A 41,296-nucleotide genomic window follows, 5' to 3' on the forward strand; every position below is an offset into this window, starting at 1 on the left:
CACCATCAACTACGCGCAAAGCAGCAACGTCACCATCACCGGCGGCGAGGGCAGCGACGCGGTGACCGGCGGGTCCGGCGCCGACGTCATCGGCGGCTTCACCGGCAACGACACGCTGTACGGCGGCATCGGCGCCGACACGCTGTCGGGCGCGGCCGGCAACGACCTGCTGTACGGCGGTGCCGGCAACGACGTGTTCGGCTACGCCGCCACCGACACCGGGCAGATCGACGTCATCGGCGACTTCGCGGCGGGCGACGTCATCCGCGTCGGCTCCGCGACGCTCGGCGGCATCACCAGCGGCACCGGCACCGGCCTCGCCGCCCGCGGCGTCCAGGTCGGCACGACGAGCGGCGGCTTCACCCCCCTCTACGTCGACCTGGACGGCAACGGCGGCGTGGCCGATCTGACCATCAACCTCGCCGGCAGCTTTACCGCCTCCGGCCTGCAGGTCACGGGCAACGAGATCAGCGTGTACACCCCGCCGCCCAGCACCGGCGGCGGTGGCGGCGGCGACAGCGGCGGCGGCACGACGCGCACGGTGGACGGCGTCACCGTGCAGCAGACCACGCAAACCGGCAGCGACGGCACCCGCACGGAGACCATCACCGTGCCCATCGTCACCGCCGGCCGCACAGAGGAGAACGCCGCCACCCCCAACGCCGACATCCCGCTGGTCACCGGCACCGGCGGGCGGGAGCTGCTGACCGCGCACGTGCCGGTCGGCGTCGGCCTGACGGTGGAGAGCACGACCACCACCGCCCAGGGCGTCCAGGGCCTGATCCGCGCCATCCAGAACCGCACGCAGGACCGCCCCAACGACCAGCAGGAGATGACCGGCGTCGGCCAGAGCTTCCTGGACGTGCTGCCGCCCGCCACCAACCTGACGGTGCGCACCATCGTGCCGGTGGTCGCCAACCCGGCGGCCCCGCCGGCAGCCCCCATCGTCATCACCGGCACCCCCACCACCCCGGCCACGGGCGGCGGCACCGAGCAGCAGGCGGTGGTGATCGACGTGCGCAACCTGCCCAAGGGCACGGTGATCCAGCTGCAGAACGTGGAGTTCGCGGCCATCGTCGGCGCGGTGAGCGTGACCGGCGGCGCGGGCTCGCAGATCGTCGTGGGCGACGGCGAGGACCAGGTCATCGTGCTGGGGGCCGACGACGACACGCTACGCGGCGGCGGCGGCAACGACTTCGTCGGCTCGGAAGGCGGCGACGACGTGCTTTTCGGCGACGGCGGGTACGACACGGTGACCGGCGGCATCGGCAACGACGCGCTGTACGGCAACCAGCAGGACGACGTGGTGTACGGCAACCAGGGCCTGGACACGCTGTTCGGCGGCCAGGACCTGGACACCTTGTTCGGCGGCCAGGACGGCGACGTTCTCTACGGCAACCGGGCGGCCGACGTGCTGTACGGCAACCTGGGCAGCGACACGCTGTTCGGCGGCCAGGACAACGACGTTCTGTTCGGCGGCCAGGGCGACGACCTGCTGGCCGGCAACCTGGGGTCCGACACACTGACCGGCGGCCTGGGGGCGGACGTCTTTGTCCTCGCCTCTCCAAGCGGCGGGGCCGACGCCATCGCCGACTTCACGGCGGGGAGCGACCGCATCGCGGTGTCCGGCCCGAACTTCGGCAGCTTGCCGGTGGGGGGGCTGGCGTCCACCCACTTCGCGCTCGACAACCCGGCCACGGCCGACACCCGGTTCGTCTTCGACACCAGGAGCGGGGTCCTGTCGTTCGACGCCGACGGCAGCGGCGCGGGCGCGGCGTTGGCCATTGCCACGCTCAACGTGCGCACGCTCTCCCACACCGACATCCTCGTCTTCGGACCCGGCGGCTGACGGCCAAAAGGGGAGTGCGCCTATCGCGCGGCTCCCCGCTTGGCTTTGTTGATGCTGGCAATGATGCGGTCGGGATCGGCGGTCCAGACGAAGCGCTTGGTCGTCTTGTTGTGCTCGGCAATGAAGCGGTGGATGGCAACCTGCAGGTCCACGATGCCGCGGAAGCTGGCTCGCCGCAGGCGTTTGGTCGTCAGCTTGGCAAAGAAGCCCTCCACCGCGTTCAGCCAGGATGCCGAGGTCGGGGTGAAATGGAAGACCCACCGTGGGTGTTTCTCCAACCACGCGGACCTTCGGGTGCTTGTGGGTGGCGTCGTTGTCCAGGATGACGTGCACCACCTTACCGACCGGCACCGCCGCCTCGACGGCGTTGAGGAAGCGGATGAATTCCTGATGCCGGTGCCGCGCCGCGCACTGGCCGAGCACGGTGCCGTCCAGCACGTTCAATGCCGCGGACAGCGTCGTCGTGCCATAGCGGGTGTAGTCGTGGGTCTGCGTGGCGGGCTGGCCCTTGGCCAGCGGCAACCCCGGCTGGGTGCGTTCGAGGGCCTGGATCTGCGACTTCTCATCGACCGAGAGCGCCAGCGCGTGCTGCGGCGGGTCCATGTAGAGGCCGACCACGTCCTGAACCTTCTCGACGAACTTGGGATCGCGGGAGAGTTTGAAGGTGCGCACCCGATGCGGCTTGAGGCCGTGCGTGAACGACAAGAGAAGGTTTGGCAGAATACTCTGATTCGAGCTCGTCTCTTGCCAGTTTGACACAGGGCCGCATCAGCTTATTGCTGGAATTGTTTGATTATGCGAATTATCCAGCGGACTGGTTTCGGAACGTTTTCCGAAGCGCTCCCTCTCTATTAGCCTCGCGCACAAACTGGGATTTGCGACCCCGTACGCTCAAGAAATTGAGATTCCAGGAAACCCGGCGCGGTTCAGTGGCCGCAATTCGCATGATATCCCATCAATGGAACCCTTCAGGCGCCGCCGGTATGAGACATGGCAATGGGAACCAGAGGCACTTGAAAAGGCCATCGGGCGAGTCCTCGCGGAGCTCGCACAGCGCCTGCTTGCTCACGAGTTGGCGACGCGGCCGGGAGTCGCCATGGCTTGCCCAAACGTATGGCCGAGCGCCTGGTTCAGCCTGAACGGGCCGCCGGTAATACTGGCGCTCCGCCACGGGTGGAACGGTGCCGTGGCCGATATGGCAGTGTTCCGGCCACGGGTTGGCACTGGAATTGCCGACAAGTCTTCGTGTTCTGCCGTCGGCGGGAGGATCACATACGCGCGCTTCATGCGGCGGGTGGGATCATCATGGTGTTTCCGCCAACACGCGTCGAAGAAAATTTAGCTGGTTGTGCGGATGAAATTCTCGGGCGATTGCGGAACGATGACGACTTTCGGTCGCCGGGAACCCCGAAATAGGAGAGACGCACATCTTATTTTACGGAGGAGAAGGCTGTAACTTGCGCTCAGTGCGGGACTGTCAATCACTTGATCGTGCTTTATGCAGGCGACTGGCGTGCCAACGAGGGCAATGGCGCCAAGCAGGGGGGCTACAACGGCAAGCCGCATTACGCCTGGACCAAGAACAACATGCCCGGCGATGCCATCGGCGACGGCGTCAACAACGTCTGGCACGTAGCAAAGCCCTGAGCGCTACACGTGCCAAGGAAGCTGCCCAGGCCGCCTCCTCAGCCCGGCTTGAGGAGATGGTGTAGGGGTGGCCGCTCAGGCCTTGATCGTTCGCACTCCGGCAACCGCCCCGTCCGGCACCGCATATCTTAGAAGATATTTATTCAAGAACTTGACGCAAGCGGCAACTCGACGCATCGGCATCGGCGGTTTATGCAAACGAAGCCCCGGCTTGACGATGGACAATTAGCGGGGTGGGAACATGTTGCTATCAATGCGCAGTCAGGTTCATCTTTCCACTCCCGAGTAGTGCCGCCGCATGTCCGACCGCCGCCACTTCCGTTCCGCTTATGGAAGGACCGCGTCCCGCGGTTCGGCCGACGGCGGTTGCGGCTGGCGGGCGGTTCTGGGTTGGCTGGCGGTGCTGGCGATCCTGGTCCAGACCACGGTCCCGGACTTCGCCATGGCCGCGCGCCGCGCCGCGCAGCAGCGGGCCGAGGCGATCACGGCGCATCAGGTCCATGCCCCCCATCATGATGGGGCTGGGCAGCGGCAGCCGGAAGCGCCGGTCCCCGCCAACGGCCACGAACATGCGAAGCTCTGCGCCTTCTGCCTGGCGCTCGCCGCACATGGCTTGGCTGCCGCGTCTGACGACGCCCTGCACACCCCGGCGACCTACGGCGCGGCACCGCAACCGGTGGAACAGGGCATCCGTCCGCAGCCTCTGTTCCGGATCGGACACAACCCGCGCGCCCCTCCGGCGTCCGCACTGGCCTGATCGTTCAAGACCGGACGCGCCCCAGGTGCGTCCGCCCGATCCCCTGTCCGGAGCACACCATGAACCGCATCCACGCCCTGGCGCTCGGCGCCGGGTTCCTGTGCCTGCTCGCAGTGGCCGGCGCCGCGTCCGCGCACGTCGTCCTGGAAACCCGCGAGGCCCCGGCCGGCAGCTACTACAAGGCCGTCCTCAAGGTCGGGCACGGCTGCGACGGCGCCGCCACCATGGCCATCCGCGTCCGCCTGCCCGAAGGCGTCGTCAACGCCAAGCCCATGCCCAAGCCGGGCTGGACCCTGGCGACCAAGGAGGGCGAGTACGCCCAAGCGTACGAGTCGCACGGCCGCACCTTCACCCGTGGCGTCACCGAAATCACCTGGACCGGCGGCTCGCTGCCGGACGCCTGGTACGACGAGTTCGTCTTCCAGGTCGTGCTGCCCAAGCAGCCAGCCGGCACGGTGCTGTACTTCCCGGTCGTGCAGGAGTGCGAGAAGGGCGTGCACCGCTGGATTGAGATCCCCGAGGCCGGCAAGACCGCCGCCGACTACCGCGAGCCGGCGCCGGGCCTGACGCTCACCGACAAGCCGCAGGGCCGCTGACCGGCCGCAGGGGATCCCATGCCGAACCATGATCTCTCGGTCATCGGCCTGTTCCTCGCCGCCGATCCGGTGGTGAAGGGGGTGATGATCCTGCTCGTGCTCGCCTCGGTGGCGTGTTGGGCCATCGTGCTGGAGAAGACGGTGGTGCTGGCCCGCGCCAAGGCGCAGACGCGCCGCTTCGAGGCCGCGGTGGCGGATGGTGGCGATCCGGGCGGCATCGCCGGCCTGCCCGCGGCTCTCGTCGCCGCCGGCCGCCACGAGTGGCACGACCACGACCACGGCGAGAGCCGCGCCGAACTGCGCGAGCGGCTGGAACGCGCCATGCGCATCGCCATGGCCGAGGAACTGCGCCGCCTCGACGCGCACCTGCCCGTACTCGCCACCGTCGGCTCGTCGGCGCCTTTTGTCGGGCTGTTCGGCACGGTGTGGGGCATCATGCACAGCTTCACCGCCATCGCCGCGTCCAACGACACCAGCCTCGCCGTGGTGGCGCCGGGCATCGCCGAGGCGCTGTTCGCCACCGCCATCGGGCTGGTCGCCGCCATCCCGGCGGTGGTCGCCTACAACAAGCTGACCAGCGACCTCGCCCGGCTGTCGCAGCGCCTGTCGGTCGCCATCGGCCGCCTCGCCGGGACCATGGCGCGGACCCGTCCGGCCCACCTGAAGGCGGCCGAGTGATGGGCGCGGGGCCTGTGGGTGCCGGCTCGGGAGACGAGTTCTCCTACCGCCCGGTCGCCGAGATCAACGTCACGCCGTTCATCGACGTGATGCTGGTCCTGCTGGTCATCTTCATGGTCGCCACCCCGCTGATGACGGTGGGCGTGCCGGTGCAACTGCCGAAGACTGCCGCCCAGAAGGTCGGCCAGCCGCGCCAGCCGGTCGTGGTGAGCGTCGACCGGGACGGCCGCGTCTTTTTGCGCAGCGAGGAGATGGCACCCGGCGACGTCGCGCCGCGCCTCGCGGCGATCGCCGGGGAGGACCCGGACGCCGTTGTGCACGTGCGCGGCGACCGCGCGTTGAGCTACGGGCGGGTGATGGAGGTGATGGGGCAGGTGAGCCAAGCCGGATTCACTCGCGTCTCGCTGATCGCCGACGGACCGGCCGCCCCGGTCCGGGCGCCGGACGGGGCGCCCTGAGCCATGCGCCGGCCCCTACGCTGGTTGGGGCGCCGCTGGGCGCCGGTCCTGTCGGTCGCGGTGCACGCCGCGCTGTTCGCTGTGCTGGTCGCGCGCCACGAGCCGGCCCCGGCGGCGCCGGCCCCCATACGCGTTGAACTGGAGCTGAGCCAGCCCGAGCCCGCCGCCGAGACGCAGCCGGTCGAGCCTACGCCCGAGCCGCTCCAGGTGGCGGAACCGCTGCCGCCGGAGTTGCCGCCGCCTGAACCGGAACCGGTCGCCGCCAACGAACCGCCGCCTCCCGTGGCCGAGGAGCCGCCGCCCGCTCCGGAACCCGTCGTGACGGCTATGGTGCCGCCGCCTCCCGTCAAGCCGCGCCCGCCGGACGTGGCGAGGCGTCCACCGCCCACGGCTACGGCTGCCGCACCGCGGGAGCCCGCGCTGCCCGTGCCGCAACCGGCGCCGCAGCAACCCGCCGCCGCGCCGGTTCCAGTGCGTGCGGCCGGACCGCCCCCGGACTACCTGGCGCTGCTCCAGGCCCGCCTCGCCCGCCACAAGGTCTACCCGCGCGCAGCACAGCTTGCCCGCGAGGAGGGCACCGTGCTGCTGCGCTTCGTGGTGACGCGCGACGGCGCGGTGGTGTCCTGGCGGATCGAGCGCGGTTCCGGTTTCGAGTCCCTCGACCGTCAGGTCGGGATCATGATCGAGCGCGCGGCGCCGTTGCCGCCGTTGCCGGACAGCGTGCCCGGCGACCGGCTTGAGATCGTGCTGCCCGTCCGGTTCGCCCTGCGGTGATGCCGATGCCGATGCCGCGCCCCCGCCGCCCCGCCGCCGCGCTCGCCGCCTTGCTGGTGCTCCTGCTCCAGGCGTGGGCGCCGGGGCAGGCCGCGGCCGCCACGGCGCGCGCGGCGTGGTGGGCGGTTGCGGCGGAGTCGATGTGCCTGCACGGCGAGGACGGACGGGAGCGGCCGGCTGCTCCCGACCCGCACGGCCATCACGGTGCCTGCCCGGCCTGCTCCGTCTGCGGCACCGTGCCGGCGGCACTTCCGGCCGACGGCGGCACGGTGCCGCTCCCCCGTCTCCATGGCCGGGCCCGCAAGGCCCGTGTCGCCTCTCCGACCCGGCGCCGGGCGCCGGGTCATCGTCCGAACGCCCGCGGTCCGCCGTCCCAGCCGGATCACCGACACCGCCATCGAACGACGATTTCGGCCGGCCGTGACGCCGGCCCCAGGGGAGACCACACGTGACCCGCTTCCACTTCGCTGGTTCCGGCGCCGCCGCGCTGGCCGCGCTTCTGATGATGAGCACCGCCCTGACCTCGGCCGCCCTGGCCCCGGCCGCGGCGCAGACCGCGGCGCCCGGCGCGCCGGTGACGCTCGACACCATAACCATCAGCGCCCAGGGCGCCGGCTCGCCGACGGCACCGGCGCCCGAGCAGGCGCGCGAGGACCTGAACCGCACCCCCGGCTCGGTCGGCTTCATCGACGCCGGGTCCTTCAAGGGCCGGCACGCCAAGGACCTGCGCGACGTGCTGAAGGACACGCCGGGCGTCTTCGCGCAGAGCCGCTACGGCCAGGAGATGCGGCTGTCGGTCCGCGGCTCCGGCATGGCGCGCGGCTTCCACCTGCGCGGGCTGGAGGTGCTGCAGGACGGCATCCCGGTCAACCTCGCCGACGGCAGCGGCGACCTCTACCAGATCGACCCGCTGGCCCTGCGCTACGCCGAGGTGTTCCGCGGCGGCAACGGGCTGGCCTACGGCTCCTCGACGCTGGGCGGCGCCATCAACTTCGTGACGCCGACCGCGCACACCGCCGTCGCCCCCAACGTGCTGCGCGCCGAGGGCGGCAGCTACGGCACGCTGCGTCTGGGCGCCCAGGTCTCGCGCGTGCTCGGCGACGCCGACTTCCTGGTGAGCGGCACCCTCAACCGCGCCGACGGCTACCGCCAGCACTCGGACCAGCGGGGCGGACTGTTCAACGCCAACGTCGGCTACCGCTTCAGCCCCGACGTGGAGACGCGCTTCTACCTTGGCGCCTACACGGTGGACCAGAAGCTGCCGGGCTCGCTGAGCCTGTCCGACGCGCTGAATCGGCCGCGCATGGCGTCGGCGTCGGCGCTGTCCGGCGACCAGGCGCGCGCCACCTGGACGCAACGGGTGGCCAACCGCACGACGTTCCGCATGGACGCCGGCCAGCTCGACGTCGACAGCTGGGTGATCCACAAGAAGCTGTTCCACCCGATCTTCCAGGTCATCGACCAGGACGGCTGGACCTACGGCATCGGCCCGCGCTGGACCTCCTCCTTCACCGTGGGCGGGATGCGCGACGAGCTGATCCTGGGCGGACGGGTCTTCGCCGGCCGCAACCAGGCGCGGCAGTTTGTCAACGTCGGCGGCAGCCGCGGCGCCCAGACCGCCGACACGCTGCAGGAGGCGTGGAACGTTGAGGCCTACGCCGAGAACCGGCTGTACGTCCTGCCCACGGTGGCGGTGATGGCCGGTGCCAAGCTGCTGCGTAACGAGCGTGAATTCACCAACCGCCGGAACCCGGCGGCGAACGCGGAGCAGCGCTACGAGGGCCTGAACCCCAAGGTGGGCGTGCTGTGGGAGCCGCACCCCGACGTGCAGGTCTTCGCCGACGTGACGCGCAGCTTGGACGTGCCGGATTTCAGCGACCTAACGCAGGTGCAGGCCGGCGGGCGTCCGGGCTTCGTGCCGCTGCAGGCGCAGCGCGCCTGGACGGTGGAACTGGGCACGCGCGGCCGAACGGGCCGCTTCGCCTGGGATGTGACGGCGTACCGTTCCCAGCTCCGGGGCGAGATGCTGCAGTTCACCACCAATCCCAGCATCCCGGCGGCGACCTTCAACGCCGGCCGCACGGTGCACCAGGGTATCGAACTGGGCGCGCAGGTCGAATTGGCGCGCGGCGTGGCGGCGGCCGGCGACACGGTTACCGTCGGACAGGTCTGGAACTGGAGCGACTTCCGCTTCCGTGACGACCCGCAGTACGGCGGCAACCGCATCGCCGGCATCCCGCAGCACGTCCTGCGCACAACCGTCTCCTACGCGCAGGAAAACGGCTTCTACATCACGCCGACGCTGGACTGGGTGCCGACCGGCGCGTGGGCCGACCAGGCGAACACGCTGCGAGTGCCGGGCTACGCGCTGCTCGGCCTCCAGGCCGGCGTGGAGTTGAAGAACGGCATCCTGCTGTTCCTCGACGCCCGCAACCTGACCGACAAGCGCACCGTCAGCGACATCTCCACCGTCACCGACGCGCGCCGGGTCGCCACCCAGGTCTTCTATCCGGGTGAGGGGCGTAGCGTGTACGCGGGCATCCGCGCCGCCTTCTGAGGACGGGCGCGTCGTTCCGTGCGGCCCGGCGGCCGGAACCGCCGGGCCCGTTCATCGCTTCGAGGAAGGTCGACCGTGCAGCGTTCACGCGGCTTCATTCCGGCTCTTCTGCTCGGCGCCATGCTCGTTCTGGCGAGCACGGGCGCAGTGTGGGCGCACGCGGTCCTGCGCGAAGCGGTGCCCGCCGATGGTGCCCGCCTGGAGGCCGCACCGCATGAGATCCTGCTGCGCTTCAACGAGCCGGTGGCGCCGGTCGCCGTCCAGGCGCTCGGCGCCGACGGCCGCGCGGTGGCGGGGAGCGGTGCGGCGTCGACACAGGGCGACACCCTGCGTCTCGCGTTGCCGCACCATCTGCCCGTCGGGACCTATGTCGTCAGCTACCGTGTCGCCTCGGCTGACGGCCACCCAGTGGCCGGATCGATCACCTTCGGGATCGGTACGGCGCCGGAGGCCGCACCGACGGCGGAGGCCCCGGACGGCGCGCGGCTCACCGCCCTGGCGGCGGCGCTCGTCCGCGCGGTGCACGACGCGACGCTGCTGGCCGGCGTTGGCGGCGGGCTCTTTCTGGTCCTGGTGTCGGGGCCGTGGTCGCCGTTGAACGAACGGCTCCGGCCGGGCCTGTGCGCGCTGCTGGTGGCGGCGGGTGTGTCGGTGCTGCTCCTGGTCGGGCTGGCCGGCGCGGTGTTGGCGGGGGCTCCGATCTCAAGTCTGGCGTCCACGGCACCATGGGCGGCAGGAGCTGCGAGCACGGCCGGGAGCAGGGCCGGCCTGGCGCTGATGGCGCTGCTCGTCGGCGCGGCCGGGCTGGCGCTGGAGGCCCGCCACGCCGCCGGCCGCGCCCTGCTCGTGCTGGGGGCGCTGGCGGGAGCGGCCTCGCTAGCGGCCACGGGGCATGCGGCGACGGCGCCGCCACGCTGGCTGAGTGCGCCGCTCGTAGCCCTGCACGGGCTGATGGCGGCGTACTGGATCGGTGCCCTGTGGCCGCTGGCCGTGGCGCTGCGAACCATGCCGCCGACGGAGGCGGCGCGGCTGACCCGGCGTTTCTCCCGCTTGGCCGTCGGTGGCGTCGCAGCCCTTGTCGCTGCGGGCGCGGGGCTCTCGATCCTGCAGATCGGCACGCCGGGCGCCGTCCTCGCGACCGACTACGGGCACATCTGGCTGGGCAAGATGCTGGTGGTTCTGGGGCTGTTGCTGTTGGCGGCACGGAACCGGCTGCGGCTGACGCCCGCCCTCGACCGCGGGGGATGGACGGCCGCGGCAGCACTGCGGCGGAGCGTCTGGGCGGAGGTGGTCTTCGCGGCGGTTCTGCTCCTGCTCACATCCCTGTTCCCCTTGACGCCGCCGCCACGCGCCCTCCCCGGACCGGAGGCCGCCGAAGCCACCGGACGGGAGCGCGGCTACACGGCGGTGATCACCCAGGGCGGGCGCACCGCCATGATCGAGGTGACGCCGGCCCGACCAGGCCGCAATCGGGTGAGGGCCCATCTGCATCGCGCCGATGGTGCCACGTTCGCGGTTGCCGGAGCCGCGCTCGAATGGGAACTCCCGGCCGTCGGAGTTGCTCCGCTCCGCCGGACCCTGTCGGCGACCGGACCGGGCGAGTTGGGGACGGACGACGTCGAGATGCCCATCCCCGGCCGTTGGTCGCTGCGTCTGGAGGTGCTGGTCGATGACTTCGAAAAGACGGTGTTCCGCACCGAGATCCCGGTCGGTGCCGGGAGTGCAGGCTGGAAAGGTATCCCTTGAAGGCATGAGGCCGGATCGGCTCGACTGAAAAGCCATCGTCCTGCCGCTTCGCCGCATTCGCGGCCTGCTCCTGCGCTTGGCCGCTTGGCGTACGATTTTGAACGGATTCTACAATGAGCCCATTTTAGCTCCTAGCAAAGTCATCGCCTTTCAACATCTCGCTAGCCCGGATCATTCATCAGCGTTTCGGAACGACTTTGGCGCATAAATCGACGTGACGACGGAGTCCTGCGGCTGGTGGCGGTGATCAGGCGCTCCTGCGCGAGACGGGCCTGCCCAAGCTGGTCATGATGTTCATGACCTTCCAGCCGACGGCGGCCTCGGCCTTCTGGGCCGGCAGACTCCGAGCGCACAGGCTGCGCCCGATCAGCTGCTTGTAGCGCATCATCGTCACCTCACCCTAAGGAGTGGCGTCTGTACTGCACGGCCCGCTGCCAGCTGAGCCGACCACGCTCGTTGATCAGTTGGATGTGGTCGTCACGCTGCGTGAGGGTGCCCTCGGCCATGTCGCTCGCCACCGCGCTCAAGCGCGGTGGGATGATAACCTCCGCCGTAGGGCTGTGGGAGGCCACACTGCGATAAACCGACTCGCCGTCATAGGCCCCATCCGCCAGCACCGCACCAATTGGGCGGGCGATCCGGTCGAGGAGCGGACCAACCAGCGAGGCATCCCCCTCCTCGTTGAACGTCAGCTCCGAGGCGAGGATCGCGCCCGTATCGGGATTGATGGCCAGATGGAGTTTGCGCCAACTCCGGCGCGCTTGGCCGCCGTGCTTCTCCAGGCGCCACTCGCCCTTGCCGAACACCTTCAACCCCGTCGTTCGAGGGGCTGTACTCCAAGATCGGGCGCCCGTCCGTGCCGCCGGAGAAGCTGCTGTGGGCGCTGCTGCTCCAGGCCTTCTACTCGGTGCGCTCGGAGCGCCAGCTGATGGAACAGCTCGATTACAACCTGCTGTTCCGCTGGTTCGTCGGCCTGTCGATGGACGCCCCGGTGTAGGACGTGACGGTGTTCACCAAGAACTGCGACCGCCTGCTCGATGGCGACGTGGCGGCGAAGTTCCTGGCCACCGTGCTGGGGCAGCCGCGGGTCAAGGCGCTGTTGTCGGACGAGCACTTCTCGGTGGACGGCACGCTCATCGAGGCCTGGGCCAGCGTGAAGAGCTTCCGGCCCAAGGACGGCAGCGGCGAGCCGCCGGGACCGGGGCGTAACGGCGAGCGCGACTTTCATGGCGAAAAACGCTCCAACCAGACCCATGCCTCGACCAGCGATCCCGAGGCGCGGCTGTACCGCAAGGGCAACGGTCAGCCGGCGAAGTTGGCCTTCATGGGCCATGCGCTGATGGAGAACCGCCACGCCCTGGTGCTGGATGTCCGGCTGACCGCCGCCACCGGCACGGCCGAGCGCGAGGCGGCCGTCGCGATGGTCGAGGCGATCCCCGGTCGCCATCGCATCATGGTCGGCGCCGACAAGGCCTACGACACCAAAGACTTCATGGCGAACATGCGCAGCCTGGGCGCCGCCCCGCACGTCGCCCAGAACACGAGCAACCGCCGCTCGGCGATCGACGGCCGGACCACCCGCCACCCCGGCTACGCCGTCAGCCTGCGCATCCGCAAACGGATCGAAGAGGTCTTCGGCTGGATCAAGGGAGCCGGACTGCGCAAGACGCGCCATCGCGGCACGGCTCGCGTCGGCTGGATGTTCACGCTGACCGCCACCGCCTACAACCTGATCCTCCTGCCCAAGCTGTTGGGCGCGGCATAATCACGCCCGGAATCCGCCCGAAAGGCGGCTCCAGGCGCCCTCGACCGGGGTCGTACCCGGTCAATTCGACCAAACCGGGTGCCAAAAGCGCAAATTTCGCGCCACAGCGAAGGCGATGGGATCCCAAGGCCGGATTTTTCCGCGTCCTGCTAGAGCGCCGCAGTGACACCGACGGAGGAGACCGCACAAGCTGACGCCGCCGCGCCGGCTACTCGGCGGCCCGAAGCTGCCGTTCGATCACGCCGTGCAGCTGGCGTGGGGTGACGGGCTTGTGGACGAGCCCGAGATCGCTGGCTGCCGCTTCGCCGTGGAACTCGGATCCGGTTTCCCCGGTGAGGAGAACCCCGGGCACCGCGCGGCCGATGTGCGCGCGGACGCGCCGGACGACTTCCGTGCCGACCTCCCCCTCGCGCAGGCGGTAGTCGGCAATGACCACGTCGGGCGTGCGGTCGGTCTGCGCGAGCCCTTCCAACGCCTCGTCGCCCGACCCGGCTATGAGCACGTCGTACCCCCACCCCTCCAGCACCGTCCGCAGGCCCATCAGCACCATGGCATCGTCGTCCACCACCAGCGCAAGGAGGCCGGGCCTCACGGCTTCGACAGGGGCGCATGGCTGGGCGGAAAACGCTTCCTCGGCCAGCCCGAGGGGCACCTCGACCGAGAACACCGACCCCTTACCCAGTTCCGAGCGCACCCAGACCGGGTGGTCGAGCAGCTTGGACAGGCGTCTCACGATGGCCAGCCCGAGGCCGAGCCCGTGGCTCCGGTCGCGCGCGACGTTGCCGACCTGATGGAACTCCTCGAAGATGCGCTCCAGCTGATCGGGCGGGATGCCGATCCCAGTATCGGCCACCTCGATGCGCACGAGGCCGTCGGCGACGGCGCAGCCGATGACGACCTCCCCCCGCTCCGTGTAGCGGACCGCGTTCTCGACCATGTTGCGCAGCATCCGGCCGAGCAGCATCTGATCGGAGCGGACCGCCACACCGCTAAACCGCTCCACCCGCAGCGCCAGCCCCTTGGCACGGGCCACCGGAGCGTAGGCGGCCTCGATGTCCGCAACGATCTGGCCGAGCGCAACGGTGCCGATCTCCGGGTGGATGATCCCGGCGTCGAGGCGGGAGACGTCGAGCAGGCTGTCGAGCAGCGCCTTGAGCGTGTCCAGGCCGCGTTCCAGCAAGGTCAGCGTCTTCCGGCCGCGCTCGTCTTGGACGCTGGGCGCCAGCGCCGCCGAGAACAGCATCAGTGACTGCATCGGCTGCCGGAGGTCGTGGCTGGCGGCGGCGAGGAACTTGGACTTGGCGCGGTTGGCGTGCTCGGCCTCCTCTTTCGCCCGCCGGAACTCGTCCTCCATGGCCTTGCGCTCGGTGATGTCGCGGGAGATCCCGATGATGCCGACCACCTCCCCAGTTGCGTCGCGCAAGGGTGTCTTGGTGGACAGATAGTGCCGCAGACCCCCGTGCCCCTTGCTGAACAGGATCTCCTCGACGTTTTCGGCGTAGCCCATGGCCATTATCCGGCGGTCGTTCCCCAAGAGCCGGGCGCACTCCTCGGGCGAGGCGAGGTCGCGCAGATGGACGCCGACGAGGTGGTTTCGCGGCCTGCCGAGCACCATCGCCGCGGCGGAGTTGACGACGAGGTAGCGGCCCCCGGCATCCTTCACGTAGACCGGGTCGGGCGAGGACTCGATGATCGTCTCAAGAAGGTCCAGGTTCTCCTTCAGGCGCCGCTCCGCGTCCCGGCGCCGCGTGACGTCGCGCATGATCCCGGTGAAGAACCGCCGCCCGCCGGCGCGCCATTCGGCGATCGAGAGTTCCAGGGGGATGGGCTGGCCGTCCCGGTGTCGACCCTCGACCTCGCGGCCGATGCCAATGATCCTGCGCTCGCCGGTGCGCAAATAGCTCATAATGTAGCCGTCGTGCGCGTCCTGGTGCGGCTCCGGCATCAGCAGGCTGACGTTGCGGCCGAGCACCTCGTCCGCCTTGTAGCCGAAGATGTGCTCGGCGGCCCGGTTGAAGGACAGGACGGCGCCCTTTTCGTCGATGATCACCATGGCGTCGACCGCGGTCTCGACGACCGCGCGGTAGCGGGCTTCGCTGTCCTCCAGGGCCTGCTGCGCCGCTGCTTGCTCGGTGACGTCTTCGATCATCGCCACCGCGCCGACGGTCACGTCGCCATTCCGAAGCGGCACGCCCGAGACACGGGCGGTCTTGCGGGTGCCGTCGAACGCCTCGATCTCGACAACGTCGTCCAGCACCCTCTCCCCTCTGGAGAGCGCCCTCGACCCGGGCCATTCGTGGGGTTCAACGGGCCTGCCCGTGTCCGGCCACCACGCCTTGTAGTCGCCATACTGCGCGGGTCCAACCTTGTGCTCGCACCCCCAGATGCGCCGGGCAGCCTCGTTCAACCGGAGGATCTGGCCGTCGGAGGCGAATACGAAAACGCCGACGGGCAGATTCTCCATGACCAGATCGAGGAGTTCGGTGTTGCGCCGGAGTTCCCTCTCGGCCTGCTCGCGCTGACGGACCTGGGCCTCCAATCCGTCGGCCATGGCGTCGAAGGCTTGGCCGAGCGCACCGACCTCGGTGCTTGCCCGCAGGCCCGAGCGCACGGAAAGGTCGCCCTCCGTCCAACGGCGGGTCGCCTCTATGAGGGCGGCGACTGGCCTGCGCAGGAGCGCGTTCCCGCCGAACGCCACTGCCCCGAGGAGGAAGGCGAACGCCGCCGCCACCAGCGACAGAGACCGCAGGGTGGCCGCGTTGATCGGCGCGACGGCGGCAGCCTCGTCGAGGCCGACGCTGATGAAGAGCCCCTTGGGGCCGACGTGGAGCGGGGAGTAGGCGACGACGCGTGTGACGCCGTCGAGAGTGACCAGTTCCGTGGTGCCTGGGGCGGGCGCGTTCAGCAGGGCCTGGTAACGCTCGGGAAGCCTCTGCCCGACGATGCCCGGCAGTGGCGGAACCCGCACCGCCACGACACCGTTGCGATCGGCGACCGTCACTGCGGCGTCCGCCGGGAAGGGCTTGGCCCTCAGGTAGCCCTCCAGCCACCCGACGTCGAGCACGGCGGCGACGACGCCCCGGAGGGCGCCCGCCCCGTCGTGGGACGGTAAGGCGAACGGCAGGATGGGCTTGCCCGTGGTGCGGCTCATGACATACTCGCCGACGGCGAACGCGTTCGTCCGCAGCGCCTCCTGGACGTGATGACGGTCGCCGAGGCCAACGCCGAGGGCAGCCGCCTCGGTCGCGCAGCCGACGTGGCCCGCCCGGTCCGCGACGTAGACCTCGACATAGCCCGGGAGCGTCCGCTTCAACCGTTCCAGGTAGGTCTGGCAGGCCAGGAGGTCGCCCGCTCGGACGAAGGGGGTCTCCGCGACGGCCGCGAGCGTCTGGCGAATGCCTTCCACGAGCCGCGCCTGCTCGCCCTCGATGAGGCCCAGCAGGCGCCCGCTCTGCTGGACCACCTCGGCCCGACGCCCGCGGCGCAGTTCGTGTTCGTTGTAGACTTGAACGGCGACGGCCGGAAGCATGGCCAGGACGACAAGCACCAAGAGGCGGGTCAACAGGGACATGGCACGCGGCGTCCTCGTCGGCCTCGGAAGCCTCCGGGCCGCGCCCGGCGACCCGTGCCCTGAGGCCGGGGGCACGGGTCGGACAAAAAGCCTAACAGTCGGGTTGATTGGTAGGCCAACAAATTTATAGCGGGCGCCTTGGAGAATGAGCCAGATGCGGGCGGCACTACCCACCGGACGGGGGGCCAACGTTCATGCTAAGCTCTGCACACCGAAGTGACAGTGATTCCATCGAGCTGAGGCCTTCGTGTTTTCACGCCTGAAATCCGGTCTGCTGGCGTTCGGCATCGTGCTCGTCGTCGGGTTCAACGCTGCCATTGTCTCCGACGTCGTCAGCGACCGGTCCCGGCGCATCGCCGAAGCCCAGCAGATGACGACCAATCTGACGCGGACACTGTATCAACACGCTCTGGACAGTTTTGGGTCGGTGGACAAGACCCTGTCGGGCATCGCCGAAGTGCTCGACGTCCGTACCGACCGCTTCGAGCGCGGCAACCCCGATGTGCTGGCGTTCCTGCGGCGCCGCTTGAAGACCACGCCCGAGGCCCGGGCCATCCTGGTCATTGGAGCCAACGGCCAGTTGCTGCACGATACCGATACACCGGACCCGGCAGACCTCGATTTGTCGGACCGCGAATACTTCAAGGTACACCAGGCAAGCCGCCTCACGGGGCCGTACATCAGTCCGCCGATCCGCGGCCGCACCAGCGGCCAATGGATGATTAGCGTGAGCCGCCGCCTGGACCACCCGGACGGCCGCTTTGCCGGCGTCGTGGTGGCAGTCGTCCGGCCAGAGGCGTTCGCCACCCACTACGCCACGGTCAAGCTGGAGCAGAATGGATCGGTTGTGCTCATGCATCGGGACGGCACGGTCATGGCACGGCATCCGGACCATGATCGGCATATCGGCCAGTCAGCCGTCGGCGATGCGCTGTTGAAACAGTTGACGGACACACCGGCAGGCACACGTGAATTCGTCTCGGCGCTCGACGGGCACCTGCGTCTTGTCAGCTATGAATCGTCCGTGCACACGCCCGTGGTCACCGCGGTCACCCTCGGGAAAGAAGCGATCATGGCCGCCTGGTACCGCAAGGCCGGTGTCGCCACCGGGGTGGCGGTATTCGGCACGGGGCTTGTTGCTTGGTTGACGTGGCTCGTGCTGCGCGAGGTTTGTCGACGCGAACGGGCGGTGGAAGATCTGATGGCCAGCGAGCGGGCGCTGAGGAACAGTGAAGCGGAGCTGCTGGCGGCCAAGAACGCCTCCGATGTCGCCAATCAGGCCAAGACGCGCTTTCTCGCGAACATGAGCCACGAGCTGCGCACTCCTCTCAATGCCATCCTCGGTTTTGCCGAGGCCCTGGAGTTGGAGATTTTTGCGCCGCTCGCCCCAAAACAGCGGGAGTACATCACGGACATCCGCCGCTCGGGCGTTCATCTGTTGAGCCTGATCAACGACATTCTGGACACCACCAAAATAGAGGCCGGGTATTACGAGCTGCACGAGGAGCAGGTCTGCCTCGAGTCGCTGATCCACGAGTGCCTTCAGCAGGTCAGCCCATTGGCCACACAAAAGGATGTGGCGTTGAACATATACGCGCCCGTTGGCGCGCTCACTTTGACGGCCGATGGCCGCGCGCTGAAGCAGATGCTGCTCAATCTCCTGTCCAATGCGATCAAGTTCACGCCGTCGGGCGGCAAGGTCGTGGTGGCGGCGACCGTGGCGCCGAACGGCGACGCGCTGCTTCAGGTGGCCGACAGCGGCATCGGCATCGCGGCGGCCGATCTGCCTGTAGTGGTGCAGCCGTTCTTCCAGGTGGACAACTCGCTGACGCGCCAGCATGACGGCACGGGGCTTGGGCTCCCGCTGGTCAAGTCGCTGGCGGAGCTGCACGGTGGTGGGCTGGTGCTGGACAGCGCTGTCGGTCTCGGCACCACCGCAACCATCCGCCTCCCGGCCCATCGGATCCTTGAAGCCGCCTCGGCCTGCAATCCGTTGTAGCTCGGCGACCGAGGGCGTGAGCTTGGCGTTCTCCTCCAGCGGCTTCACCCGCCGGATCCCCCTTCCCATACCAGCAAACCTCCTTTTTCTGCGAGGCACGCGGATTTTTCTGCGAGGCACGCGGATCGGGTATCGTGCATTTTTATGCGCTTGCTAATCAAATTGATTGCAATCAATTGCATATGCCGTCTGGCATGCCATGCTGAGGAACCGCTTTACCCAATCCGCGCTCCCCCTCCACTTGAACGTCGCGGTGTTCCCATGAACAGCATCTCCATCAAAGCCAAGCTCGCGGCGGTGTTCGCCGTGCTTTTCCTCCTGATCGTCGCCCTGGGCGTGCTGTCCATGAACCGCCTCGCGGTGGTGAATGACGTCGCCCGGAACATCGGGACAAACTGGTTGCCAAGCGTGGAATTCGCTCAAAGCACCAGTTTGGCCGTTGCCCGGTTCCGCCTCGTCGAATCGCGGCACATCCTGTCCACGGATGACGCCGAAATGACGCAGATCGAAGGCGATCTCGACCGGCGTGCGGCAATCGTTGGGGAGGAGCAGCGCAAGTACGAACCGCTCATCTCCAGCGCCGACGAGCGAAACCGCTACGACGAATTCAAAATTGCGTGGGCGGAATACCTTGCCATCCATAAGGACATCCTGGTGTTGTCGCGCAAGAACGAGGCGGAAAAGGTCACCGCGCTCTACAAGGGCAAGTCGCGCGATGCGTACAATCGCGCCGACCAAGCCCTGAGCGACGTCGTCAGGATCAACGTCGCGGGGAGCGACACGGCCGTTCGGGCGGGCGAGCAGACGTACGAGACTGCGCGCTTTGTTGTGATCGGTGCCATCGGGGGCGGTGGTCTGCTCTGCGCCGGCGCTTGGGTGATGATGCTCCTCGGTGTGTCGAAGCCGGTGCACACCATGACGGAAGCCATGACCCGCCTGGCGGATGGCGACACCAACATCTCCGTACCGGCGCTCGATCATAAGGACGAGATCGGCGAGATGGCGCAGGCGGTGCAGGTCTTCAAGCAAAACCTTCTCCGCAACCGACAGATGGAGCAGGAGGCCAAGGCCACCGAAGAGCGTGCCAAGATCGAAAAACGGCAGGCGATGTTGGACCTCGCGAGCCGCTTTGAGAGCCGTGTCGGCGGCATCGTGAACAGCGTCGGCAGCGCCGCCACCGAGTTGCAGGCGACCGCCACGCAGCTGTCCGCGGCGGTGGAGGAGGTCAGCGCCCAATGCGTCGCGGTCGCGGCAGCCTCCGAGCAGGCCAGCGCCAACGTCCAGACCGTCGCCGCCGCTTCGGAGGAGATGTCGTCGTCGATCCACGGCTTGTCCGAGCGCGTCACCCTGGCGGCCAACCGCTCCAAGGCCGCGGCGGATGGCGCGGTTCAGGCACAGCGGGAACTGGACGCGCTGTCCGCGGCGATCGAGCAGGTGGACCAGATCGTCGCGTCGATCAATGCCGTCGCCAGTCAGACCAATCTGCTGGCGCTGAACGCCACGATCGAGGCGGCCCGCGCCGGCGAGGCCGGCAAGGGCTTCGCCGTGGTGGCGTCGGAGGTGAAGAACCTCGCCAACCAGACGCACACCATGACCGACCAGATCGGCGCGAATCTGGCGGCGGTGAAGAGCGCCTCCTCTAGGACCGTGGAGGCCATGCGCTCAATCATCGGGCAGGTGGCAGACATCGATCATTCCACGGCGGAGATGGCCACGTCCGTCGAGCAGCAGAGTGCGGCCACCGGGGAGATCAGCCGCAACGCCCAACAGGCGGCGACCGGCACGGCGGAAGTGTCGCACAACGTCGTGGGCATCCAGCAGGCGGAGGCCGAGACGAGCGGAGCGACCAACAACGTCAAGTTCGCCTCCGACGAGCTGGCTCGGCAATCGGCGTTGCTTAAGGAAGAGGTTGATACGCTCCTTGCAGAAATTCGCGCAGCATAACTCATGGGGTTCAATGTGAATCGGCGCGCCATTTTATTGGCGGTGCGCTCGATAGATTGCTGGAAGAGCGCGCCGACTCATACCGACGACGACTGAAGGCTTCCGTTGAGGCGCTGTTGTTCCACCTGCCTGAGGATGGGCAGCAAGGTTCACCTGGTTCATCACCTTGAAGCCGATGAGTTGTGAGCTGGTCCCCGTATCCCGGACAGTCGGATAAGCTTGGTTCGCCCGATGGAAAGGACGGACCCGATGGCAGGGAATCGGAAGCGGTATTCAGCGGAGTTCAAGGCGAAGGTAGCGCTGGAGGCGATCCGGGGCGACCTCACGGTTTCGCAGCTTGTGGCCAAGCACGGTGTGCACCAGACGCTGATCAACGCCTGGAAGCGGCAAGCCGTTGAAGGCATGGCGGAGGTGTTCGCGGATAAGGCGGAGGTGGCCCAGGCGTCGCATGCCGCCGAGGTCGAGACACTGCACGCCAAGATCGGCCAGCTCGTGGTGGAACGCGATTTTTTGCGCAAGGCCTCCGGTCGATGAGCGTCGGTCGGAGGCGGGAGATGATCGAGCCCGAGCACCCGCGGCTCTCGATCGTTCGGCAGTGCGAGCTGGTGTCGATCAGCCGCTCCGCGTACTACGGGCCGGTCCGCGGTGAAGGGCCGTTGAACCTGGCGCTGATGCGCCTGATCGACGAGCAGTTCCTGGAGACGCCGTGGTACGGCTCTCGGCAGATGGCCCGCCACCTGCGGCGGCAAGGCTACGAGGTCCGACGCAAGCGGGTGCGGCGGCTGATGGCCAAGATGGGCTTGGCGGCGGTGTACCAGCGGCCGCGGACGACGGTGCCCCACCCGGAGCACCGGATCTGGCCCTACCTGCTGCGCAACGTGGTGATCGACCGTCCCAACCAGGCCTGATGCGCCGACATCACCTACATTCCCGTGCGGCGCGGCTTCCTCTACGTGGTCGCGGTGATGGACTGGGCGACGCGCAAGGTGCTGAGCTGGCGGTTGTCGAACACCATGGACGTGGAGTTCTGCATCGCGGCGCTCGAGGAGGCGCTGGCGCACTATGGGCGTCCGGAGATCTTCAACACCGACCAAGGCAGCCAATTCACCAGCCCGCGCTTCACCAGCATCTTGACCGAGGCAGGCGTCCGGGTTTCGATGGATGGGCGCGGGCGGTGGATGGACAACGTGTTCATCGAGCGGCTGTGGCGGTCGATGAAGTACGAGTGCGTCTATCTCCATGCCTTCGAAACCGGCAGCGAGGCACGGGCCGGGCTCGGGCGGTGGATCACCTACTACAACTCCCAGAGGCCGCATTCGGCGCTCGGCGGCAGGACGCCGAACGAGGCCCATGCGGACATCCTCAACTGCAACGAGCTGGCGGCGTGATGGAGACCTGAACCAAGCTTATCCCAGCCGCCAAACTGTCCGGGATACGGGGACCAGCTCAGAATGCCGTTGCCCATGTCCGTGCCAACCACGGCGTGAGCGAGCGGCGGGCGTGCCTTGTGCTGGGAGCAGATCGCTCGACGGTGCGCTATCGCTCCCGGCGCCCGGACGATGCTGCTGTCCGCGAGCGGCTACGCGAGCTGTCGCGTCAGCGGCGCCGTTTCGGATACCGCCGGCTGCATCTGCTGCTGGCCCGCGAGGGCCATGCCATGAACCAGAAGAAGCTGCGCCGGCTCTACACCGAGGAGAAACTCCAGGTGCGCCGGCGCAGTGGACGCAAGCGCGCTTTGGGCACGCGGGCGCCCCTGGCGCTGCCGCAGGGCCCAAACCAGCGCTGGTCGCTGGACTTCGTCGCCGACAGCTTCAGCGACGGGCGGCGCTTCCGGATCCTGGCCGCTTGGAAGGAGGACGACAACCACGTTCGGCCGCACTCCGGTCTCGGCGGCGCCACGCCCGCCGAGGTCGCCGCAGCCGCAACGCAAGCTGGGCCGAGGCATGCCTCGGCCCAGCTTGCCATCACCGCCCGCTTCGGGCATCACAACTCACAGAGACTCTGCCAGTGACCGGAGGAAGCTTCGGCCTCAGGTCAGCCGTTAGCAGATTGTGGGGTACCCTGTTTGGGATCGGGGAGGCATCAAACCAACCGCTTGAAGAAGGTCCCGACTTGGCTTGCGGCCATCGCGAGAGTCCCGACATGGTCGCCTTCGACCTGAAGGAACTCGTGCCGGGGGTTGACCGGCAAGCGGTCAAAGTAGCGTGCCCTGCTGGACGCGAACAGGATGTCACGGGTGCCGATCACCCACTGAACCGGGCATGTCACCTTGGACATGTTGGACTCGACCTCCAGCTTCCCTTCTGGGTCGAACCAGCTGAGATAGTCGTCGGCGCTCATCCGCGGGGAGAGCGCCGTCATCTGATTGTTGTCCGCAAACTCGGAGATGCCGGAGCCCTGCCCGGTCGCGCGCATGGCGCGCGCCTTGTCGATCGCGGCCTTCACCCGGGCGTTGAGAGGGATCGCCGTCGCCTCATAGTAGACCTTGGGCAAGTGGCCCGGGGCGATCATCGATATGCCCTCGATCCCGCCCCGGTGGACGGCATAGGCCACGGCCACGGCCGCACCGATCGAATGGCCGGCCAGGAACATCCTGGTGGATCCTACGCGCCGGAATCCCGCCAGGGCGGCATCGATTTCGTCGAACGCCCCCTCAAGGGAGCCGTCCAGGTACCTCGTGCGCGACCACGGCATCTCGTTGGTCTCACAGCGCAAGCCTTGCCCCTGAATCTCGCCGCGCACCCTCTGCAGGCCCTCGAACTGCGGCATGCCTTGCTTGCCATGCATGAGCAAGACGGCGCCCGACGTCGTCGGCTTTGTCGTCACGCAACCGGGCAGCGCCAGTGCGGCGATTCCCAAGCCAAGGAAGCTGCGGCGTCCAATCATGGACCGTCCTTTGCGTAATGGGATGGGCAAGGGGCGGCGCCTGGACCGAAACGAACACCGCCCCTCGAACTGTTGACAAATTTACCCTAAGCCATAGCCGATAGAAATGAAGATATCGTGAGGTGGTCGGTTGCGGATCGAATCTGACGCCGGCTTCGCATGCGCGTTGCGCGATCGAGGCTGTCAATGGACGAGGCGGGTTCCCTAGCGGCGACCGATCCCGGTCGGCTAAAGTCAGCTTCAGGCCAAGGGCCCATGGCGAGACATCCATGCCCCGCAGGCTGCCCACATCCTTTGTAGAACGTAACGGCCCGTTCGGCGCGGGCCACTAGTCCAAACCCGTCGTCGCCCCGCATACCAAGACCGGCAACTGAACGCCTGGACAGCACGGGGCTGCCGATGGACGGCGCGGCTCCTGACCAGCAAGTGGGCAGTCTCCATTTTCCACGCCCGTACCGGCGGCTGTTGGCGGATAGTGTTGAAAAAGTCGGGGTTGTCGGCGGCATGAAGTCCCGATTCAGTTCTCCTGGGCAGAGGAGGACGCAACGATGATGGGCGAGCGGATGGTGATGCAGGAGGTGCTGTTCTATGAGTTCAGCCTCGAGCGCCACGTCCCGTCGGACCACCTGCTGCGCTCCATCGACCGGTTTGTCGACCTGTCCGGCATCCGCGCGAGCTATGCAGGAGATTGGGTGACGGGCCGGTCAGGCGGCGTTCTGTGACGCGGGTTCGGTGACCTCGATGCCGTCGCGGAATGTGACGCCGCGGATCACCTTGGGCAACAGGTTTTCGCCCTGGAGGCGGCGCCAGGTTTTCGCCGCGGCGGTGATCAGCTTGAACACCATCAGCTTGGCGGTTTCTTGAGACAGCGCTCCCTTGGTGCGGAAGGTCCGGTGCCGCACGGTGGCGAACACGCTTTCTATGGGATTGGTGGTCCGAATGTGCTCCCAGTGCTCGGCGGGGAAGTCGTAGAAGGCGAGCAGCGCGTCACGGTCCTTGATCAGGCATTCCACCGCCTTGGCGTACTTGGTCGCGTATTTCTTCACGAACACGTCCAGAGCAGCCTGCGCGGTGGCCCGGTCCGGTGCCATCCAGATCTCGCGCAGGTCCTGCTTGAGCGCGGGCTGCACGGACTTGGCCACCTTGTTCAGCACGTTGGCGGTCTTGTGCACCCAGCAGCGCTGGTGCCGGGTGGAGGGGAAGACCTCCTCCAGGGCCTTCCAGAAGCCGAGCGCGCCGTCGGCAACCGCCAGTTCCGGGGCTATGGCGAGGCCGCGCGCCTGGATGTCGATCAGCAGCTCGCGCCAGCTCTGCGCGCTCTCGCGCACGCCGACCTGGAAGCCGATCAGCTCCTTCCTCCCCTCCGGCGTGGCGCCGATGATCACCAGCATGCACTCGGCGACCGGCTCCAGGCGGGCCTGGAGGTAGACGCCATCGGCCCAGATGTAGACGTAGCGCCGCGCCGACAGATCGCGCCGTTGCCAGCGCGCGTAGTCGGCCGCCCAGTCCTGCTTCAGCCGGGCGATGACGGACGGCGACAGGTTTGGGGCGTCCTTGCCGAGCAGGGCGCTGAGCGCGTCCTGGAAGTCGCCGGTGGAGACGCCGCGCAGGTAGAGCACCGGCAGCAGGGCGTCCAAGCTCTTGGAGCGCCGTGCCCAGCGGGGCAAGATCGCCGAGGTGAAGCGGATCCGCTCGCCGCTCTCCTCGGCGCCACGGTCGCGCACCTTGGCGCGGCGCACCGCCACCGGCCCGATGCCGGTCTGGATGGTGCGCTCGGGACCATGGCCATGCCGCACCATCCGGTCGCGCCCGTCCGGCAGCTTGACGTCCTTCATGGCGGCCAGGAACGCCTCCACCTCCGCCTCGATGGCCTGCTCCAGCAGACGACGGGCGCCGGTGCGCAGGATGGTGGTCAGCGGATCATCGATCTCCTCCGGCTGACGCAGCCGGACAACATTGCTATCCTCGGTCATGGCGTATCGCTCCCTCGTGGAGGTTCTGGCAGGCTTCGTCACCCGCCTCGATACGCCGCCCTCCTCAGGCCCTCATCACCCAGGTTCCCGCATAGCTCCATCCGCGCGCACTTGCAGCCCTTCTACAGCGTGATCGGACGCCCCTCGATCGATCCGCAACTGATGATCCGGATGCTCATCATCGGCTACTGCTTCGGCATCCGCTCGGAGCGCCGGCTGTGCGAGGAGGTGCATCTGAACCTCGCCTTCCGCTGGTTCTGCCGGCTCGGCCTGGACGGCGACGTGCCGGAGCACTCGACCTTTTCCAAGAACCGTCACGGCCGCTTCCGCGACAGCGATCTCCTGCGGAAGCTGTTCGAAACGACCGTGCAGCGCTGTATGGAGACCGGTCTGGTCGGGGGTGACGGCTTTGCGGCCGATGCGAGCCTGATCCGCGCGGACGCGAACAAGCGGCGTTCGGCGGCGGGATCGGACGCCGTCGACTGGGAGGCGATGGCGGCGACCCGCCGCTCCGTCCGGGAGTATCTCGACACGCAGGATGAAGCCACCTGGGGCGCCGCCAGCGAGGTGACACCCAAGTTCGTCTCGCGCTCGGATCCGGCCGCGCAGTGGACGGGGGCGCAGAAGGGCCATGCGTTCTTCGCCTATGCCACCAACCACCTGATCGACCTCGACCACGCCATCATCGTCGATGTCGAGGCGAGCCGCGCCATCCGCCAGGCGGAGGTCGGCGCGGCCCGCACCATGCTCGACCACACCCAGGATTGTTTCGGGTTTTATCCCGAACGGCTGGCCGCCGACAGCGCCTATGGTTCGGCCGAGATGCTCGGCTGGCTGGTCCAGGAGCGCGGGATCGAGCCGCACATCCCGGTCTTCGACCAATCCGAGCGCCGCGACGGGACCTTCGAGCGGGCCGACTTCACCTACGACCACGAGGCCGATGCGTATGTCTGCCCGGCCGGCAAGGAGCTCCGGCCGCGGCAGAAGACCTATCGGACGCCGCGCCCGCTCGCCGACGCGGCCGGCCTGATCCGCTATCGCGCCAGCACGCTGGACTGCGCCCCCTGTCCGCTCAAGCCGCGCTGCTGTCCGACCACACCCGCGCGCAAGGTTCCGCGCTCCATCCACGAAGGGGCTCGCGACCTGGCGCGCGCCCTCGCCGCCACCGACGCCTACGCCGCCTCACGGCGCGAGCGGAAGAAGGGCGAGATGCTGTTCGCCCACCTCAAACGCATCCTGAAGCTCGACCGGCTGCGATTGAGGGGGCCGAACGGGGGCCGCGACGAGTTCCACCTCGCCGCCGCCGCCCAGAACTTCCGCAAGCTTGCCAAGCTCATCCCGATGCCTGAACCCAGGCCAGCGTGAGGGAGCCCGCGCCCACAGACCCTCTGCAATCGGCACAGCGGCACTCGATCGGCACCCGACTTTTTCAACGATATCGGCGCATTGCGGCCCTTCGCACATGGGGTGATGGCCATTCTCACCCATGATACATTTCGCGCCCATTTCCATGGATGGCGATTATGTCGATCAAAGTCTTCGCGTTTTCCTGCGGCACCCTGACCTGCGAATTCGCGCGCATGATGGACGGTGGGACCAGCGACATCACCATGCCCATTCCGGCTTTTCTGATCGAGCACCCGAAGGGGCGAGCGGTTTTCGACACAGGACTCCACCCTGAATGCCAGCACGATCCCATCGGGCGATTGGGCAAGGAAATGGCTACCGCCTTCCGGATCGGCTTCCAACCAGGTGATGAGATCAGCTCGCGGCTCCAGGCAATCGATCGTGATCCCGCCAAGATCGATCTTCTCATCAACTCCCACCTTCATTTCGATCACGTTGGCGGCAACGCTTTGGTTCCCAACGCGACCATGCTCGTACAGCGGCGCGAATGGGATGCCGCCCGGGACGCGGACCTGGCCACGCTGCACGGCTACGATCCCCGCGATTTCGACGTTGGCCATAAGGTGCAGTTGATCGACGGAGAGCACGACGTGTTCGGTGACGGCTCGGTCACTTGCTTGCCGACCCACGGCCATACACCTGGGCACCAGTCGCTACGCCTGCGGCTCGCCAGTGGCGATCTCGTGCTTGCTGCCGACGCTTGCTATTTCTGTCAAACCCTCCGTGAGCGCCGACTGCCTCGCTACGTGGCAGATCGTGAGAAGATGCTTGCTTCACTGGATCGGCTGGAAGCTCTGGAAAGGGGCGGCGCTCGCATTGTTTTCGGCCACGATCCACTATTCTGGAGCACCGTGCCGCAACCACCGGCAGCGATCTCGTGACGACTTATGTTCTGGCTTTCCATATCTGGCTGTGGCGCAAACCCGACAGCCTCATCGACCGGGAAGGATCGGCACTCGCTGATACGGGTGTGGTGAGGGGCGAGGCATGCGCAACAACAGTGGAGCAACGCACATCCGGGCCCGCGGCTGCGGACCCCCGATCAACTCGGCACCACCAAGATGTCCGTATGGCTCAGCGTACGGACGTTGAGCGTGGCGATGGTCACCGCCGCCCCGGCGCCATTGCCGTCGGCGTCGTACGACAGCGTGCCCGTGGCCGTGTTGAAGACGAACAGGTCGTTGGCGTCCGCCGGGTTGTTCAGCGCGAAGTTCGACGCCGACAGCGTGTCCGCCGTGAGGTTGCCGAAGTTCGGGCTGACCACCGCGATCCGGTCCACCCCCGACTGGAAGTCGGTGATGACGTCTCCGCCTTCGGACGCGGCGTTGAAGCGGAACACGTCCGCCCCGTCGCCGCCGCCCAGCGTGTCGGACCCCGCCCCGCCGTTCAGCGTGTCGTTGCCCAGATTGCCGAACAGCGCATCGTCGCCCAGATTGCCGGCCACCGAGTCGTCGCCCTGGCCGCCAAACAGGGTGTCGCCGCCCTGGCCGCCGAAGACCGTGTCGTTTGCCATGTTGCCGTACACGACGTCGCCGCCCATGTTGCCGTACAGAGCGTCGCCGTCCTGGCCGCCGAACACGGTGTCGCCACCCTGGCCGCCGAACAGCGCGTCGGCGCCTTGGTTGCCGTATAGCAGGTCGGGGTCCAGATTGCCGTACAGGCTGTCGTTACCGAGGCCGCCGGTGACGGTGTCGAAGCCGTCGTCGCCGTAGATCAGGTCGTTGCCCTCGCGCGAGCCGACAAAGTCGTCGCCGCCGCCGCCGCGCAGCGTGTCGTCGTCGGCCCCCAGCACCATGATCTGGCTGGAGTTGTCGCCGACCGCGAACTGCGAACCGGCGCCGCCGGAGACCTGCGCGTTGCCGACCACGGCGACGAAGCCGACGTTGTCGATCTGCAGGATCGTCCCCGACGGCAGGTTGCGCGTGTCGATGACCAGCGCCTCCCCGCCCGTACCGCCGCCGGTGATGACGATCGGCGTGTTGCCGGTCGCCGTGCCGGCGGTGACCGTCGGCGTCACCGTGCGCACCGTCACCGCGGCCGTCGGCGCCAGCGACTGGGTGTAGCTGGTGATGGCGCCCGTCAGCGTCGCCTGCTCCGTGGGGCTGGCACCCAGTGACGTGACGGCTGACGTCAGCGTGTCGGCAGCCTGTGTCTTGCCGACCGGGTTCTGCGGACCGGTCGCCGTCAGGCCGACACCGGCCGGCACCTGCGCGGAGACCGCCGGATCCGACGATCCGTCGCCGGTGAGCGACACCTGCACCGGCGCCGTCGTGCCGGCCGGCGGCGTTATCGACACCGCGACCGAGCCCGAGGTCACCGTGGTCTGCACGGTGGCTCCGCCCGCCGTCTGTGTGGTCGTCGTGGTCGGCGGCGTTGTGGTGGTCGGCGCCGTGGTGCCATCACCGCCACCGCCATTGCCATCGCCACCCGAGGACGAGTCGTCATTGCGGATTAGGCCGGAGGCGCTGCCGGTGCCCAGGGGCACGCTGCCACCCGCGCTGTCCAGCACGACGGCGAACGTCTCGTCCGGTTCGGCCACCGTGTCGCCCGTCACGGCGATGGTCAGGGTCCGGACGGCTTCCCCCGCCGTGAAGCTGACGGATCCCGACGGCATCGTACCGCCGAAGTCGGCGGACGCGGCCGGGTTGGCGCCGACACCCGTGACCGTGTAGGCGAGCGTGGCGGAAGCACTGAGACCGCCGGTCCGCGACAGGGTAAACACGAACGGCGTCGTGCCGGCGTCGCCTTCCGCCCGATCCGCGGCCGTGGACGCGATCGACACGGTCGTCTGCGGCGCGGCGGGTGCCTGGGTGATGGCGGTCGTGCCGTCCCCGGTCGGCGACGCGGCAAGCGGGGTGGTCAGGCTGCCGTCGAGCGTGACGGTCAGGTCGGTCGTGCCGTTGCCGTCGCGGTCGATGGCGAGCGTTGTCACGCCGCCCGACGTGGTCGTCGTGAGCGCCGCGCTGGTGAAGGTTCCATCCACCAGCAGGACGTCGCCCATGGTGAAGTCGGTAATGGTCGTGTTGGCTCGCACGCGGAACGCGTCGTTGCCGGATCCGCCGGTCAGAAGGTCGCCGCCGCTGCCGCCGTCGAGGTAGTCGTCGCCGGCCCCGCCGTCCAGCGTGTCGTTGCCCGAGTTGCCCATCATGTCGCCGAGCAGCGCGTCGTTGCCGTCGCCGCCGCGAAGCACGTCGTTGCCCCCCAGGCCGATGATCACATTGTCGCCGCTGTCGCCCGCAAGGGAATCCCCCTGGTCGAAGCTGCCCAGCAGGTCCTCGAAACCGCTGAAGGCATCACCGTCGGCATCGCCGCCCGCGGCGGTCCCCGCCTGCAGATCGACCGCTACCCCGGCGGTCGAATTCCAGAACTCGATCCGGTCCTTGCCGGCGCCACCGGCCAGCACATCCGCACCCCGGCCGCCGCGGATGACGTCGTCGCCACCTCCTCCCGAGATGGTGTCGTTGCCGTCAGCGCCGATCAGGTCGTCGTTGCCCATGCCGCCCAGCAGCGAATCGTCGCCTGGGCCGCTCCACAGCCGCTCGACGCCGATGAGGACGGCGCGGTTGCCGTTGCCGTCCCGGGCTGTCCCGGCGGCCATGTCCACGGCCAGGGACGCGTTGCCAAAGTGCCGCGCCTCGTCGATTCCCGCCCCGCCGTTCAGCGTGTCGACGTCGCTGCCGGCGCCGCCCGTGCCGCCGAAACCCAGCACGTCGTCGTCAGGCCCGCCGTCGACGCTGTCGCTTCCCGCACCGTCGAACAACTGGTCATTGCCCGAGCCGCCGTCCAGCGTGTCGTCACCGGCCAGTCCGGACAGCCGGTCGTCACCCCCCAGGCCGGACAGCGTGTCGTTCCCGGCCGTACCGCTCAGCGTGTCATTGCCGGGCGTGCCGCTCGTCGTGCTGCCGGCGGGGATTGATCCGTCGTCGTTGCGGATGGTCGCGGTGGCCCCGGCGCCGCCTGCGCCGTCGGAGACGGCGAAGGCGAAGGTCTCGTCGGCCTCCGGCACGATGTCGCCCGACACCAGGATGGTCACGCTGGCACTCGCCTGTCCGGCGTCCAGGCGGACCGTGCCGGCCGGCAGCACGCCTGCCAGGAAGTCGCCGCCGTTTGCCGGGTTGGCGCCGCTGCCCGTCACCGTGTACGGCAGGGACACCGGTGCGCTGGTGTCGCCGCTGCGGGAGACGGTGAACACGAATGGCATCGTTCCGGCATTCCCTTCGAATGCCGACGCCGGCGAGACGCCGACGGAATAGGTCGTGGGACCAGGGTTCTGCGAACCGTCGGTGACGTCGGTGACGCGGATCCTGATCGGGTCGGACACCCAGCGGAACCGGTGATCGTCGTCCTGCAAGGAAAGGGTCAGTTCCTCGTCGCCCTCGGCGAGCGCGTCGGTGCCGACGGGAATGTCCACCTCGATGGTCTGCGTGTATCCGCTGCCGTCCGGCGTGAAGGTGACCGTCCCGCCCGGCAAGGCACCGCCGAAATCCGCCGCCGACACCGGCTTGTCGCCCGACCCCTGCACCGAATAGCCGACGCTCACCGGCAGGCCGCCGCGTGACCAGTAACCGCCGACTTGGCGGACGATGGAGACGTGCAGCGTGTCGCCTTCGCGCACCGACGTCGCGTCGGTGTGGACGGACACGGTGTATTCGTCGTCGTCCTGGACCGTGGCGCTCTGCGTGGACCGCCAGTACGTTCCGCTCAGGGTGTTTCCGCCGGCGGCGACGCCATCGGGCGCGGTGAGCGTCAGGACGAGGTTGGTTTCGCCGAGGGCGAGGTTGTCGTTGACGACCTTGATGGTCACCGTCTTCGCCGTCTCGCCGGGCGCGAAGGTGATGGAGCTGGTCGCGTCGACGATCGCCGGTGCGGGGCTCGACACCGCCGTCGCGGCGAAGTCGACGCGCGTGGTGGACGACAGATCGCCGCCGCGGCGGATGACGAAGGTCAGTTCGGTCACGCCCTCGTCGCCTTCGACCGGGCTGGCCGGCTCATCGGTGAAGCCGACCCAGGTCTTGTCGTCGTCGACGATGGTTCCCACGGCGGTGGAGGTGCCGAACCGGCTCGGATCGACGGGCGTGTGGTTTCCCTCCTCGATGCTGAGGGTGAAGGTTTCGTTCGGCTCGCCCAGCTGGCCATCGTCCGTCACCTTGAACGAGATGGTCTTCCGGGTTTCGCCGGGGGCGAACGTCACGGCCTTGTAGCCGCTATAGCTGAACGTCAGGTCGTCCGGTGCGTGGCTGAACAGGTCGCCGGGGCCGGCCGTGTTCCCGGTGGCCGGCGCGATCCGGTACCAGATCGTGCGCTCCTGGCTTGGATTGCCCTCGCGCACGAGGGTCGCGGAGAAGACGCCGTTTTCCGGCTGGCTCAGGTCGGGCTGCGCGATTGACACGCGGTCGTCCTGCTCCCGCACAAGGACCGTGAGCGCGCTGCCGGACAGCACGGGTGCAAGCGCGCCGTTCCGGGCGTCGGCGTCGTCCACCGCCGCCTCCGGGGCCGAGAGCCGCAGGGCCTCGGTTCGCCCGCCGTCGTAGATGCCGGGGCGCCCGTCCACGTGGAAATAGGCGGTGTGCGTGGTCTCGCCGGCGGCGATGGTGACCGTGCCGATGCCGTTGACGTCGACGCGGAACGGATAGTCGGAGGCGGTGGCGACCGCGATCGGAACCGCCAGGTTGCTGCTTTCCACGATGTTCGTCGCCCGGCCGGGCAGCGTCACCACGGGGCGGTCATCGTTGCGGATGGTGACGGTGGCGCTGACCGTGCGCGACGGGTTGGCGGCGTCGGTCAGGACCACCTCGAAGGTTTCGTCGTACTCGGGCCTGACGTCGCCGAGGATGGTGACCGGAACCTCGACCGTGGTCGCGTCCTTCGGCACGACCAGCTCGACGTCGCGGAGCACGTAGTCCGATCCCGCCTTCGCGGTGCCGTCGCGCGTCGTGATCCGGTAGGTGGCGGCGGTGAGGCTTGGGGTCGGCAGGGTGGCGGTGAGGCGCAGGGTGTGTGTCGCGGCGCCCTCATCCACCGCGGTGCCGGCGAGCAGAGGCAACTGCGTGTCGATCTGGCGCAGGGACGCGACGGGCGTCCCGCTCTGGTCGAGCCCGAGGCGCCAGTAGCTCAGCCAGCGCCCGTCCGCGCTGAGCGTGCCCGGCGAATTCCAGCCTTGCGGATCCCGGACGGAAATCCTGCCGATCGTGCCGAGATCGAGATCGACGAGGCTGAACGGGTATTCCCGGTGCGTCGTCCCGTTCTCGGGCAAGCCCATGACGGCGAGATAGCTGAACTCGAGGGTCCGCCCGCCGGCACCGAGGCTGGCCGTCTGCCCGAGCTGCGCGGCGAACGGATCGCTCCGGAACACCGTGGCGGCGGTGCCCGCGGCCAGGTCGTAGGCCTTCACCCGCCACGCGCTGTCGGCCGTATCCGGGGCGAAGACCGCCGAAAGGCGCGTCCCGTCCTGGGCGAAGGCCGCCGAGACCACGCGCCCGCCGCGGCCATAGGTGCCGATTTCCTGGGCCCCGCCGGATCCGGTGGTGTCCGCCAGATACAGCGTACCGCCGTCGCTGCCGACGGAGAAGGCCAGCGTCTCGCCGTTGTCGGACAGCGCCAGCAGCTTGGAGGCGGGGTCCAGGGTCAGGCGTGTTCCCCACGTGTTGGCGGCGGTGTCGTACACCCGCACCTGACGCTCCAGCGGGGCATTCGGCGCCAGGGTGTCGCGGGCGTACGAATCGAAGACGACGAAGCGTCCGTCGGCCGAGACCAGAGGAACGACGACGGAATCCCATTCGACCGTCTGGCCGTTCACCGCCCCCTGGACGCCAACCAGGGAGACGGAGAAGGACGCGCCGTTGCGCACCGCCCGGTAGACGGTGATGTCGCCCATCTGCGGGTTGGGAACCTGATAAACGATGGTGTTGCCGTCGGCGGAGATGCGCGCGCCGCGGGCTTGCCCCGTGCCGTCGGTGACGCGCGTTTCGGTGCCGCTGGCCGTGTCGAAGCAGTAGACGTCCGCCTGCTTCGTGTAGACGAGGTAGCGTCCGTCCGCGGACGACGACAGCTCCGCCTTGGCGAGCGCTCCGGTGCCGATGCTCCACGCGCGCGTGGCGGCGCCGGCGTCGGTTGCGGTGTAGGTCGTCGCCAGCGGGTGCGGGCCATCCGTTCCGACGGGCTGGACGAGCGAGTCGATGGCGACCGCGTTCGTCGTCACCCAGCCCCGCAGCGGATCGGCCATCCGGAACTGGACCCGTTCGACCCCCGAGAGCACGACCGAGCCCTGGCTGCCGGCGATGAGGTAGCGGTCGCCGACGCGTGCGACGGGATAGCCGCGCACCTGCCCGTCCGGCGTCACCAATTCGGCGTCGGTGAAGACCAAAGTGTCCTCGCCGTCGCCGCCGCTGACGGTGTCGTCGCCGATGCCGGCGTACAGCACGTCGTTTCCGCCGCCACCCAGGAGCCGGTCGCGGCCGGCTTCGCCGTCGAGGACGTCGTCGCCGTTGCTGCCGGCCAGGGTGTCGTCGAACGTGGTGCCGATCAGCGCCTCGATGCCCAGCGCCACCGTGGCGTCAAAGACGTCCGGGCCAAGGGTCACGGCCGCGCCGTGCGAGGACATGGACAGGTCCAGGCGGTCGCCGCCCGGACCGCCGTCGACGCCAACGTCCGGCGTGGCGAAGATCGTGTCGTTGCCGGCGCCGCCCTCGGCCCGGCCGCCGCCGGACGCCCACAAGTCGTCGTTCCCGTCGCCGCCGAGCAGGCTGCCGCCGTCGCTGTCCAGGTCGAACAGATGATCGTCGCCGGCGCCGCCGTCGAGGAGATCAAGGCCGCTGCCGCCGACCAGGTCGTCGTTGCCGGCGCCGCCGGACAGGGTGTCGTTCCCGCGCCCGCCGTCCAGGATGTCGTCGCCGCCCTGGCCGTTGATCGCGTCGTAGCCGTCGCCCCCCCGCAGCGTCTCGCCGCCGTCGAATCCCAGCAGGGTGTCCTCGCCGGCGCCGCCCTCCACCACGGCCGGCGCCGCGCTTTGCAGCACGACGAGGTCGTTCCCCGTACCGCCGTCCACCGACAGGCGGGCCGGGGCCGTCACCATCACCACGTCGTCGCCGCTTCCGCCGTCGACGGCGTAGGAATCCTGCACGAGGATTGTGTCGTTGCCGCCGCCACCGTAGATCCGGCCCGCCAGTTCCGGGTCCGTCTGGCCCTGTCCCGACGCGATGTCGTCGTCGCCGAGGCCGCCGTACAGCAGGTTCGTACCCCCGCCGCCCCGAATCGTGTCGTTCTCGGGACCGCCGTCGACGGTGTCGTTGCCGTCGCCGCCGACCAGGCTGTCCGCACCCGCTTCACCGAAGATCACGTCGTTGCGCAGCCCACCGAGCACGGTGTCGTCGCCGGCGCCCGCCCGGACGCGCCAGTTCCTGTCCAAATCCAGGGGAATGCGGTCGCCGCCGCCGGTTCCGGTGTGGAATTCAACCGGGTCGCGGGCAAGATTCAGCAGGCCCATGGTGTCCTGGTGGGACGCCGCCTGGACGAGGTCGTAGAAGAACGCTTCCGGCGACGGCGCGTACGGATCGAAAACGAACGTCGACGCCTCGTTCGACAGCTGCACGCGGGTGATCGCGGTTTCCGTCAGCAGCCCGCCCAACGTCGCCGCGAATTTGTCGAGCAGCTTGGCTTCCGGCAGCGTCTTCTCGATGAATTCCTCAAGCGGGATCAGATCCGGGATCAGCCCCAGCCAGTTTTCCTTGAAGAAGGTGCCGACCAGTCCGACAAGATCCTTCAGGGTGTCCGTCGAGAAAATGCCGGTGGAGCCCCGCTCCATCCCGGACGCGAGGAGATCGCCGACGAACGTGTCGAACGCTTCCAGGTCCGCGCCGCCGAAGGCCAGCTGATCGAAGATGCTGCTCTTTATGCGGTCCTTCATCAACTCGTTGAAGGGGGACAGGTCGATGGCGTACTGGATGAACTGTATCGCCATGGCATAGGGCGAGTCGTACCCGGCGACGATGTACCCGTCCTTGGGAACGGTGACCTTGATGTCCGTCGTGTTCGACTGCGCGGCGCTGCTGGGGTCGATGAGTTCCCGCCAGTCGAGACGGGTGATTGCTTCCCCTGTGTCGCGGATGGCCGCCGCCATCTTGAAGAGGTAGTCGTAGGTCTTCCAAACGTTCGTCTCGAACTTGAAGCCTTCGGCCACCTGCAAGGCGGTCAGTTGGCCACTGGCGTCGTAGACCTCCACGACGGCGTGCAGGTAGTTCGTGTTCGACAGCGCGAAGCTGACGGTCTTCCCCTCGGTAAAGCCGTCGGGGACGTAGGCGAGGTCCGACACGTAGAGACCGCCAAGCCCGGGAAGCGAAATCTTGTGATCGAATTCCGTCATGTCACACTCTCTGACTGCGGGCCGCCCCGACATGCGCCCCGGGACACACGCCGCGGCGGGCGGCGGGCCTGAAATCCGACCCCAGGCGGGACAACCTGTCAGTGCGATACACGGCTTGCTATCGCTGGGACGACATCCGATTACGTTTCGGCGCCATGCGGCGGTTTGACGCACACGTACGGCTGCATTAAGGTGTACGTCTCAACTGCGATGGCGTACGTGTACGGACGTTCGCAAAGGCTGCAACGGGCGCCGCAGCGCGGCTCCGCTGGTTTCCGGGCGAGCGCCGTTCGGGCCGCGGCGGCCAGACGCGCGCTTGCGTCCCCCAGCCTGCTGTTGACGGATGGCAAGTCGATGGGCTTCGGAAAGCTTGGCTCGGCGCACCCGTTGAAGTTGCTGCTCCTGGTCGGGAGCGCGCTGCCGATGCTGCGTCTGGCGCTGATCCTGGCGCTGGCGCTGTTCGCCGGCCTCGCGGCGGCGCAGACGCCGCCGGTGAAGTTCACCCGGCTGACGTCGAGCCATGGCCTGTCCCAGAACACCGTCTACCAGATCCTCCAGGATCGGCAGGGATACATGTGGCTGGCGACCGGCGACGGCCTGAACCGCTACGACGGCGTCGACGTCAGGGTCTTCCGCAACCACCCCGACGACCCCGCGTCCATTGACGACAATTACGTCAGCGCGCTGGCCGAGGATCGCGACGGCACCCTTTGGGTCGGTCTGATCGGCGCCGGCCTGGATCACTTCGATCCGAAGACCGGCCGGTTCGAGCACGCCCACCACGATCCGGCCGACGCGTCGTCGCTGCCGCATGAAGGCGTGACCGCGCTGCTCGTCGACCGCGACGGGGCGCTGTGGGTCGGGACCTCCGGGGGCCTTGCCGTCCGCGATGCGGGCTCCGGACGCTTCACGAGGGTGCCGATGCGCGCGGCCGCGGAAGCCGGGCGCGGCGAGCCGGCCGTACGGGCGCTGTACCAGCGGGCCGACGGCGACATCCTCGTCGGCACCGCCGGGGACGGCGTCCACGTGTTCCAGCGCGCGCACGACCGCGTCGCAAAGCTGCCCGTCGCTCCCGCCGACGTCGGGCTGCGCGGCGGCGATCTCTCCATCAACGGCTTCCTCGAAGACACAGCCGGCACGGTGTGGGTGGCGACGGCCAACGCGGGACTGGTTCGCCTGCGTGTCGCCGACGGCGCGGTCGAAGCCCGCCGCTACAACCCCGACCCCGCGATTCCGGGAGGCTCCCCTGTCATCGAGATCACCGCGCTCCTGTCTGGCGGCGAGGGGCGGCTGTGGGTTGGCACCTGGGGCGGCGGCCTCGCCTCCTTCGAACCGGAAACCGGCCGTTTCGACGCCCTGCGCGCCAGCCTCGCCGATCCGCACAGCCTGAGCAGCAACATCGTCCAGTCGCTGTTCCGCGACGCCGCCGGAATGGTGTGGGTCGGCACCTTCGACCGCGGCGTCAACTGGTTTTCCGAGCGCGCCCCCTTCGAGCACCACTATCGCGACCCCCTGCGCGAGCCGACCCTGCCGGACAACACCGTGTGGGCCTTCGCGGAAGGCGACGACGGCGATGTATGGGTCGGAACCGCCGGCGGGTTGGGCCGCCTTTCGATGGCGCGGCGGCGCTTCGTGCCCCTGGCCGAACGGGCGGACGCCGTGCCGCCGGCGTTGCGCGGCGACGTGCGGGCGGTGGTGGCCCACGACGGCGCGCTGTGGATCGGAACCTGGGGAAAGGGCCTGCTGCGCTGGGACCCGCGGAGCGGGGAGTGGGCGTCGTTCACCGCGGACGCCAACGATCCGCAATCGCTTTCCGACAACCGCGTGCGCCTGATCCTGCCAGACCCGGATGGCGCGCTCTGGGTCGGCACCCAGAACGGGCTGAACCGCCTGGATCCGGCGAACGGCCGCTTCCGCCGGTTCCACCACGATGCGGCCGATCCCCGGTCGCTGCCGCATGCCCGCATCCGTGCCCTGCACGTCGACCGCGCCGGCGTCTTGTGGGTGGGGACCAGCGGCGGCCTGGCCCGGCTGGATCCCGACGGGACCTTTACCAACTGGCTGCGCCGCACGGGCGATCCGAACGCCCTCCAGGACGGGGACGTGCGGGCGATCCATGAGGCCGGCGACGGCACGCTGTGGCTCGCCACCGGCGGCGGCCTCACGCGCTTCGAACCGGACCGCGGGCCGACCCGCACCTACGACGAGCGGGACGGGCTGCTCAACAGCACCCTCTACGGCATCCTGCCCGACGGGGACGGGCAGCTGTGGATCAGCACCAACCGCGGGCTGGCCCGCTTCGATCCGAAGGCCGGCCGGTTCCGCGTCTGGCTGGCGCCGGACGGCCTGCAGGACAACGAATTCAATTTCGGCGCCTGGGCTCGGACGCGTGACGGGTTGTTTCTCTTCGGCGGCATCAACGGCTTCAACCTGTTCGACCCCCGCACCGTGCTGACGCCGCCTCCGCCGTCGGCGGCGCCGCCGCTGGTGGTCGAAGACATTGCCGTGGCGTCCGACGCCGGCACGCGCCTTGCCGACGGCACGGGCGGGCTGGCGCTCGGTCATGCCGACCACGCGCTGTCGATCCGCTTCGCCGCCCTGCAATACGACCAGCCCGAAGGCACGCGCTACGCCACCTGGATGGAGGGACTGGAAAAGGGCTGGGGCCCCCTGGCCGCCGGCGTGCGGCAGGCCCGCTACGCCGAACTGCCCGCCGGGCGTTTCGTCTTCCACGCGCGCGCCGTTACCGCCCGCGGCGTTCCGGCGCGCAACGAGATCACTGTGCCCATCACCGTCAAGCCGGCCCCGTGGCGCACCATGTGGGCATTCGCCCTCTACGCCTTGGCGCTGGTGCTGGCCGGGATCGGGGGCGCCGCCGTCCGGCACCGCGCGCTGGCCCGCCGCGCCATGTGGCTCCAGGAGGAGGTCGCCCGCCAGACCCAGGCGCTCGCCGCCAGCGCCGCCACCATCGAGCAGAAGAACGCCGCCCTCCAGGAACTGCTGAACGTCCGCAGCGGCCTGTATCGTGCCCTGTCGCACGAACTGCGGACGCCGTTGTCGGTGGTCCTGTCCGCCTTGCAGGATCTCAGCGGCCGTCTCGCAGGCAGCAGCCGGGAGACGGTCGACATCGTGCTGGGAAGCGCGCGGCGTCTCAGCCGGCTCGTCGAGCAGCTGTTGCTTCTGGCCAGGATCGACGGCCCGCCGACAGCGGCGTCCAACGGTGGTGCGGCGTTCGTGGGCGCCGCCGTGCGCGAGCTTCTGCCGGCCTTTGGCCTGCTCGCATCCACGCGGGGGCTGACGCTCGAACACCGGATCGACGACCAAGCCTGCGGGGTCGTGACCTCCGAAGCGGTCGAGCTGATCGCCCAGAATCTTCTGTCGAACGCCATAAAGTACTCGCCGGCCGGTGGAGCGGTGCGGGTCGCCGTCGAGGGCGGCGTGGATGAGGTGCGTCTGATCGTCTCCGACACCGGCATGGGCATTCCGGCAAGCCAGCAGCAGGCCATCTTCCAGCCCTTCTACCGCGTGCCCGATCCCGACGTGCAGCGGGAGATGGGCGCGGGCATCGGCCTGGCGCTGGTGCGCGACCTCGTGCACCGGCACGGCGGGCGCATCGACGTGCAGAGCGCCCCCGGACGGGGCGCCACCTTCACCGTGCGTTTCCGCGCCGCCCGTCCGCATGACACGCCGTGCTCGGCGCCGGCCGTCGCGGCGGCGACGATGCCGCAGGCGCCTCCACCGCACGGCGGGCAGCCGGCCGCGGAGCGCAGCGCGGGCTCCGATGGCCCGATGCTGCTGATCATCGACGACGACCCCGACCTGCGCGGCTGGCTGCCGCGCCTGTTCGCCGACGACTATGCCTGCCACGTGGCGGCGACCGCCGAGGAAGGGCTGGATCTGGCCCGGGAGTTGGTCCCCGACTGCATCCTGTGCGACGTCATGCTGCCCTCGAAAAGCGGCTTCGACGTGGCCGAGGCCGTTCGCTCGGACCCGAGGATCTGCCATGTGCCCCTGGTCCTGCTCACCGCCCTGGGTGACGACGACAGCCGGCTGGCCGGGCTCGACCGCGAGATCGACGACTACGTCACCAAACCCTTCAACAATCAGGAGCTTCGTCTGCGCGTGCGCAACCTGCTGGCCAACCGGCGGCGGGTCGCCGAGGAGATGCGGCAACGCCTGCAGGTGGCCCCGGCACCGCCCGAAGCGGAACCCGCCGGCGATCCTTGCCCGCTGCCGATCCGGGATCAGCAGTTCCTTGCGCGTGTTGACGCCGTCCTTCTCGAACGGCTGGGCGACGCCTCGGTCGGGCTGCTGGAGATCGCCAGGTCCTGCGGTCTGAGTGAACGGCAGTTCCAGCGCAAGCTGTCCGCACTGACCGGGTCCTCCTTCAGCGAATACCGGACGGCGCTGCGGATGCGGGAGGCGCGCGCGCTTCTCGCCACCGACCGGACTCTCACCGATATCGCCCACACGCTCGGCTACTCCTCATCCGCCTATTTTTCCAAGGCTTTCAAGGACATCCACGGCGTGCCTCCGGGCGACTGGCGCCGGCACGGCGGCACCCGGCCCACGTCGGCGGACGGGAGCACCGAGAACGCCGCAATGGAACCCTGAAAACGACGCGGCGATCTGCACCGCCGCGCGTCAGCGCAGGGTGTGAAGCGGCGCGGTTCAATGACCCTTCACCGGCAGAGGATTGCGGCAAACCGGGTTCTAGAGCGAATTCCTGTCTGACGTGAAGAACGGGCGGGCGGTTTGGCTGTTGGAGCGATTGACCCATTGTGGAGGGCGTCGCGATGACCCGAGCCTATTCGTCGGATTTGCGGGAGCGTATGCTGCGGGCGTGAGAGGCGGGAGGCGAAACGCAGAGTTCGATCGCCCGGCGCTTCGAGGTGTCGGAGGCGACGGTCTCGAGTTGGCGCAAGCAAGCCCGTGAGGAGGAACGCCATGAAGCCAAGGCGCATGCCGGCGGGCGGGTGATGCTGGCCGGCGACCTGCCGGAGCTGGACGCGGTAGTGGCCGAACACACCGATGCCCAATTGGCGGAGTACGCGCGTTGGCTGGAGGAGCGCACCGGCCGGCGCCACTCGCTGCCCTCGCCTCCCGCCGGTCCTGCGCGCCACCTCCTGCCGGAGCGGCGCGCATGCCGCTCCGGCCTTCGTCTGCGGAAGACGGAAGGGCATGGCGCGCCGCGGGTCGATCTTCGACGGGATCCTGAACGACGACGCCTTCCGGGCGCGCATGAAGGCGCTCGGCGACCGCGCGCGCCGTCTGGCCTCCGACTACACCCGCCGCCGCGAGCGCCGCGTCAAGGTGCGCGGCGCCCCCAAC

The 41,296-nt window shown here is 68.7% G+C and carries 20 protein-coding genes and 5 pseudogenes; 19 read left to right on the plus strand and 6 right to left on the minus strand.

What is annotated here, in order from left to right:
- On the plus strand, positions 1 to 1,849 hold a 1,849-nt coding region (locus VED21_RS32420; protein WP_324889939.1), incomplete at its 5' end, for a calcium-binding protein.
- 20 nt (positions 1,850 to 1,869) lie between these two features.
- On the opposite strand, the pseudogene VED21_RS32425 reads toward VED21_RS32420, so the two are convergent.
- Positions 1,870 to 2,542 (minus strand): annotated as a pseudogene (locus VED21_RS32425) (IS630 family transposase); the annotation flags it as partial.
- Positions 2,543 to 3,340: 798 nt separating this feature from the next.
- Between VED21_RS32425 and VED21_RS32430 the strand changes: the two are divergent.
- From VED21_RS32430 to VED21_RS32470, 9 genes are all read left to right on the plus strand, one after another.
- Positions 3,341 to 3,496 carry a hypothetical protein gene (locus tag VED21_RS32430; RefSeq protein WP_324889971.1) on the plus strand — a complete coding sequence of 52 codons (156 nt, stop codon included), beginning with the start codon at positions 3,341 to 3,343 and terminating at the stop codon, positions 3,494 to 3,496.
- A 298-nt stretch (positions 3,497 to 3,794) separates the two neighbouring features.
- On the plus strand, positions 3,795 to 4,253 hold the full coding sequence (locus VED21_RS32435) for a DUF2946 family protein (protein ID WP_324889941.1): 459 nt from the start codon (positions 3,795 to 3,797) through the stop codon (positions 4,251 to 4,253).
- 59 nt (positions 4,254 to 4,312) lie between these two features.
- Positions 4,313 to 4,849 carry a YcnI family protein gene (locus tag VED21_RS32440; protein ID WP_324889943.1) on the plus strand — a complete coding sequence of 179 codons (537 nt, stop codon included), beginning with the start codon at positions 4,313 to 4,315 and terminating at the stop codon, positions 4,847 to 4,849.
- 18 nt (positions 4,850 to 4,867) lie between these two features.
- The gene (locus tag VED21_RS32445) at positions 4,868 to 5,527 is read left to right on the plus strand and encodes a MotA/TolQ/ExbB proton channel family protein (RefSeq protein WP_324889945.1); all 660 of its coding nucleotides are present in this window, start codon (positions 4,868 to 4,870) and stop codon (positions 5,525 to 5,527) included.
- Entirely contained in the window at positions 5,527 to 5,985 is a 459-nt protein-coding gene (locus VED21_RS32450; RefSeq protein WP_324889947.1) for an ExbD/TolR family protein, read from the plus strand. Before VED21_RS32445 ends, VED21_RS32450 begins: the two co-directional genes overlap by 1 nt.
- 3 nt (positions 5,986 to 5,988) lie before the next feature.
- A complete protein-coding gene (locus VED21_RS32455; protein WP_324889949.1) occupies positions 5,989 to 6,759 on the plus strand; it encodes an energy transducer TonB in 771 nt (256 codons plus the stop codon).
- 5 nt (positions 6,760 to 6,764) lie between these two features.
- The gene (locus tag VED21_RS32460) at positions 6,765 to 7,211 is read left to right on the plus strand and encodes a DUF2946 family protein (RefSeq protein WP_324889951.1); all 447 of its coding nucleotides are present in this window, start codon (positions 6,765 to 6,767) and stop codon (positions 7,209 to 7,211) included.
- Complete coding sequence (locus tag VED21_RS32465; protein ID WP_324889953.1) at positions 7,208 to 9,316, plus strand: TonB-dependent receptor family protein; 2,109 nt, start codon at positions 7,208 to 7,210, stop codon at positions 9,314 to 9,316. The genes VED21_RS32460 and VED21_RS32465 overlap by 4 nt, the downstream gene beginning before the upstream one ends.
- A gap of 75 nt (positions 9,317 to 9,391) precedes the next feature.
- Positions 9,392 to 11,062, plus strand: coding sequence for a copper resistance protein CopC (locus VED21_RS32470; RefSeq protein WP_324889955.1), 1,671 nt, complete (start codon positions 9,392 to 9,394; stop codon positions 11,060 to 11,062).
- A 247-nt stretch (positions 11,063 to 11,309) separates the two neighbouring features.
- Here the strand turns inward: VED21_RS32470 and VED21_RS32475 are convergent.
- A pseudogene (locus tag VED21_RS32475) lies at positions 11,310 to 11,883 on the minus strand (IS5 family transposase); the annotation flags it as partial.
- On the opposite strand from VED21_RS32475, the pseudogene VED21_RS32480 reads away from it, so the two are divergent.
- A pseudogene (locus tag VED21_RS32480) lies at positions 11,883 to 12,827 on the plus strand (IS5 family transposase); the annotation flags it as partial. The pseudogenes VED21_RS32475 and VED21_RS32480 overlap by 1 nt on opposite strands.
- A 208-nt stretch (positions 12,828 to 13,035) precedes the next feature.
- On the opposite strand, the gene VED21_RS32485 reads toward VED21_RS32480, so the two are convergent.
- A complete protein-coding gene (locus VED21_RS32485) occupies positions 13,036 to 16,398 on the minus strand; it encodes a PAS domain S-box protein (protein ID WP_324889957.1) in 3,363 nt (1,120 codons plus the stop codon).
- Positions 16,399 to 16,645: 247 nt separating this feature from the next.
- Here VED21_RS32485 and VED21_RS32490 point away from each other — a divergent pair, with 247 nt between their 5' ends.
- The 4 genes and pseudogenes from VED21_RS32490 to VED21_RS32505 form a co-directional block, all read left to right on the plus strand.
- Positions 16,646 to 18,397 carry a sensor histidine kinase gene (locus tag VED21_RS32490; RefSeq protein WP_324889959.1) on the plus strand — a complete coding sequence of 584 codons (1,752 nt, stop codon included), beginning with the start codon at positions 16,646 to 16,648 and terminating at the stop codon, positions 18,395 to 18,397.
- Between the two features lie 261 nt (positions 18,398 to 18,658).
- Entirely contained in the window at positions 18,659 to 20,341 is a 1,683-nt protein-coding gene (locus tag VED21_RS32495; protein WP_324889960.1) for a methyl-accepting chemotaxis protein, read from the plus strand.
- A 249-nt stretch (positions 20,342 to 20,590) separates the two neighbouring features.
- Positions 20,591 to 21,729: pseudogene (locus VED21_RS32500) on the plus strand (IS3 family transposase).
- A 50-nt stretch (positions 21,730 to 21,779) separates the two neighbouring features.
- Positions 21,780 to 22,181, plus strand: a pseudogene (locus VED21_RS32505) (IS3 family transposase); the annotation flags it as partial.
- A gap of 242 nt (positions 22,182 to 22,423) precedes the next feature.
- Here VED21_RS32505 and VED21_RS32510 read toward each other — a convergent pair.
- Positions 22,424 to 23,227 carry a hypothetical protein gene (locus VED21_RS32510; protein WP_324889962.1) on the minus strand — a complete coding sequence of 268 codons (804 nt, stop codon included), beginning with the start codon at positions 23,225 to 23,227 and terminating at the stop codon, positions 22,424 to 22,426.
- A gap of 548 nt (positions 23,228 to 23,775) precedes the next feature.
- Between VED21_RS32510 and VED21_RS32515 the strand changes: the two genes are divergently transcribed.
- On the plus strand, positions 23,776 to 23,949 hold the full coding sequence (locus tag VED21_RS32515) for a hypothetical protein (RefSeq protein ID WP_324889973.1): 174 nt from the start codon (positions 23,776 to 23,778) through the stop codon (positions 23,947 to 23,949).
- Here the strand turns inward: VED21_RS32515 and VED21_RS32520 are convergent.
- On the minus strand, positions 23,932 to 25,200 hold the full coding sequence (locus tag VED21_RS32520; RefSeq protein ID WP_324889964.1) for an IS256 family transposase: 1,269 nt from the start codon (positions 25,198 to 25,200) through the stop codon (positions 23,932 to 23,934). The genes VED21_RS32515 and VED21_RS32520 overlap by 18 nt on opposite strands.
- On the opposite strand from VED21_RS32520, the gene VED21_RS32525 reads away from it, so the two are divergent.
- Together VED21_RS32525 and VED21_RS32530 are read left to right on the plus strand one after the other, a co-directional pair.
- Positions 25,183 to 26,565, plus strand: coding sequence for an IS1182 family transposase (locus tag VED21_RS32525; RefSeq protein WP_414638363.1), 1,383 nt, complete (start codon positions 25,183 to 25,185; stop codon positions 26,563 to 26,565). The two genes, VED21_RS32520 and VED21_RS32525, sit on opposite strands and share 18 nt — an antisense overlap.
- Positions 26,566 to 26,723: 158 nt before the next feature.
- Positions 26,724 to 27,488, plus strand: a complete 765-nt coding sequence (locus tag VED21_RS32530; RefSeq protein WP_324889966.1) for an N-acyl homoserine lactonase family protein — start codon at positions 26,724 to 26,726, stop codon at positions 27,486 to 27,488.
- Positions 27,489 to 27,649: 161 nt separating this feature from the next.
- On the opposite strand, the gene VED21_RS32535 is transcribed toward VED21_RS32530, so the two are convergent.
- Positions 27,650 to 35,965, minus strand: a complete 8,316-nt coding sequence (locus tag VED21_RS32535; protein ID WP_324889968.1) for a Calx-beta domain-containing protein — start codon at positions 35,963 to 35,965, stop codon at positions 27,650 to 27,652.
- A gap of 387 nt (positions 35,966 to 36,352) precedes the next feature.
- Here VED21_RS32535 and VED21_RS32540 point away from each other — a divergent pair, with 387 nt between their 5' ends.
- Positions 36,353 to 40,579: a hybrid sensor histidine kinase/response regulator transcription factor gene (locus VED21_RS32540; RefSeq protein WP_324889970.1), complete on the plus strand. Its 4,227-nt coding sequence runs from the start codon at positions 36,353 to 36,355 to the stop codon at positions 40,577 to 40,579.
- Positions 40,580 to 41,296 lie beyond the last annotated feature (717 nt).

The organism is Azospirillum sp., from assembly GCF_035627195.1.
In the GTDB taxonomy this organism is placed as follows: Bacteria; Pseudomonadota; Alphaproteobacteria; order Azospirillales; family Azospirillaceae; genus Azospirillum.

What these genes read in the sequence shown, in the direction of transcription:
- VED21_RS32435 (WP_324889941.1), top strand. Translation starts at nt 3,795, where the DNA reads ATGTCCGACCGCCGCCACTTCCGTTCCGCTTATGGAAGGACCGCGTCC.
- VED21_RS32440 (WP_324889943.1), top strand. Translation starts at nt 4,313, where the DNA reads ATGAACCGCATCCACGCCCTGGCGCTCGGCGCCGGGTTCCTGTGCCTG.
- VED21_RS32445 (WP_324889945.1), top strand. Translation starts at nt 4,868, where the DNA reads ATGCCGAACCATGATCTCTCGGTCATCGGCCTGTTCCTCGCCGCCGAT.
- VED21_RS32450 (WP_324889947.1), top strand. Translation starts at nt 5,527, where the DNA reads ATGGGCGCGGGGCCTGTGGGTGCCGGCTCGGGAGACGAGTTCTCCTAC.
- VED21_RS32455 (WP_324889949.1), top strand. Translation starts at nt 5,989, where the DNA reads ATGCGCCGGCCCCTACGCTGGTTGGGGCGCCGCTGGGCGCCGGTCCTG.
- VED21_RS32460 (WP_324889951.1), top strand. Translation starts at nt 6,765, where the DNA reads ATGCCGATGCCGCGCCCCCGCCGCCCCGCCGCCGCGCTCGCCGCCTTG.
- VED21_RS32485 (WP_324889957.1), bottom strand. Translation starts at nt 16,398, where the DNA reads ATGTCCCTGTTGACCCGCCTCTTGGTGCTTGTCGTCCTGGCCATGCTT.
- VED21_RS32495 (WP_324889960.1), top strand. Translation starts at nt 18,659, where the DNA reads ATGAACAGCATCTCCATCAAAGCCAAGCTCGCGGCGGTGTTCGCCGTG.
- VED21_RS32510 (WP_324889962.1), bottom strand. Translation starts at nt 23,227, where the DNA reads ATGATTGGACGCCGCAGCTTCCTTGGCTTGGGAATCGCCGCACTGGCG.
- VED21_RS32515 (WP_324889973.1), top strand. Translation starts at nt 23,776, where the DNA reads ATGATGGGCGAGCGGATGGTGATGCAGGAGGTGCTGTTCTATGAGTTC.
- VED21_RS32520 (WP_324889964.1), bottom strand. Translation starts at nt 25,200, where the DNA reads ATGACCGAGGATAGCAATGTTGTCCGGCTGCGTCAGCCGGAGGAGATC.
- VED21_RS32530 (WP_324889966.1), top strand. Translation starts at nt 26,724, where the DNA reads ATGTCGATCAAAGTCTTCGCGTTTTCCTGCGGCACCCTGACCTGCGAA.
- VED21_RS32535 (WP_324889968.1), bottom strand. Translation starts at nt 35,965, where the DNA reads ATGACGGAATTCGATCACAAGATTTCGCTTCCCGGGCTTGGCGGTCTC.